Genomic DNA, 57,671 nt, shown 5'->3' on the forward strand with positions numbered 1-57,671 from the left:
CTGGTGGTTGTGCTGATGTGCTGGATTGAAAAAAAGCTGCGGCAGTGGCTGCCAGAAGCACTGGAGCTGATCCTTAACCCACTTCTGACTACACTTATCACGGCAACGCTGGCGATTGTGGCATTACAGCCGCTTGGCGGGATCATGTCAGATGCGATTGCGCACGGCGCAACCCTGGCCATCGATCGCGGTGGCATCCTGGTCGGCGCGCTACTGGCGGGCACGTTCCTGCCGTTGGTGTTAACCGGTTTGCATCAGGGCATGGTGCCGATTCATGTCGAGCTGGTTCAGGCGCATGGCTACAACGCGCTGCTGCCAATTCTGGCAATGGCCGGGGTAGGGCAAGTGGGCGCTTCACTGGCGGTACTGCTGAAAACCCGCAATGCGCGACTGAAAAAGCTGGTGAAGGGGGCGCTTCCGGTGGGGATTTTGGGTATTGGCGAGCCGTTGATCTTCGGCGTCACGCTGCCTTTAGGCCGGCCATTTATTGCCGCCTGTCTGGGCGGTGCGGTCGGCGGCGCGGTGATCAGCTATGCCAAGGTGGCGACGGTGATTACTTTTGGTATTTCGGGTCTGCCGCTGGCGCTCACTATCATCTCTGGTAAGGTAATGCTCTATCTCGCAGGGTGGCTTGCCGCGGTAGTCTGCGGTTTTCTCTTTGCCTGGTTTATGGGATTCAATGACCCTGAGGAGTAATTTTTGATAACTGGTCAGGAACGACGCGTGGTGTTTTTTGATTTAGACGGCACGCTGCATCAGCAGGATATGTTCGGCACCTTTATGCGCTATTTACTGAAGCGCCAGCCGTTGAACCTGCTATTGGTGGTGCCGTTGCTGCCGGTGATTGGCGCCGGTTTACTGATAAAGGGACGGGCGGCACGCTGGCCGATGAGCCTGCTGCTGTGGTCGATCACCTTTGGCCATAGCGAGGAAAGCCTGACGGCGAAGGAAAATGCCTTTGCGCAGTGGTTCCGTCAGCGCGTCACGGCCTTCCCGGTGGTTCAGCAACGGCTGACGGACTATCTGAACAGCTCGGATGCGGACGTCTGGTTAATCACCGGTTCACCGCAACGGCTGGTGGAGCAGGTCTATTTTGACTCGGCTTTCCTGCCGAAGGTAAAGCTGATCGCCAGCCAGATGAGCCGCGGTTTCGGTGGCCGGGTGCTGTCGATGCGCTGCCTGGGGCATGAAAAAGTGGCCCGGCTGGAAGAGAAGATCGGCACGCCGTTGCAGCTGTACAGCGGCTACAGCGACAGTAAGCAGGATAACCCGCTGCTGTTCTTCTGCCAGCACCGCTGGCGCGTCACGCCGCAGGGCGAGCTGCAACAGCTTGAGTAAAACAGGTATACTGTGCCGCGTTTTTTAGCTGGAGACTCAGGTGAGCGACAAAGTAAGCGATGAATTCTGGATGCGCCATGCTCTGATGCTGGCGCGTCGTGCCTGGGAAGAGGGTGAAGTGCCGGTCGGTGCGGTGTTGGTACAGGGCGATAAGGCGATTGGCGAAGGCTGGAACCGCCCGATCGGCCACCATGATCCCACTGCGCATGCCGAGATTATGGCGCTGCGTCAGGGTGGGAAAGTGCTGGAAAACTACCGGCTGCTGGACACCACGCTGTACGTCACGCTGGAGCCTTGCGTGATGTGCGCCGGGGCGATGGTGCATGGACGGATCGGCAGGCTGGTGTTTGGCGCAAGGGATGAGAAAACCGGCGCAGCAGGATCGCTGATCGACGTGTTGGGCCACGCAGGCATGAACCATCAGGTTAAGGTGGAAGAGGGGATGCTGGCGGAAGAGTGCGCGGGCATGCTGAGTGATTTCTTCCGTCACCGTCGCGCAGAAAAAAAGGCACTGCGCCTGCAACAACGCGAGCAGGCTGCCGAAGACGACCAGTGAGTTGCGGTCTGTTGCCCCTGAATGCCGTTAGTTCAGCGCAATTTTAGGGGCCACAGCCGGATAGCCTTCCCCCATCTCGGCTTCATAAGCCGCCTGCTGTGCCAGCTTCCGCTCCTGATCCTGCAAATAGCCCACCAGGCTTATCTGATACAGCCGGATGTTTTCCACGTAGTTATAGGCTTCCTGACCACGGGCATAGCCATAGTTGGTCTGACTGTAATAGCGTTTCTGGCTCAGCATCGGCAAACGCAGCTTCACATCTGCCCAGCTATCCGGATTTCCCTTCTGTTTTTCCGTTAGCTTACGGGCATCCAGCATATGGGCATAACCCATGTTATAGGCCGCCAGAGCAAACCAAATCTTCTCATCGTCTGGGATGGTTTGCGGCACTTTTTCCATCATTCGCACCAGATATTCACTGCCGCCACGGATGCTTTGCTCGGGATCGGTGCGGTCACTGACGTTCAGACTTTCAGCCGTGTTGCGGGTCAGCATCATCATGCCGCGCACGCCGGTCGGGGAGGTTGCCTGAGGATTCCAGTGCGACTCCTGATAGGAAATCGCCGCCAGTAAACGCCAGTCGATTTCGCTGGCATACTTTTCAAACAGCGGGCGAATATCCGGCAGCGTGCCATCAATGGCGCGCAGGAAGGTGCGGGTATCGACATAATCGAAGGTCCCCACGTGGCCGAGGTACTTCTCATCCAGACGGGCCATCGCGCCTTCTTCACCCATCTGATTAAAGTAGTCGAGCATCGCTGCATTCAGGCTGTCGTCCTGATCGCGCTGCATATACCAGGTAATCGGCTCTTCATCGGTAATATCAAAGGCGACCGCCAGCTGCGGATGGATGCGCTGGAGCAGGGCGATCGACACGGAATCCCCCACCGTGTAATCCAGTTTGCCATCGGCCACCGCTTCCAACAGGGTGTTCGGGCTCTGATCGGTCGAAATCGCCCAATCCAGATCGGGATACTGATTCTGCTTAATGCCGCGCAGGGTGGAAAGGTAGGCAGAGTCGGAGGCGACGGTCAGTCGGCCATGCAGCTCACCGAGGTTTTTTGGCCGTGGCTTACCCATCCGGTAAACCAGTTGCTGGGATACGGAGTAATAAGTGGGGCCAGTACGAAAGCGCGATTGACGTTCGCCGCTGTAAATTAAGCCTGCGGCCAGCACGTCAGCTTTATCATCTTCCAGGTCGTCAAACAGGTCACTGAGGTTTTGCCGGACGGTGATCTGCAGCTTCACGCCAAGATAATCAGCGAAGCGTTTCGCCAGCTCATAGTCCATTCCGGCTGGGGCTTTATTAATGGTGTAGTAAGTCAGCGGGGAAGTTAACGTGCTCACACGCAAAACTCCCCGTGATTTTATCTGCTCTATCTGGTCCTGTTGACCCCCGTACCAGGGGATCGATGGCCACAGTGCCAACGCAAGCAGCACGGTAACCAGGCCGATGAAAAGATAATTAATTTTCAGGCGTTTCAAATGGTTATCTCTCGATTGCTCTCAGGTTCTGTCTGTAACGGCAGTATTTGATGTCTATAATGGTTCCTGAGCGTGGGGCATTTTGCGCAACTCGGTGCCCCTGCGCAACTGAATTCAACCTGAATTGTGTGAATTTCAGCCAATTCCCTGGTGCGATTTATTCTGCGCAAACGGTTTCGTAACCGGTGGGGATTCTCTATAATACCGCCCGCTTTCCCTGTTGCGCCCAAAGAAGCGTCGCCCGGCGCTTCGAAGACGAGAGATCTTTGATGATGGAAATTCTGCGTGGTTCGCCCGCTTTGTCGGCATTTCGTATTACTAAATTGCTGGCCCGCTTTCAGGACGCTCACCTGCCGGTGAGTGACATTTACGCTGAGTACGTCCATTTTGCTGACGTCAGCACGCCTCTGGCTGCTGATGAAAAAGCCCGTTTACAGCGCCTGCTGAAGTACGGTCCCTCTCTCGCGGAACATACGCCGGAAGGGCGCCTGATCCTGGTGACACCACGTCCGGGAACCATTTCGCCGTGGTCGTCCAAAGCCACCGACATCGCGCACAACTGCGATCTGCCTCAGGTGCTTCGTCTGGAGCGCGGTCTGGCTTTCTATGTTAAGGCCCCACAGCTGACCGACGCCCAGTGGTCGTTGCTGGCTGCGCTGCTGCATGACCGCATGATGGAAGTGGTCCTCAGCGATTTGAGCCAGGCTGAACAGCTGTTTGCTCATCACCAGCCTGCTCCGCTGCAAAGCGTCGACGTGCTGGGTGAAGGCCGTGACGCGCTGGATAAAGCCAACCGTAAGCTGGGTCTGGCACTGGCCGATGATGAAATCGACTACCTGCTGGCGGCCTTTGAAAAACTCGGGCGCAACCCGAACGACATCGAGCTGTATATGTTTGCCCAGGCGAACTCCGAGCACTGTCGTCATAAAATCTTCAACGCCGACTGGATTATCGACGGCGAGCAGCAGCCAAAATCGCTGTTCAAGATGATCAAAAACACCATGGAGAAGACCCCGGACCACGTGCTGTCTGCCTATAAAGACAACGCCGCGGTGATGGAAGGTTCTCAGGTGGGCCGTTTCTATGCGGACGCAGAAAAAGGGCTGTACGACTTCCATCAGGAAGAAGCGCACATTCTGATGAAGGTCGAAACCCATAACCACCCGACGGCGATTTCGCCATGGCCGGGTGCGGCAACCGGTTCAGGCGGTGAAATCCGTGATGAAGGCGCAACCGGACGTGGCGCGAAACCGAAAGCGGGTCTGGTTGGCTTCTCGGTTTCTAACCTGCGTATCCCAGGTTTTGAACAGCCGTGGGAAGAAGACTTCGGCAAACCTGACCGTATCGTCACCGCGCTGGATATCATGACCGAAGGCCCACTGGGCGGCGCGGCATTCAACAACGAATTTGGTCGTCCTGCGCTGAATGGCTACTTCCGTACCTATGAAGAGCAGGTCAACAGCCATAACGGCGTGGAGCTGCGCGGTTACCACAAGCCAATCATGCTGGCTGGCGGCATCGGCAACATCCGTGCTGACCATGTGCAGAAAGGCGAAATCACCGTCGGTGCCAAGCTGATCGTGCTGGGTGGCCCGGCGATGAACATTGGTTTAGGCGGCGGTGCAGCCTCTTCCATGGCTTCCGGCCAGTCTGATGCCGATCTGGATTTTGCTTCGGTACAGCGCGACAACCCAGAAATGGAGCGTCGTTGCCAGGAAGTGATCGACCGCTGCTGGCAGCTGGGTGAAGACAACCCGATTCTGTTTATCCACGACGTGGGTGCAGGCGGTCTTTCTAACGCGATGCCTGAACTGGTCAGCGACGGCGAGCGCGGCGGTCGCTTCAACCTGCGTGACATTCTTAACGACGAACCGGGTATGACCCCGCTGGAAGTCTGGTGTAACGAGTCCCAGGAACGCTATGTGATGGCGGTTGCGCCAGAGAAGCTGGAACTGTTTGCCGAACTTTGTAAGCGTGAACGTGCGCCATTCGCGGTGATCGGCGAAGCCACCGAAGAGATGCATCTTTCTCTGGAAGACAGCCACTTCGATAACAAGCCTATCGATATGCCGCTGGACGTGCTGCTGGGTAAAACCCCGAAAATGACCCGCGATGTCACCACGCTGAAAGCGCAGGGTGAGCCGCTGATCCGCGACAGCATAACGGTTGCGGATGCGGTGAACCGTGTTCTGCACCTGCCTGCGGTCGCTGAGAAGACCTTCCTGGTGACCATTGGCGACCGTTCGGTTACCGGTATGGTTGCGCGCGATCAGATGGTTGGCCCGTGGCAGATCCCGGTGGCGAACTGTGCGGTGACCACGGCCAGCCTCGACAGCTACTACGGTGAAGCGATGGCGCTGGGCGAACGTGCGCCGGTTGCCCTGCTGGACTTTGCCGCATCCGGCCGTCTGGCGGTGGGTGAAGCGTTGACCAACATTGCCGCTACGCAGATTGGTTCGCTGAAGCGCATCAAGCTTTCGGCTAACTGGATGGCCGCAGCCGGTCACCCGGGCGAAGATGCCGGTTTATATGAAGCGGTGAAAGCGGTTGGCGAAGAACTTTGTCCGGCGCTGGGCATTACTATCCCGGTGGGCAAAGACTCCATGTCGATGAAAACCCGCTGGCAGCACGGCACCGAACAGCGTGAAATGACCTCACCGATGTCGCTGGTGATCACCGCGTTTGCCCGCGTGGAAGACGTGCGCCGCACCGTAACGCCTCAGCTGCAGCCGCAGCAGGATAACGCGCTGCTGTTAATCGACCTCGGCAAAGGCATCAATGCGCTGGGCGCCACGGCGCTGTCACAGGTTTATCGTCAGCTGGGCGACAAGCCGGCAGACGTGCGTGACGCGCAGCAGCTGGCAGGCTTCTTCAACGCCATGCAGGTGCTGGTGGCGGATGGCAAACTGCTGGCTTACCACGACCGTTCAGACGGTGGTTTGCTGGTCACGCTGGCTGAAATGGCCTTTACCGGTCACTGCGGTGTTGAAGCGGATATCGCTGCGCTGGGTAACGATTCACTGGCCGCGCTGTTCAACGAAGAGCTGGGTGCCGTGATTCAGGTGGCTGCGGCAGACCGTGCTCAGGTTGAGCAGGTGTTTGCTCAACACGGTCTGGCTGACTGTGTGCACGTCCTTGGCAAGGCCGTTCAGGGCGATCGTTTCGTGATCACCTCTGGCGACTCTGCGGTGTACAGCGAAAGCCGCACCACGCTGCGTACCTGGTGGGCAGAAACCACCTGGCAGATGCAGCGTCTGCGTGATAACCCGGCCTGTGCCGATCAGGAACACGAGGCCAAGAAAAACGACCAGGATCCCGGCCTGAACGTGGCGCTGACCTTTAAGCCAGAAGAAGATATCGCCGCGCCATACATCGCGACCGGTGCGCGTCCGAAAGTTGCCGTGCTGCGTGAGCAGGGCGTTAACTCCCACGTTGAAATGGCGGCCGCGTTCCACCGCGCCGGTTTTGATGCGGTTGACGTGCACATGAGTGACCTGCTGGCAGGACGCCGTGGTCTGGAAGCGTTCCAGACGCTGGTTGCCTGTGGCGGCTTCTCTTATGGTGACGTGCTCGGCGCAGGCGAAGGTTGGGCGAAGTCGATTTTGTTCAACTCCCGCGTGCGTGATGAGTTCGAAACCTTCTTCCACCGTCCGCAAACGCTGGCACTGGGCGTCTGTAACGGGTGTCAGATGATGTCCAACCTGCGCGAACTGGTGCCGGGAAGCGAAGCCTGGCCGCGCTTTGTGCGCAACCAGTCCGAGCGCTTTGAAGCCCGTTTCAGCCTGGTGGAAGTGGCGGCAAGCCCATCACTGATGCTGGAAGGCATGGTGGGTTCGCGTATGCCAATTGCGGTATCGCACGGTGAAGGCTTCGTGGAAGTGCGTGATGATGCGCATCTGGCGACGCTGGAGCACAAAGGTCTGGTGGCATTACGCTTCGTTGACCACTTCGGTAAGGTGACTCAGCAGTACCCGGCGAACCCTAACGGTTCACCAAACGGTATTACCGCGGTGACCAACGAAAGCGGTCGCGTGACCATCATGATGCCGCACCCGGAACGTGTGTTCCGTACGGTGAGCAACTCATGGCACCCGGAAGAGTGGGGCGAAGACAGCCCGTGGATGCGGATCTTCCGTAACGCGCGCAAACAACTCGGCTAAGTCGGGTTTACAGGGCAACCCTCCGGGGTTGCCCTTTTACGTTCTGCCCACCTGTTGCAAAATTGCGACAGTGGCCTGTTGGCACTGTCGCCAATAAGTGACATCTAAGTTATTGATTTCACTCACTCGCTGAGTTTTATCCGAATAACGTTTCTATTCAGCGACAGTTTCTTTTGACCATCAGGTCCGGAACGCGCTGACTCCAGTTACCCCGCATTTATCTTTGTTATAGAAATCATTGTGTTAATGATTAATTATAAAATTGGCACGACTATTGCTAATATCTCTGCAGTGGCTCATTCACCTGGTTACGACAGCCCTGCGAAAGCGGTCAAGCGCTTCATAACAACCCGAATGACGCACAATACGGTGCCTGCCGTCCACCAAACCGATACAGTCCACTTTGTGGCTCTATCAAGCTTCGGACGCAACGTTGAGTTAGGCACCACCTAATTTTCTGTGATGACGGATGTCCTCACAGCGTGAATGGCAGATTCTTTGAATCTGCCATTTTTCGTTTTGGATCCAGGGCTTTCTTCCCGCGCGTCACTCAGCTAGCATCGTTGCAGCGTGCAAAATGAGAAACTCTTGTGAAAAAATGGCGTTTATTCCCTCGTTCCCTTCGTCAACTGGTATTAATGGCCTTTCTGCTGGTGCTGCTGCCTTTACTGGTGCTGGCCTGGCAGGCATGGGAAAGCCTGTCTGCGCTGAGCGAAAGGGCGGCGGATACCAACCGCACTACGCTGACCGACGTTCGTCGCAGCGAGGCGATGGCGCGAACCGCGCTGGAACTGGAGCGTAGCTATCGGCAGTACTGCGTGCTGGACGATCCGATGCTCGCCAACCTCTATCAGACCCAACGCACCAAATACGCGCAGATGCTTGATGCCCAATCCTCCGTACTGCCCGACAGCCGGATTGCCACCACGCTGCATAACGCCTTGGGCCAGCTGGTAAAAATCAGCTGCGATAACAGCAATCCAGTGAAGGCCGCTTCCGACGCGCTGGAGGCGTTCTCGACGGCAAATGCGCAGCTGGTTCAGTCGACGCGCGAAGTGGTTTTCTCGCGCGGTTTACAACTTCAGCGCGAAATTGCCGAACGCGGCCAGTATTTCGGCTGGCAGGCGCTGATATTGTTCTTACTGAGCCTGGGATTGGTGCTGCTGTTTACCCGAATGATTATCGGCCCGGTCAAGGCGGTTGAGAGAATGATTAATCGGCTGGGAGAGGGCAGACAGCTTAGCCACAACCTGGCGTACAAAGGCCCGCGTGAATTGCGCTCGTTAGGGCAACGGATCCTCTGGCTGAGCGAACGGCTTGCGTGGCTGGAATCCCAGCGCCATGAGTTTTTGCGTCATATTTCTCATGAGCTTAAAACCCCTCTGGCCAGTATGCGTGAAGGCACCGCGCTGTTAGCGGACGAAGTGGTGGGCACCTTAACGCCGGACCAGCAGGAAGTGGTCAGCATCCTCGATCAAAGCAGCCGCCATTTGCAGCGGCTGATCGAGCAGCTGCTGGACTACAACCGCAAGCTATCTGAAGCCCCGGTGGCGATGGGCGAGGTGCAGCTGGATCCGTTGATCAACGGCATCGTCAGTTCGCACAGCCTGACCGCCAGAGCTAAAATGATGCAGACTGAAGTGACGCTACCGGTTGCGGCCTGTCGCGCCGACGCCACGCTGCTGGCGCGGGCCATCGATAATCTTTACTCGAATGCGATACATTACGGCGGAGAATCCGGTACCATCTGGATCCGCAGCCGCCAGCAGGGGCGCAAGGTGCTGATCGAGGTCGCAAATACCGGCAGCACCATCCCTGAAGGCGAGAGAAAAATGATCTTTGAGCCTTTCTTCCAGGGCAACCAGCAGCGCAAAGGCGCCGTAAAGGGCAGCGGACTTGGGCTGAGCATCGCCAGGGACTGTATCCATCGCCTGCAGGGCGATCTGCAACTGGTTAACAGTGAAGCGGAAGAAGTCTGTTTTCGTATCGAACTTAACGCCATCGTCGGGAATGCCCAATAATGAGAACCCTCCCTGTTTCCGCTGTGGTCGCCATCGCTATGCTGTTGGCGGCATGCAGCAGCAAAGCCCCCGATCCGGCCATGACCATTAACGGTAAACCGCTGACCGAACCCGAAATCAAAATCGTCAATTTCCAGCTGATTGACTGCAACCGCTTATGGGACATCGACAGTGACACGGCGCTGAACAGTTCACTGTACTGGTTACGGGCGATGGATTGTGCGGTGCGTCTTTCCCCGGCTGAAGCCCGTGAAGAAGCCCGGCGCTGGCCAACGGATAACTGGCAAAGCGCCTTCAAGCAGGGCGTATTGCTGAATAATGGCAACGTCACGCCGGTCGAACGGCGGCAGTATATGGCGCGGCTGGACACCTTTAGTGCCGACTATCCTTCTTCGCTGCGTCCACTCATTCAACTGTGGCGGGACGATCAGATGGGGCTACTGCAACTGTCGGAAGAGAGAACCCGCTACCACCATCTGCAGCAAAGCAGTGATGCCGAGCTGGATGCGTTGCGCCAGCACCAGTTGGCGTTAACTAACGAACTCAGCGTCACCCGCCGTAAGCTGGAGTCACTGACCGATATTGAACGCCAGCTCTCATCCCGCCGTTCTCCGGATGCGTCCGATAGCAGCCACACCGATAAGAGCGACGGAAGCACGCCGGCCACAACACCCGAGGATGCTGCGCAGCCATGATAAAGAAATCAGCCAATCTGCTGCTGGTGGACGACGATCCCAGCCTGTTGAAACTGTTGGGAATGCGTTTGAGCAGCGAAGGCTTTAGCGTGCAAACGGCCGAAAGCGGGCCGGAAGCGCTGCGATTGTTGCAAAGGGAGAAGATCGACCTGGTGATCAGCGATCTGCGGATGGACGAAATGAATGGCGTCGAGCTGTTTAACGAAATCCAAAAGCAGCAGCCTGGCATGCCGGTGATCATTCTTACCGCCCACGGTTCAATACCTGAAGCGGTCTCCGCTACCCAGCAGGGCGTGTTCAGCTTTCTGACCAAACCCGTCGACCGCGATGCGCTTTACAGTGCTATCGATCAGGCGTTGGCACACCGCGCACCCGCAAGTGATGATGCCTGGCGCGAAAGCATTGTGACCCGCAGCCCGGTAATGCTGCGCTTGTTAGAACAGGCCAGAATGGTCGCTCAGTCGGATGTCAGCGTGCTGATCAATGGCCAGAGCGGCACCGGCAAGGAGATCCTCGCCCAGGCGATCCATGCCGCCAGCCCAAGAGCCGGCAAAGCCTTTATCGCCATTAACTGCGGTGCCTTGCCTGAGCAGTTGCTGGAATCGGAGCTGTTTGGTCACGCCAAAGGGGCCTTTACCGGCGCGGTCAGCCAGCGTGAAGGTCTGTTTCAGGCAGCCGAAGGCGGCACGCTGTTCCTCGATGAAATCGGCGATATGCCACAGGCGTTGCAGGTGAAATTGCTGCGCGTGTTGCAGGAGCGCAAGGTGCGTCCGCTCGGCAGCAACCACGATCAGGACATTAACGTGCGCATCCTCTCGGCAACGCACCGCGATCTGCCGAAAGCGATGGAAAAGAAAGAGTTCCGTGAGGATCTCTTCTACCGCCTGAACGTGGTTAACCTGAAAATTCCCGCGCTGCATGAGCGTTCAGAAGACATTCCGCTGCTGGCGAATCATCTGTTGAAGCAGGCGGCCGAGCGGCACAAACCCTTTGTGCGCAGTTTCTCGACCGACGCGATGAAGCGACTGGTGGCCGCCAGCTGGCCGGGGAATGTCCGTCAGCTGGTCAACGTGATTGAACAGTGCGTGGCGCTGAGTTCGGCACCGGTGATTGGTGAAGCGCTGGTTGAACAGGCGCTGGTGGGCGAAAACACCGCGCTACCGACCTTCGTGGAAGCGAGAAACCAGTTCGAACTCAATTATTTACGCAAGCTGCTGCAAATGACCAAAGGCAACGTCACCCATGCCGCACGTCTGGCCGGGCGCAACCGCACGGAATTCTATAAGCTGTTATCCCGCCACGAGCTGGATGCCTCTGATTTTAAAGAGTAGTTTTTTTGTGCCGCTTCACGGCTGAGATATGTTAGCTTAAGCACGCTGAAAAAGAGACAGACCGCGCAGCGGGAGCTGTCCGTTGCACGTATACTGAACAGAGATTACTCTCCGGCCGCGGAGAGAATGAAAAGGGTCTGCCATGAAAAAGATTGATGCCATAATCAAACCGTTCAAACTCGACGATGTGCGTGAAGCACTGGCCGAAGTAGGGATTACTGGAATGACCGTGACTGAAGTGAAAGGCTTCGGTCGTCAGAAAGGACACACCGAGCTTTATCGTGGTGCGGAATACATGGTCGATTTTCTGCCGAAGGTGAAGATTGAGCTGGTTATCGCTGACGATATCGTCGATACCTGCGTCGAAGCCATCATGCGTACCGCGCAGACCGGCAAAATTGGCGATGGCAAAATCTTTGTCTTTGATGTGGCACGCGTGGTGCGTATTCGTACCGGCGAGGAAGACGAAGAAGCGATCTGATTTTTCGCCTCTCCCGTCTGGCCCATCACATCGCCGTCCTTTACAGGGCGGCGATGTCGTTTCTGGCTGACCGATCACAGCACCTTGTGCGGACCAAACACTTCGTAATGGATGCGGGCGCTGTCAATGCCCAGCGTCACCAGCTGTTGCGCCACCTGCTGCATAAAGCCTAACGGCCCACAAAGGTAGTAATGACCTGTCGGATCGCTAAGCTGGCTCTCCAGCGGCAGTAAATTCATCACGCCGGCGCTGTCGAAACGTCCGGCATCCTGCGGCAGCGGATCGCGATACCACAGGTGCTGCGAAAAGTTGGGCAGACGTTGTGCTGAAGCCGCCACTTCCTCACCAAACGCATGCCTGTTGCCATTATCGGCAGCATGGAACCACTGCACGCGGGCAGGATGCTGCTGAGAGGCCAGCACATCCAGCATCGCCAGCATCGGCGTCTGGCCGACGCCGGCGGAGATCAGGGTGACCGGTGTCTCAGGAGAGACGGCCAGCAAGAAATCACCCGCCGGTGCGGCCAGTCTCAGCTCATCACCGACCTGCGCATGCTGGTGCAGCCAGCCAGACACCGTGCCGCCCGGTTCATGGCGCACCGCAATGCGATAATCCCGGCCATTGGGCGCGCGGGTCAGCGAATACTGGCGTATCTCCTGATTGGCAAAACGCTTATCTTGCAGCCAGACGCCAAGATACTGACCCGCCTGATAATCCGCCACCGGCTGACCATCGGTTGGGCTGAGAATAAAGCTTTTGATCACCTCGCTTTGCGGCTCAATGGCGCTGATGCGAAACGCCCTCGGCGTACGCCAGCCGCCCACTTTTTCCTCGGCCTGCTGATAAAGCTGTTCTTCCCGCTGAATAAACACGCCCGCCAGTACACCATAGGCTTTGCCCCAGGCATCCAGCACCTCGTCGCCCGGACTGAGCATTTCATCAAGGGTTGCCAGCAGATGCTGGCCGACAATCTGATACTGCGCGGGCTGAATGGCGAAGCTGGTGTGCTTCTGCGCAATCTTTTCCACGGCGGGCAGCAGGGCAGCCAGATTGTCAATATTGCTGGCATAGGCGCAGATGGCGTTAAACAGCGCTTCACGCTGATTGCCGTTGCGCTGATTGCTCATATTAAAAATCTCTTTCAGCTCGGGGTTATGAGTAAACATTCGGTCATAGAAATGGGCGGTCAACGCCGGGCCGGTCGCCAGCAGGGCAGGAATGGTGGCTTTCACAGTGGCAATGGTTTTTGCGTCTAACATAGGTGAACTCCCTTGAGGGCTTAAACATGCATTTTAAATGCATCTTATAACTTATAAACACGCATTGTAAATACACCTTTAAGTGGCGGGGGCATCATTTGGTTAGGCAACCCTCGCCAGTCCTGAAGCCAATCGATTGCGTAAAAAGGGCGCTTTGTGGCTACCCCTAAGCAGGTAAAACAGTTTACACTGTTGGCCTTCGCCCAAACGGGCCGATCGATACCGATTATTTTGTTAGCTGAGTCAGGAGATGCGGATGTTAAAGCGTGATATGAATATTGCCGATTATGATGCCGAGTTATGGCAGGCAATGGAGCAGGAAAAAGTGCGTCAGGAAGAGCACATTGAACTGATTGCTTCTGAAAACTACACCAGTCCGCGTGTTATGCAGGCGCAAGGTTCTCAGCTGACCAACAAATATGCCGAAGGCTATCCGGGCAAGCGCTACTACGGTGGCTGTGAGTATGTGGATATCGTTGAGCAGCTGGCGATCGATCGTGCGAAAGCGCTGTTCGGTGCCGATTATGCGAACGTGCAGCCACACTCAGGTTCCCAGGCGAACTTCGCCGTCTACACCGCGCTGCTGCAGCCGGGCGACACCATTCTGGGGATGAACCTGGCACACGGTGGTCACCTGACTCACGGTTCCCCGGTTAACCTGTCGGGTAAGCTGTATAACGTCGTGCCTTACGGCATCGATGAAACCGGCAAAATCGATTACGACGATCTGGCGGCGCAGGCACAGAAGCACAAGCCAAAAATGATCATCGGTGGCTTCTCCGCGTACTCCGGTCTGTGCGACTGGGCGAAAATGCGTGAAATCGCTGACAGCATCGGTGCCTGGCTGTTTGTTGATATGGCGCACGTTGCCGGTCTGATCGCAGCGGACGTTTATCCTAACCCACTCCCGCATGCACACATCGTTACCACCACCACCCACAAAACCCTGGCGGGTCCGCGTGGCGGCCTGATCCTGGCGAAGGGCGGCGACGAAGACCTGTACAAGAAGCTGAACTCCGCTGTCTTCCCTGGCGGCCAGGGCGGCCCGCTGATGCACGTGATTGCCGGTAAAGCGGTCGCACTGAAAGAAGCGATGGAGCCTGAGTTCAAGGTGTACCAGCAGCAGGTGGCTAAAAACGCTAAAGCGATGGTTGAGGTGTTCCTGGAGCGTGGCTACAAAGTGGTTTCTGGTGGCACGCATAACCACCTGTTCTTGCTGGACCTGGTTGACAAAAACCTGACCGGTAAAGAAGCGGATGCCGCGCTGGGTCGCGCCAACATCACCGTTAACAAAAACAGCGTACCAAACGATCCGAAGAGCCCGTTTGTGACTTCAGGTATTCGTATTGGTTCTCCTGCGGTTACTCGCCGTGGCTTCAAAGAAGCTGACGTCCGCGAGCTGGCTGGCTGGATCAGCGACATTCTGGACAACGTCGCGGATGAAGGCACTCAGGAACGTGTGAAGAAGCAGGTTCTGGAAATCTGCGCACGCTTCCCGGTTTACGCATAACGTTGCGTTACCCCTTTCCCTCGCGAAAGGGGATCCGGAACACATTAACGGGACAATACTGTCCCGTTAATTGATCTTAGGCCTGACCTCTGAGAAAGTAGCGCGCACTTTTGTCGGAGGGAACATGGCGATTCGTTCAGCTTACTGGCTCGGTCTGGGCTATTTCACGTACTTCTTTGCCTATGGCGTCTGGCTTCCTTTCTGGGGAGTGTGGCTGAAAGACTCTGGCCTGCAGCCAGAGAAAATTGGCCTGCTGCTGGGCTGCGGCATGATCGCCCGATTCCTCGGCAGCCTGATCATCGCCTCAAGAGTCACCAATCCTTCGCAACTGATTACCGCGCTTCGCCTGCTGGCGGTGCTGGCGTTATGCTTTGTGCTCAGCTTCTGGATCAGCACTTCGTGGATCTGGCTGCTGCTGGTGATGATTGGCTTCAACCTGTTCTTCTCGCCGCTGGTTCCGCTCAGCGATGCGCTGGCAGCGACCTGGCAAAAGCAAATTTCAATGGCCTATGGCCCGGTTCGCCTGTGGGGCTCGCTGGCGTTCGTTATCAGCTCGGCGCTGACCGGCGTGCTGGTCAATGCTTTCTCTTATCAGGCGATACTGGTGATGTTGTGTATCGGCGTTGCCGCGATGTTTGCTGGCATGCTGTTACGGCCATCCGTGCTGCCTACAGGCAATGCGAAGCAGACCGAAACGGCCGGATGGGCTGACTGGAAGCGATTGCTGCAGGAAAATGCCGTCTGGCGGTTCCTGCTGTGCGTAACGCTGATGCAGGGCGCGCATGCCGCCTATTACGGCTTCAGCGCCATCTGGTGGCAGGAAGCCGGCTACTCAGCCAGCGTTGTCGGCTATCTCTGGTCGCTGGGCGTGGTGGCCGAAATCATTGTCTTTGCCTCCAGCAACCGACTGTTCCGTCGCTGGGGCGCGCGCGACCTGCTGTTGCTGTCAGGGATTTGTGCGCTGGTACGCTGGAGCCTGATGGCATCAACCACCGCGTTACCCTGGCTGATTGTGGCGCAGATCCTGCACTGCGGCAGCTTCACCGTTTGTCATCTGGCGGCGATGCGTTTTATTGCCACGCGCGAGGGAGGAGAGGTGATCCGTCTGCAGTCGGTCTATTCGGCGCTGGCGATGGGTGGCGGTATTGCGGTGATGACCATGATTTGCGGCGTGCTGTTCCAGCATCTGCACGGCGGCGTCTTCTGGGTGATGGCGATGGTGGTGATACCTGCGCTGTTCCTGCGACCGAAGGTCGGCTGATCACGACTCCAGCAGCTGCCGGATGCGCTGCTGCTGATGAGGTTGCAGCGGCAGCTCGGCATGAATTAACGGCGGCGAGTAAAGGGGAAGCGGTGTGGCGTACGGAGTAATCACCAGCGCAATGCCCTTAGGCGCACTGCTGCGTTGATACTCGGCCACATCCAGGTATTTGATATTCAGTGGCAGCAGCGTCAGCTCGCGCACCTGTTGCTCAACTTCCCGCTCCAGCGCCTCATCCTTGCCGGTAAGCAGCAAAACCTGCTTCTCCTGCAGCGCACTTTCCTGCATCAGCCAGGCGCCAAAAATTATCGCAATCAGCCCCATCTCTTCCTGCGAGAAGGTCAGCTGATACTGCTGCTCGAATTCCGCTACCGCGGCCTGGGTGGTCCGCAACAGCTTTGGATACAGGCGGGTCACTTCCTCAGTCAGGCTATTATCAATGCCGACACCAAACAGCGAGCGTTCCAGCGCCTGGGCCAGATGGGTATAAAGCTGGTCGGCCAGCCCCTTATCATCACTGAAGCGCATGCCCGAAAGCTGCTGAAAGCGATCGATTAACTGGCGCACCGCGTCCAGCAGTTGATGTTCATAATCATGGTGGGCATCATCAGCGCTGGGTGCGTGCATCTGACTGAACAGCAGGGCAAACAGCCAGGTTTCACTGCCATCGGGGGCCGTTTTGCAGCGTTTTTGCCAGTGACGAACCACTTCCTCCGCCACCTGATGTTCGATTTTTGCCGCCAGCCAGCTTTGCTGCGCGTCATTGAATTCCGTGCGTGATTGCCGGCACAGTGAATGCTGCATCAGCAGTTGCAAGAATTGGCGATCCCGCTCGGTGAACTGGCGTGCGAGCTTCTGGCCGCAATGTTGCACCAACGCCAGAAGGTTTCGCTCATCATAAAGCACCTTCTCAATCTGCTTCTGTTTAAGCTGCTGCTTAACGTGCGGGGCAAAATGTTGCTTCACAAAATCCGGTGTCAGCCGCAATGCCCGACGTAACCAGTGAAACAGGCACAACCGCTGGTCCAGTTCCGCACCGCTTATCTGCCACTTCCCCGCGGCATCCTGATGCAGGGCGAGGCGGTGATAGCGCTGGATTTCTGCTTCGACCTCCGCTATATCTTGCCGGGTAACCGACCGATCCACCCCGTTAATCTGACTCATCACCTCAAGAGTCACGGGAAGTTCAGGGAGATAAAGCAATAAAAGCAGATGACAATGACGCTGCGGACTGGAGAAAGCTGAAGGCTCGGGTGAGGGTAAACTCATCGTCGGCAATCCCAGTGAAAAGTAACATCGCTAAGCATAGCGTGATTGCTGCCGGTGGCAGCGTGGTGCGGCCAGTTTTATTTATAGCTTTCTAGGCAGGTCACAGAATTTTTGCCTGAACAGCAGAGGGAATTGAATTTGTTACATTATAACATTATTGTTGGGCGGCTAATCGGGGCATTATGCCTGTGTCTGGCACCGCACGCGTGGGCCCATCCGCACAGCTTTATTGATATGCAGGCAACGCTAGTGCATCAGGACGATAAGATCACTGGCCTGAAAATGCATTGGGTGATGGATGAGATTACCTCGGCCGATCTGCTGTACGACGCCGGTAAGGCCAAACCCGATTCAGTAGTCTGGAAAAAGCTGGCGGCAGAGGTGATGGCCAACGTGCTCGGACAGCATTATTTCAGTGAGTTCTGGCATCAGGGCAAACCGGTGAAGTTCGATAACTTACCGCCGGAATACCATCTCTCCAGGCAGGGAAACAAGGCGGTGCTGGACTATGTTTTACCGCTGGGCGAACCGCAGCCGCTGGCCAGCCAGACGTATGTCTTTACCACCTTTGACCCGAGTTACTTCGTTGATATGTATTACGATTCCGAAAAGTCCCTGCACATTCCCCCTGAGCTGGCGCAGCGCTGTACCTTCACCCTGAAAACGCCGAAACCGGATGCGTCGATGCAGGCCTATGCGCTGTCGCTGGATAAAGCCGACGCGCCGCCAGAGGATATGGATTTGGGGCAACAGTTCGCGCAGACGGTGACCCTGACATGTCAGTAAATGCCATAACTTCCCGGCCGCAACGTGGCTGGCTGCAAGCGTGGCCGCTCTATGTTGTGCTGCTGCTGTTTATTGCCGCAGGTTTCACGGTCTGGCAACACTGGCCGCAGATCCTGTTGCAAAGCATTCTGTGGCAGAAAACGCTGCATCAACAGATGACCGTGTTGCTGCAGCAGGTGGCCAGCCATCCGCATCAGGCGGGGTTGGCGCTGATGGGATTCAGCCTGATGTATGGCGTGCTGCATGCGCTGGGGCCGGGGCATGGCAAGGTGGTGATCGCCACGTTTCTTGCCACGCATCCGACGAAAGTCAAAACCAGTTTGCAGCTGACGCTGGCCGCGGCGGTGGTTCAGGGCGGGGTGGCCATCCTGCTGGTCACCGTGATGCTGGTGGTGCTCGGCCTCTCATCCCGCCAGCTGCATCTCAGCAGTTACTGGCTGGAGAAGGGCAGTTATCTGATGGTCGCCGGACTGGGCCTCTGGCTGTGCTGGCGCGCGCTGCGCAAAATCTGGCAAGCCTTACGGCCCTTGCCAGCGATGAGGATTCAACGGATCGTGCCGGTGGGGCATCAACACAGCGACAGCTGCGGTTGCGGGCATCAGCATGTGCCGGACAGCCAGATGCTGGATAAAGCGGTCAATGGCAAAACCAAAGCGATCGTGGTGCTTTCGATGGGACTGCGCCCTTGTTCCGGGGCAATCATGATGCTGCTGTTTTCAAAAGTGATTGGTGTTTATGGCTGGGGCGTGCTGTCGGCATTGGCGATGGCGGTGGGGACGGCGTTAACCGTTTCGGCGATGGCCTTGCTGGTGCAGGTTTCCAGAGCGCTGGCGCTAAAACTCAGCCGTGGCGCCTCTCCTGCGGGCTGGCAGAAAGTCGGCTGGTCAGGATTGTCGTTGGTGGGAGGCGTGCTGCTGGTCGCGGTCGGCATCATGCTGTGGCTTAGCGCCACGCCGGCGATGTCCGGCGGCATAAGACCAATGTTTTTAGGCTAATCTGAAAGCAAAAAAGGCGGAGCTGAGCTCCGCCTTTTTGTCACTGAACGGTCCCGAACGGGAACCTAGCGCTTCAGCGCTTCGCTCAGTTCTTCACGCATGTTAGCCAGCATCGCTTTAACGACGCGTGGGTTGCCCGCAACAATGTTGCCGGAAGTCAGGTAACCGTGTGCACCAACAAAGTCAGTCACCAGGCCGCCTGCTTCACGCACCAGCAGTTCACCGGCCGCGAAATCCCATGGCTTCAGGCCAATTTCAAAGTAACCGTCAACACGGCCAGCCGCCACGTAGGCCAGATCCAGGGCAGCAGAACCGCTACGACGGAAATCCGCACACTGGGTGAACAGCTTGCCTACGATGTTGATGTAAGGCGTGGCGTGCTGCTTCAGCTTGAATGGGAAGCCGGTTGCCAGGATGGTGCCATCCAGGTCGCGAGCGGTGCTGCCGCGCAGGCGGTAACCGTTTAACTGCGCGCCCTGTCCACGAACGGCGCTGAACAGCTCATTGCGCATTGGATCGTAAACGACGGCGACTTCAGTGCGGCCTTTAATGCGCACGGCGATAGAAACAGAGAAATGAGGAAGGCGTTTGATGTAGTTAGTGGTGCCATCCAGTGGATCGATAACCCATTGTACATCCTCGTCTTCACCGGCTAATTCACCACTCTCTTCGGTAATAATGGTGTGCTTCGGATAGGACTTGCGAATCACCTCAATAATCAGGCGCTCAGCGTCGCGATCAACATTGGTAACGAAGTCGTTGGTGCCTTTCTGGCTCGCTTCGACAGCGTCCGGGGTTTCGTAATTCTTGACGATTAAATTTCCGGCCTTGCGCGCAGCGCGCACGGCAATGTTGAGCATTGGATGCATCGTTATCTCTCACTGGATGTTAAAGAACGGGAAAACGGCGCGGATTATAGCAGGGAGATCGTAAAATGTCCTGAAAATATGATAGCATCCTCAAATTATCTCACTGACCTGAACTCCTATGCTGCAAAACATCCGAATCGTGCTGGTTGAAACCTCTCACACCGGCAACATGGGATCCGTCGCCCGCGCGATGAAAACCATGGGACTGACCAACCTTTATCTGGTTAACCCTCTCGTCAAGCCTGACTCCCAGGCTATCGCCCTGGCGGCGGGTGCCAGCGATGTGATCGGCGAAGCCCACATTGTTGACACCCTCGATGAAGCCCTGGCCGGCTGTAGTCTGGTTGTTGGCACCAGTGCCCGCTCCCGTTCGCTGCCGTGGCCGATGCTGGATCCGCGCGAATGCGGGATCAAAAGCGTGCAGGAAGGTCAGCAGGCGCCGGTCGCGCTGGTCTTTGGCCGCGAGCGCGTGGGTCTGACTAATGAAGAGCTGCAGAAATGTCACTACCACGTGGCAATCGCCGCTAACCCGGAATACAGCTCGCTGAACCTGGCGATGGCGGTGCAGATCATCGCTTATGAAGTGCGTATGGCGTTTTTACAGTCGCAGGAAACCGTGCAGCCAGAGTACGAAGAGTCGCCATATCCGCTGGTCGATGACCTTGAGCGCTTCTATCAGCATATGGAACAGATGATGACCCACAGCGGCTTTATCCGTGAAGGCAGCCCTGGCCAGGTGATGAGTAAAATGCGTCGCCTGTTCACTCGAGCCCGCCCGGAGCGCGATGAACTGAATATTCTGCGCGGCATGCTCTCTTCGCTGCAAAAGCCAAAGGGCGAAAAGTAGACTATTTTACCCCCCGGTTTGCGGGGGTAATAGTTGACTAAAACGGTTGGTTAAATAGTTGAGTGTTTTACTAGGTTAAATACTTGACCAATTTAGTCGGGAATGGCAGACTTCAGGCATATTTTGTTAACACCCAACCAGGGTAATTACTGAGGTCGTTTACGCCATGAGACTGACATCCAAAGGCCGTTATGCCGTTACTGCTATGCTCGACGTTGCACTTCACTCCCATCAGGGGCCTGTGCCGTTAGCTGATATTTCAGAACGTCAGGGCATCTCCCTGTCTTATCTGGAGCAGCTGTTCTCACGCCTGCGCAAAAATGGCCTGGTGGCTAGCGTACGTGGTCCAGGCGGTGGTTACCTGTTGGGTAAAAGCTCTGACGCGATCGCGGTCGGTGCCGTGATTACGGCGGTTGACGAATCCGTTGATGCGACTAAGTGTCAGGGTAAAGAAGGCTGCCAGGGTGGCGAACGCTGCCTGACTCACGTGCTGTGGCGTGACCTGAGCGAGCGTATCAGCGACTTCCTGAACAACATTTCACTGGCTGAGCTGGTTAACAACCAGGAAATCCTGGAAGTGGCTGACCGTCAGAACAATACTGAAAAAGCGCGCGTGTCCAATGGCCGCGTGCATGAAACCATTAACGTCAATCTGCGTGCCTGATTGTCGCTAACGCGAACCTGTCTCCTGTCGTTCACCGGTTGATAGTTTCAGCCGGTGGCGGCAGGGTGATAACCTTATCGGGTCGCATTGAATGACTTACATTTAGCATGATGTATGGAGTTCAAAAGCAATGAAGGTTCCGATTTACCTTGATTACGCTGCAACCACCCCTGCCGATCCTCGCGTAGCCGAGAAAATGATCAAGTGCCTGACGCTCGACGGCACCTTTGGTAATCCCGCATCCCGTTCTCACCGTTTTGGCTGGCAAGCCGAAGAAGCGGTGGATATCGCCCGTAATCAGGTGGCCGAATTAATTGGCGCCGATCCGCGCGAAATCGTCTTCACCTCCGGCGCGACCGAATCCGATAATCTGGCGATCAAAGGCATTGCTCACTTCTATCAGGAGAAGGGCAGGCACATCATCACCAGCCAGACCGAGCATAAAGCGGTGCTGGACACCTGTATTCAGCTGGAACGTGAAGGGTTCGAAGTCACTTACCTGGCACCTGCCAGCAACGGGGTGATCGACCTGGATCTGCTGCAGTCGGTGATGCGCGATGACACCATCCTGGTGTCGATCATGCACGTGAACAACGAAACGGGCGTGGTGCAGGACATTGGCAAAATTTCTGAGCTTTGCCAGGCGCGCGGTATTCTGTTCCATGTTGATGCGACGCAAAGCGTCGGTAAATTACCGGTCGATGTCACCCAGATCCCAGTCGATCTGATGTCATTTTCTGCGCATAAAATTTACGGCCCTAAAGGCATCGGCGGTCTGTATGTTCGCCGTAAACCGCGTATCCGTCTGGAAGCGCAGATCCACGGCGGCGGTCATGAGCGCGGTATGCGTTCCGGAACGCTTCCCGTGCATCAAATTGTCGGCATGGGGGAAGCATTCCGCATCGCTAAGCAGGAGATGGCTGGTGAAATGGCGCGCCTGAGCGCATTTCGCCACAAACTCTGGTCGGGCTTCAGTGACATCGAGGAAGTCTATCTGAATGGTGATTTGGCGGCGGGTGCGCCGAATATCCTCAACGTCAGCTTTAATTATGTCGACGGTGAGTCGCTGATTATGACGCTGAAAGATCTCGCGCTGTCGTCAGGCTCTGCCTGTACCTCTGCCAGTCTTGAGCCTTCCTATGTGCTTCGCGCATTGGGGCTGAATGATGAGCTGGCGCACAGTTCACTGCGTTTCTCTTTGGGCCGTTTTACTACCGAAGAAGAGATCGACTATGCGATTCAGCTGGTGCAGAAGTCGATTGGCCGCCTGCGCGAGCTTTCCCCGGAGTGGAAAGCATTCAAAGCTAACAGTCAGACAGCAACGACTTCTCGTTGAATTAGCAGCACTTTCCCTCTACGACTCTCCAACGGACTGAACACTTTTTCAGTCCGTTTGCTCTCATTTCTGCAAGTCTGATTAGACGAACGCAAATAAAGGTTTATTGTAGTGACCGACCGTTTTTAAGGACGGACCAAATAATAAACTCTAGAAGGAGCCATGCGATGACAACCACACCAATGAAAATAACACTGTCAACGGCAGCGGCGGATGCACGTTGGGGCGAAAAAGCGACCCTGACCAGCAATGACAGCGGGATGACCATTCATCTGACCGGCGGCGATGTGCTGGCAACTATCCAGCGCGCAGCGCGTAAAATTGATGCGCAGGGCATCCGTCATGTCAGCCTGACTGGCGACTGGGATTTGGAAAAAAGCTGGGCATTCTGGCAGGGTTATCGTGGGCCGAAAGGGCAGCGCACCGTTGAGTGGGCGACGCTGAATGACAGCGACCGTGCCGAATTCGACAGCCGCATGAAGATCATCAACTGGGTGCGCGACACCATCAACCTGCCTGCAGAAGACCTTAGCCCTGAGCAACTGGCTCAGCGTGCCGTCGATCTGCTGTGTGGCGCAGGCAGCGACAAGGTCAGCTACCGCATCACCAAAGGCGAAGATCTGCGCAAGCAGGGCTATATGGGCCTGCACACCGTCGGTCGTGGCTCGACCCGCAGCCCGGCGTTTTTGGCGCTGGATTACAACCCAACGGGCGATGAGAACGCACCGGTGTTTGCCTGCCTGGTGGGTAAGGGCATCACCTTTGATACCGGCGGCTACAGCCTGAAGCCGAGCGGTTCAATGGACTCAATGAAGTCAGATATGGGCGGTGCAGCGACGCTGACCGGTTCTCTGGCGCTGGCCATCAGCCGTGGGCTGACCAAACGCGTCAAACTCTATCTTTGCTGTGCCGACAATATGGTTAGTGGCAACGCTTTCCGTCTGGGCGATATCATCACTTACCGTAACGGTAAAACCGTTGAAGTGATGAATACCGATGCAGAAGGGCGTCTGGTGTTGGCTGATGGCCTGATTGATGCCAGCGAGCAAAATCCCGAGCTGCTGATTGATGCCGCCACCTTAACCGGCGCGGCGAAAACCGCATTAGGTAATGATTACCACGCGCTGTTCAGCTTTGACGATCGGCTGGCTCAGTCGTTACTGGGCAGTGCAACGGATGAAAACGAGCCGTTCTGGCGCTTGCCACTGGCTGAATTCCATCGTGGCCACCTGCCATCCAACTTTGCCGATCTGAACAACATTGCTGCGCCGTCACACACCGCCGGTGCCAGCTCTGCGGCTGCCTTCCTGTCGCATTTTGTGAAGAACTATCAGCAGGGCTGGCTGCACATCGACTGTTCAGCCACCTACCGTAAAGGTGCTGTCGATCAGTGGTCTGCCGGTGCGACGGGCTTAGGCGTGCGCACCGTCGCCAATATGCTGCTGAAATAAGCCTGGATCGAACCGATGAATGAAACCAATCAGCGCCTTGAAGAGGTGCTAAAACTGGCCGCGACTGAGCCTGCTCATCGCCCTGAATTTTTTGCTCTGCTGATGGACGCCAGCGTCTGGGTGCCAGGTGAAAGCCCGGAGGAACAGGCCGTCACCGCTGAATCTCAGGTGGACCTGCAGCACTGGGAAAAAGACGACGGCACCAGCATCATTCCCTTCTTTACCTCGGTAGAAGCGATGGAGCAGGCGGTCACCGAAGAGCAGCCGTTCCTGGTGATGCCGGTACGCACCCTGTTTGAAATGACGGTGGGAGAAACGCTGTTTCTTAACCCTAAGCTGCCGACAGGCAAAGAGTTCTCCCCACGCGAAATCACCAGCCTGTTGGGCGAAGGCGCGAATGCGCTTAGCCAGCAAACGGTGCTGGAAGGGGGAACCTCGCTGTTACTGTCTGAGATTGCTGAACCGCCGGCGCAGATGATTGATTCCCTGACCCAGCTGTTTGCGAAATATAAGCAGGTTCGTCGGGCTTATGTGGCGCATATCAAAGAAGCGGCAGAGGATCGGCCAAACCTGTTGATTGGAATTGAAGCGGACAGCGATATCGAGGCGATTATTCAGGCGGCGGGCAGTGTGGCAACGGATACGCTGCTGGAAGATGAGCCGGTGGATATTTGTGAAGTGGTGGAAAACGATAAAGGTATCAGCCACTTCTTTACCGCCCATATCACCCCGTTCTATGAACGCAAGTGGGGCAGCTTCCTGCGGCAGTTTAAGGCGAACAATAAGCCGGCATAAGCTCGTCAAGGCGGCATAAGGTGAAAAAAGGCGGGTCAGCGTAGTTGACCCGCCTTTTTTATCCGCGCGAATCAGCCGATGGCGATGGGCAGATCGTCACGACTTCCCCATTCTCCCCAGGAGCCGTCATACAGCGTAACGTTTTCGACGCCCAGCGTGGTCAACGCCAGAATGACCACCACCGCCGTCACGCCGGAGCCACAGCTGGTGACGATCGGCTGGGTGAGATCGACGCCTTGCTGGCTGAAAATCTCTTCCAGCGCCTTGGGCGACTTCAACTCACCGTCTTCGACCAACGAATTCCACGGCACATTCAGGCTGTTAGGAATGCGTCCACGGTGCAGGCCGGGACGGGGTTCATCCACTTCGCCTCTGAAACGGTTTGCTGCTCGCGCGTCCACAATTTGCGCGCCGCCTTCATGACTGATTAACAGCACGTCGGTCAGGCGTTTCACCAGTTTGCTGTCAAAGCGGGCATCAAATTCCGCTTCGGGCAGGTCAACCGCACCGCTTTCCAGCGCATAACCGGCCTCTTCCCAGCCTTTTAATCCGCCAGCCAGAATCGACACCTTCGCCACGCCAAACTCGCGCAGCATCCACCAGGCGCGCGGAGCAGAGAACAGGTTGCCCTCATCGTAAACCACCAGGTGTTTATCGCTGTTAACCCCCAGCTCACGCATCGTAACCGCAAAGGTTTCCGCCCTCGGCAACATATGTGGGTAAGGGCTGGTGTGATCCGACAGGGCTTCGATATCAAAGAACGGCGCGGCAGGCAGGTGCTTTGCCAGATATTCAGCCTTAATGTCCCGCTGGTTTTCCATACCCGGAGGCAACATGCGTGCGTCTACGATTTGCAGATCGGGATCCGAAAGGTGTTCTGCCAGCCAGTCGGCGGTAACAAAGAAAGAGGATGTCATAGCGGCCTCGCGTTGGGACATGAAGTAACGATAGTTCCAGTGTACCGCGCTGTTACTCCATCACAAGATGTTCCGCACTATCAGGATGATATTGCGTAAGAATCTGAATGCAGCGCGCAATTCTTGTGTCGTTGGCTGACGCGTCCTGAATAACTTTGCGAAATGTTGCTAAAAGTGAAAAAACAGGCTTTTTTTTGCCCCTGCTGAGGTCATACTGTGCACCTCAATTATCGGGTGCTGGCCATGGAGTCATGATGAACGTTAAACGGAATGGATTATATGTTGCGGCTTTTTTCTCGCTGCTGCTGTTAGGTGGCTGCGATCAAAAAGAAGAAACATCATCGACACCGGCCAGCCAGAGTGCGTCTGATAAGGCGCCAGCCAGTAAGCCTCCCTTATTAAGTGACGCGCAGAGGGCAGCTGAAGCTAAACGTGATGCGGGTAAATCATTAACGCTTATTGATGCTTCCGAAGTGCAGCTGGATGGCGCCGCCACGCTGGTGCTGACGTTTTCCATCCCGCTTGACGATCGGCAAAACTATGCCAGCCAGTTACATTTGATCGACACCAAAACCGGTGCAGTCGAAGGCGGATGGGAGCTTTCTCCCTCGCGTAAAGAACTGCGTTTCCGTCATCTTGAACCGGCGCGTGAGCTGACCGTCTCGGTTGATAGCGGGATAAAAGCCGCCAATGGCGCTGTCCTTGAGCAGGCCTTCCAGCAAAAAATAGCCACGCGTGACGTGCAGCCGATGGTTGGCTTTGCCAGCCGCGGTTCTCTTCTGCCGACCAAAGTTACGCAGGGTCTGCCGGTTCTGGCGCTCAACATTAACAGCATTGATGTCGATTTCTTTCGGGTAAAACCGGCTTCACTGCCTTCTTTTCTGGCGTCCTGGCAATATGGCAACACGCTTTCCAGCTGGCAGTCACAGGATGTGCTGACCAAAGCCGACCTGGTCTACACCGGCCGTTTTGATCTCAATCCGCAACGCAATACCCGAGAAAAAATGCTGCTGCCGCTCAGCAACATTGACGCGCTAAAACAGCCTGGCGTGTATCTGGCAGTGATGAAGCAGGCCGGTTCCTATAACTACAGCAACCCCGCCACGCTCTTCACGCTGAGCGATATCGGCCTGTCTCTGCATCAGTTCCCGCAAACGCTGGCGTTGTTCAGCCAGAGCCTGGAAAGCGGGGCGGCTCTGCCTGGTGCTCAGCTTTCACTGTTGGACGAAAAAGGGCAGGTTCTGGCCGAAGCAACTGCGGATGCGCAGGGCCATGCGGAATTTACCCGCTTCCCGAAAGCCAAAATCGTGCTGGCAAAGCTGGGTGAGCAAACCACGCTGTTGGATCTGACGCGTCCGGCATTGGATCTGGCGGAATTCGCGGTGGCTGGCCCGGAAGGGTACGACAAGCAGATCTTTATCTTTGGCCCACGCGACCTGTATCGCCCGGGTGAGACGGTGGTGATCAATGCGCTGATGCGTGATGCCGATGGTCAACCTTTGCCTCCTCAGCCGGTCACGCTGGAAGTGGTTAAGCCGGATGGCGAGGTTGCCCGCACGTTAGTCTGGCAGCCAGAAAATGGCCTCTATCAATATCGTTTCACCTTGCCGGAGTCGGCAACCACCGGCAAATGGTCATTCCGCCTGAATACCGGGGATAACCGCAAACGAAGCTGGGCGTTTAACGTAGACGATTTTATGCCAGAGCGCATGGCATTAACCCTGAAAAGCAGCCCACTTCCGCAGTCTATGGAGGAGGATGCTGCCTTCCAGGTGAATGGCCGTTATCTGTATGGTGCTCCGGCTGCCGGAAACACTCTGCAAGGTCAACTGTTCCTGCGCCCGCTGAGGGATGCTGTCGCCAGCCTGCCAGGCTATCAGTTTGGCGATATCAATGAATCCGACCTAAAACGCACGCTTGATGAAGTTGACCTCAAGCTGGACGCCGAGGGCAACAGCAGCGTGGTGGCCGAATCGAGCTGGAAACAGGTGCATTCACCGCTGACCGTCATTCTGCAGGCCAGCCTGCTGGAGGCGGGTGGCCGACCGGTGACGCGCCGTGCTTCTCAGGCGATTTGGCCTGCTGAGATTTTACCCGGTATCCGGCCTTTATTTGGTAATAAGGACGTGTACGATTATCGCAGCGACAGTTATCACAGCCAGCCCATGGTGGAAGAGGGCAGTACCGCCGCCTTTGATTTGGTGTATGCCAACAGTCGCGGCAAGAAGTTGGCTGCCCAGGATTTGAATGTCCGTTTGATCCATGAACGCCGCGATTATTACTGGAGCTTCTCGGACAGCGAAGGCTGGCAGTCCCGCTTCGATCAGAAAGATCTGGTTGAAGATGAACACAACGTCACCATTGCCGCTGACGGCAGCACGCGTGTCGAATACCCAGTGGACTGGGGATCTTACCGTCTTGAAGTGCGTGACCCGGAGAATAATGTGCTCAGCAGCGTGCGCTTCTGGGCAGGCTACAGCTGGCAGGATAATACCGATGGCTCCGGGGCACTGCGGCCGGATCAGGTCAAGTTAAAGCTCGATAAACCGGCTTATAAACCGGGTGAGAAAGCCAGGGTGCACGTTGAATCTCCGGCTGCGGGTAAAGGCTATCTGATGGTGGAGTCCAGTAACGGTCCATTGTGGTGGCAGGAGATCACCGTACCGGCAGGTGGCATGGATGTTGACGTGCCGGTTGATAACGCCTGGAAACGCCATGACCTGTATCTCAGCGCGCTGGTGATCCGCCCTGGGGATAAAACCCAGGGAAGCACGCCAAAACGTGCGGTAGGCTTACTGCATCTTCCGCTGGCGCAAGAGAACCGACGTTTGTCCCTCAGCCTGGATGCCGCAGAGAAAATTCGCCCGCAGCAGACGCTGAAAGTGAAGGTGAAAGCGGGCGTTTCGCAGGGACCTGTGCCGCAAAAAATCACCGTACTGCTGTCAGCTGTTGATAGTGGTGTCTTAAGCATTACCGATTACAAAACGCCGGACCCGTGGGAAGCCTTCTTTGGCCGCAAACGGTACAACGCCGATCAATATGATGTTTACGGTCAGCTGATTGAAGGCAGCGGTCGCCTGGCGGCACTGCGCTTCGGTGGTGACGGCGATGACGAAGATCCGTTAACCCGTGGCGGGCAGAAACCGGTCACTCACGTCAATATTGTGGCCCAACAGCTGCAGGCCGTTACGCTGGATGCCAATGGCGAGGGCACGCTTGAGCTGGCAATACCGGAGTTCAACGGTGAACTGCGCGTAATGGCGCAGGCCTGGAGTGATAGCGACTTTGGTTCGGCAGAGAAGAAAGTGGTTGTCGCGGCACCGTTAGTCAGTGAACTGGCGACGCCGCGCTTTATGGCGGGTGGCGACCGCGCCAGGCTGGCGATGGACCTGACTAACCTGACCCCACAGCCGCAAACGCTGCAAATAGCGTTCAGTGCGGGTGGTTTGCTTAAGCTGGATGATCCGCAGACGCAATCAGTGATCCTGAAAGCAGGAGAACGCAAAACGCTGTTCCTGCCCGTCACCGCCTCAGCCGGATTTGGAGATGGCGACGTCAGCACGGAAATTACTGGCCTGTCGCTGCCAGGTGAAGCGTTCAAACCGATGAAACAACAATGGAAAATTGGCGTTCGTCCAGCCTGGCCGGGCGTGACGCGCAGCTTTAGCAGCGTGCTACATGCGGGTGAGCCGTGGGCCTTGCCGGCAGATGCGCTTTCTGGTCTGGCAACGGAAACCCTGCAGGGGCAGCTGGTATTAAGCAATAAACCTCCGCTGAATATCGCCCGCTATATTGCCGAACTCTACGCATACCCGTACGGCTGTCTGGAGCAGACAACCAGCGGACTCTATCCTTCACTGTTTACCAATCAATTGCAGTTGAAGGCGCTGGGGATCAAGACCAGCACTGATGAAGCGCGGCGGGCCTCCATCGATCTGGGCATTGACCGTCTGGCGGGAATGCAGCGTGCAAACGGCGGCTTTGGCTTGTGGAGCAAAGAGAGTCCGGAAGAGTTTTGGCTGACGGCCTACGTCACTGATTTCCTCGTGCGGGCCAACGAGATGGGCTATGGCGTGGAAAAATCAGTGATTGAAAATGCAGACCAGCGCCTGCTGCGCTATCTGCAGGACCCCACTCAGATCGAGGTTTACTACAGCCAGGATAGCTTTGCCTCCCGCTTTAGCGTTCAGGCATATGCTGCGCTGGTCCTTGCGCGTCAGCAAAAAGCGCCACTGGGCGCACTGCGTGCCCTGTTCGATAAACAAGGTCAGGCGAAAACCGGGCTGTCGCTGGTCCAACTGGGCGTTGCATTGAAATTAATGGGCGATCGGCCACGTTCTGAACAAGCCCTGAACCTCGGACTGGCGACGCAGCGCAGCCAGAAAGAGAGCTGGCTGGGCGATTACGGCAGCGACATCCGCGACCAGGCCATGATCTACGTGTTGTTGTCAGAGAATAAGCTGCTGCCACAGGCGCAGGACAGCTTACTGCTTACGTTGACGCAGAACTTGAATGGTAAGCGCTGGCTGTCTACTCAGGAAAATAATGCCCTGTTCTTGGTGGGCAGGGCGCTGACCGATGCCTCAGGTTCAGCCTGGCAGGCCACGCTCAACGGCAGTTCCCTCAATGGTAAAGGACCGGTGACCACGCCATTAAACTTCCCAGAGCTGGCGGAAGGGGTTCAGTTGCAAAACGATTCTGTGGATGCCATTTACAGTCGACTGGATGTGGTTGGCTACCCAACGGCTAAGCCGGCGCCTTTCAACAGTGTGCTGAATGTCACCCGACGCTATCTTGATCTTCAGGGCAAGGAGATCTCACTGGAAAACCTGAAGAGCGGTGATTTGCTGCTGGTCAGCCTGAAGGTCTGGGCGGATCGCCGGGTGCCAGATGCGCTGGTGGTCGATCTTCTGCCGGCGGGACTTGAGTTGGAAAACCAGAACCTGGCCAACAGCAGCGCCAGCCTGCAGGAGAGCGCCGCCGATGTGCAGGAGTTGATGGGGGATATGCAGCAGGCCAATATCAAACACATCGAGTTCCGCGACGATCGCTTTGTTGCCGCGGTGGATGTGGATGGCTATCGCCCGGTTACCCTGCTTTATCTGGCAAGGGCGGTGACGCCGGGTCAGTACCTGATGCCGCCTCCACAGGTGGAATCGATGTATGTCCCACAATGGCGGGCGCTGGGAACTACGCCAGACAGCCTGACGATTCACTGAGTTGCAGGTGCCTGGCTTAACGCCGGGCACCGCTAACCAATGAATAAGCTTTTACGCTATACCAGCTGGTTGATGGTGCCGATTGCCGTTGTGCTGCTGCTTGTACTGGCGGATCGCCTGTGGCCGTTGCCGCTGAAGGAGCTGCAGCCAGCGCGAGTGGTTGTAGCGGAAGATGGCACGCCGCTGTGGCGCTTTGCTGATGCCCAGGGCGTCTGGCGTTATCCCGTTACGCCAGAAGACGTTTCCCCTGATTACCTGCAAGCGTTACTTACCTATGAAGATCGCTGGTTCTGGTATCACCCGGGTATTAATCCCTTCTCGGTTATCCGGGCAGCCTGGCAGGATCTGAGCGGAGGTGAGATCGTTTCAGGCGGCAGCACGCTAACGATGCAGGTTGCCCGACTGATTGATCCCCACCCGAGAACCTTTACCGGCAAGCTCTGGCAGGCATGGCGCGCCATGCAGCTGGAATGGCATCTGTCCAAGCGTGACATTCTGACGCTGTATCTCAACCGTGCGCCTTTTGGTGGCACGGTAGAAGGCGTCGGCGCAGCAAGCTGGACCTGGCTGGGTAAGCCTCCCTCGCAGCTAACCAAAAGCGAAGCCGCATTGCTGGCGGTGTTGCCACAGGCACCGAGCTGGTTGAGGCCCGATCGCTGGCCAGAGCGGGCTCAGGCCGCGCGTAATAAAGTACTGGAAAGAATGGTCGCTCTGCATGTCTGGCCGAAAGAGCTGGTTGAGGAGATTTATCCGGAGCCTGTCTGGCTGGCGCCAAGGCAGATGCCACAGCTGGCCCCACTGCTATCCCGCCGTTTACTGGCGATGTCCAGCCAGCAAAAGATCGTCTCAACGGTCGATGCCGCACTGCAGCGGCAGATAGAGGCGCTGGCGTCAGGCTGGAAAAGCCAGCTACCGCCGCGCACCTCAATGGCTGTCCTGGTGGTCGATCATGCCACGATGAAAGTGCGGGCCTATCTGGGCTCGGTCGATCTGGACGATGACAGCCGCTTCGGCCATGTGGATATGATCAGCAGCATCCGCTCGCCGGGGTCGGTTCTGAAGCCTTTCGTCTATGGCATGGGGCTGGATCAGGGGCTGATCGCCGCGGAATCGCTGTTGCAGGATGTCCCACGCCGTTTTGGTGATTACCGGCCGGGAAATTTTGATACCGGATTTCACGGCGCCGTTAGCGCCAGCGAAGCACTGACCCGTTCGCTGAACTTGCCTGCGGTGCAACTGCTGGAGGCGGTCGGGCCGAAGTTTCTGGCTGCCAGCTTGCGCAATGTGGGCCTGACGTTGCGTTTCCCGCCGGCAGCGGAGCCAAACCTGTCCTTAGTTTTAGGTGGGACCGGTGCGCGAATGGATCAGATTGTTGCGGCCTACAGTGCCTTTGCCCGCAACGGGCTGGCGGCAGGATTACGCTTTATGCCGGAACAACCGCTGGTGGAAAGGCCGTTACTCTCTCCCGGCGCTGCGTGGATCGTCAGGCGCATCCTTGCCGGGGAGGCCAAACCCTTAGCAGACAACCTGTTACCGGGCGTTGTCCCGCTGGCGGTGAAGACCGGGACCAGTTACGGCTACCGGGATGCCTGGGCCATCGGCGTCAATCCTCGTTATCTGATCGGCGTGTGGGTTGGCCGTCCGGATGGAACACCGGTTGCCGGGCAGTTTGGCTTTGCCAGCGCCGTACCGGTGTTGAATCAAATCAATAATTTGCTGATGACCTCACCCGGTTTTCGCGGTAACTGGTTACCCGTCGAACCGCGTCCTGCGACGGTCTCCGCCGGATCGCTGTGTTGGCCGGGTGGACAGGCGTTACCTGAAGGCGATAGCAATTGCCGGCAGCGTAAGCAAAGCTGGATTCTGGAAGGGACGACACCGCCCACTTTACTGGCGGAAGGACAGGAAAATCTGGCAGGGCTGCAACAGCCAGTATGGATAAATGCCGCAGGCTTGCGCGTGGCAGCGGATTGCCCGCAGGCGAAGGGGGCAAATGTGGTGTTGTGGCCATTACCGCTGGAACCCTGGCTGCCGGTGTCTGAGCGACGGCAACAGCGGTTGCCCGCCGTGGATCCCAGCTGTCCGCCACTGGATAACGGCAGTGCGGTTCCTCTGATTTTAACGGGCGTTCGCAGTGGTCAGCTGTTGCATCGTCTGCCAGGTAAAAGTCAGCTGGATGTGAACGTCACGTCGCAGGGAGGCCGCGGAAATCAACGCTGGTGGTTCCTGGACGGCAGTGCGCTTCCGCGCCCAAACCGGCAAGACACCGTAAATTTGTCATTAGGTAAAGCCGGTAGCTACCAGCTAACGGTGCTGGATGAGGGTGGACAAGTCGCCTCGGCAACTTTTACTGTGGAGTGATTCCGCTTGAATGCGATAAAACCGCTAAATAATTGTGGGTTTATAGATCGCATTTTTTTATTAAATTGTTGAATCTCCGATAGGCAAGGGCGGCGATGCCCCCTATAATCGGCGCCATTTTCCAGGCCGGGGAGCCTTTTCACCGGCCAAACTCGACATCAAACAGGGGTCCATATGACTATCGAACGTACTTTTTCTATCGTTAAGCCGAACGCGGTGGCAAAAAACGTTATTGGTGCCATCTTTAACCGTTTTGAAAGCGCTGGCTTCAAAATCGTTGGCAGCAAAATGCTGCACCTGAGCAAAGAGCAGGCTGAAGGTTTCTACGCTGAACACCAGGGCAAACCGTTCTTCGACGGTCTGGTAGAGTTCATGACTTCAGGTCCGGTTGTGGTTTCTGTGCTGGAAGGCGAAAACGCCGTTCAGCGTCACCGTGACCTGATGGGCGCAACTAACCCAGCTAACGCACTGGCAGGTACTCTGCGTGCAGATTACGCTGACAGCTTCACCGAGAACGCGACCCACGGTTCTGACTCTGCTGAATCTGCTGCCCGTGAAATCGCCTATTTCTTCGGCGAAGGTGAAGTTTGCCCACGCACCCGCTAAGATCGTTACTACAGGGCGAATAGCGCCGGGCGTTTACAATTTATTTTGCAGACGCGCTTTAACCTGTCGCTACACGCTTGTATGATAATGCGCCCCTGACCAGCCTGGCTGTCAGGGGCGCATTACTTTACCTTCCATTCCCCCAGAGCCATAACGTGTAATAACGAGGCCAGAGAATATTATGTCTGAACTAATTGTGAGTCCGTCGTCCGAATCTCCTGTCATTGCCACGCCAAAAACAGAAAAAATCAACCTGCTCGATCTGAATCGTCAGCAAATGCGCGAGTTTTTTGCCAGCATGGGGGAAAAGCCGTTCCGCGCCGATCAGGTGATGAAGTGGATGTATCACTACTGCTGTGATGATTTCGACGAGATGACCGACATCAACAAGGTTTTCCGCAACAGGCTGAAAGAAGTTGCTGAAATCCGCGCTCCTGAAGTCGCAACCGAGCAGCGCTCGACCGATGGCACCATCAAATGGGCGATCACCGTTGGCGGTCAGCAGGTCGAAACCGTGTACATTCCGGAGAAAGACCGCGCCACCCTGTGCGTCTCTTCCCAGGTGGGCTGCGCGCTGGAATGCAAATTCTGCTCGACGGCGCAGCAAGGCTTTAACCGCAACCTGCGCGTGTCTGAAATTATCGGCCAGGTATGGCGTGCAGCAAAAATTATCGGTGCCTCTAAAATCACCGGTACGCGCCCTATTACCAACGTGGTAATGATGGGTATGGGCGAGCCGCTGCTTAACCTGAACAACGTTGTTCCGGCGATGGAAATCATGCTGGATGACTTTGGTTTCGGTCTGTCCAAGCGTCGCGTCACCCTGTCCACTTCAGGCGTGGTTCCCGCACTGGATAAGCTGGGCGACATGATTGACGTGGCGCTGGCGATCTCCCTGCATGCGCCAAACGACACAATTCGTGACGAAATTGTGCCGGTTAACAAAAAGTACAATATCGAGACGTTTTTAGCCTCGGTGAGCCGTTATATTGCTAAGTCCAATGCCAATCAGGGCCGTGTGACCATTGAGTACGTGATGCTGGATCATGTGAATGACAGCACCGATAACGCACACGAGCTGGCGGCATTGCTGAAAAACACCCCATGCAAAATCAACCTGATCCCATGGAACCCCTTCCCGGGCGCTCCTTATGGTCGCAGTTCGAACAGTCGCATCGATCGTTTCTCTAAAGTGTTGATGGATTACGGATTTACCACTATTGTGCGTAAGACGCGCGGTGATGATATTGATGCGGCCTGCGGACAGTTGGCCGGGGAAGTGATTGACCGTACCAAGCGTACCTTGCGTAAAAAAATGGCCGGTGAAGCGATTTCTGTGAAAGCGCTCTGAAACCTGAACGTTGGCAGTGACCCGTGCTGTCCGCCCTGATGTGAAAAGCGTACCATACGCTTAACTCAAATCAGGAGGTTGCATGGGTAAAGGATTCCCGTTCTGGTTGGCACTGTTGCTGATAGCAGGCTGCCACTCGTCATCGCAACGCAATGAACTGCTGCAGACCCGACTACAATTGGGGCTGGATTATCTGGCCCGCGATAATTTATCTGCTGCCGGGCGCAATCTGCATCAGGCCGTGGTGCTTGCGCCGACGGATTATCGTGTTCAGCTGGCGATAGCGCGTTTTTACCAGCGATCGGATAACCCGGTTGCCGCCAGCGAGCATTATCAGAAGGCTCTGCTGCTGGCAGGACAAAACCGTGATGTAATCAATAATTACGGTGCGTTTCTCTGTAGTTTAGGGCAGTATGATGCGGCTCAGCAGCAGTTCAGCAAAGCCGCTGAATTACCTGAAAACGGCGTGCTTGCCGATGCGCGTGAAAATGCCGGTTACTGCTACCTCCTTGCGGGGGAACAGGACAGGGCACGGACAGCATTGGTTGAGGCAACACAAAACGCTGTCGACAAGGGAAAGGCTCTGCTGGCAGAAGCCGAAAGGCGATTTGGAAAGAATGAGCGCGAGGTATCGCGGCTCCTTTTAGATGTTTATCAACGCAACTTTTCAGCCACGGCTGAGAGTTTGTGGTTAGAGATTCGCTTCGCCGCGCTGGCGCAGCAACCCGAAGGCGTAAAGCTTGCCGGGGCGCAGTTGGCGCGAAATTTTCCACAATCGATACAGCACCTGCATTATTTAGCTAATGAATACTGAAGCCACTCAAGATAACTCAGCAGTAAATTCAACAGGCCAGCGCCTGCGCAGTGCCCGTGAGCAAATGGGACTGACTCAGCAGAACGTTGCTGAACGCCTTTGCCTGAAACTTTCCACCGTCCGTGATCTTGAAGAGGACAAGTCGCCTGCCGATCTGGCGTCGACCTTCCTGCGGGGATATATCCGTTCTTATGCCCGTCTGGTACACGTACCTGAAGATGAACTGCTGCCGATGATGGCTAAGCATTCACCTGTTCGTGCTGCCAAAGTGGAGCCGATGCAGAGTTTTTCTTTGGGCAAACGTCGCAAAAAACGCGATGGCTGGTTGATGATTTTCACCTGGCTGGTCCTGTTTGTTGTCGTCGGATTGACCGGCGCCTGGTGGTGGCAAAACCACAAGGCTGCTCAGGACGATCTGGTGTCGATGGCCGATCAGAACGCGGGAACCAGTGGCGATAATAGCCAGTCGATCCCGCTGGGTGACAGCAGCAATGACAACACGCCGGCCGATAACTCGGCCGCTCAAAGTGTTCCTGCTGACGCTTCAGCCCAGACGCCATCAGCTTCGGCGCCAGCAGCAGCCAGCGCACCTGCGGCAACTCAGACCCCGGCAAATAATGCCGCGGCTTCTTCACAGCCTGTTGCCGTTTCGCCTTCTCAGGCGCCAGTGGACAACACGGCCAACAGCCAGATGCCAACCGGATCTGCAGGCGTTAGCGCGCCTGCTGCCGACGGCAATGCGCTGGTGATGAGCTTCGATAAAGACTGCTGGCTGGAAGTCGCCGATGCAACAGGGAAAAAACTGTTCAGCGGAATGCAGCGTAGTGGTGGTAAACTCAGCCTCGCCGGTAAAGCGCCATATCGTCTGAAGATTGGTGCGCCGGGCGCCGTTCAGATCCAGTATCAGGGCCAGCCGGTCGATCTGAGTCGTTTCATCCGTACCAACCAGGTTGCTCGCCTGACAGTCGGTGCGCAATAACGCATCTTTCTGATCGCGAGTAATTGTGGAGAAAGAAGACTATGCATAACGCAGCACCCATTATCCGTCGCAAATCTACGCGCATTTACGTCGGCAAGGTGCCAGTGGGCGATGGCGCACCAATAGCCGTTCAGTCCATGACCAACACGCGAACCACCGATGTGGCGGCGACGGTCAATCAAATCAAAGCGCTTGAGCGTGTCGGTGTCGACATTGTTCGCGTTTCTGTTCCTACCATGGACGCCGCTGAGGCTTTTCGCCTGATCAAGCAGCAGGTCAATGTCCCGCTGGTTGCTGACATCCATTTCGACTATCGCATTGCCCTTAAGGTTGCCGAATACGGCGTTGACTGCCTGCGCATCAACCCAGGTAACATCGGCAATGATGAGCGTATCCGCCAGGTTGTGGACTGCGCGCGTCACTACAACATCCCTATCCGCATTGGCGTGAACGCCGGCTCGCTGGAAAAAGACCTGCAGGAAAAGTATGGCGAACCTACGCCACAGGCCCTGCTGGAATCTGCCATGCGTCATGTCGATCATCTGGATCGCCTGAACTTCGATCAGTTTAAAGTCAGCGTTAAAGCCTCCGACGTGTTTTTGGCCGTTGAGTCTTACCGTTTGCTGGCTAAGCAGATCGATCAGCCACTGCACCTTGGCATCACCGAAGCCGGTGGCATGCGTGCTGGCTCAGTGAAATCTGCCATCGGTCTTGGCCTGCTGCTCTCAGAAGGCATTGGCGATACGCTGCGTATTTCGTTAGCCGCCGATCCGGTGGAAGAAGTGAAAGTCGGCTTCGATATCCTCAAGTCCCTGCGCATTCGTTCACGCGGTATCAACTTCATTGCCTGCCCAACCTGTTCACGTCAGGAATTTGATGTGATTGGCACGGTGAATGAGCTTGAGCAGCGGCTGGAAGATATTGTGACGCCGATGGATATCTCCATTATCGGCTGTGTGGTGAATGGCCCGGGTGAAGCGCTGGTTTCCACCCTTGGCGTCACCGGTAGCAACAAGAAAAGTGGCCTATATGAAGACGGCGTGCGCTTGCGTGAACGTCTTGATAACAACGACATGATCGATCAGCTGGAAGCCCGCATCCGTGCTAAAGCCACGATGATGGACGAAAGCCGCCGCATTGCTATCCAGCAGTTAGAAAAATAAATCGCATTTACGGGTTGGCCTGAAGGCCGGAGGACAGAGTTTACTGACATTCTGTCCCGGCCCTTTTAACCAGCCCCAGAGTTAAGAAGAGAAAAAAAGTGGCGAAGAATATCCAGGCTATCCGTGGCATGAATGATTACCTCCCCGCGGAAACCGTCGTATGGCAACGCATTGAGCAGATCCTCAAGCAGGTGCTGGCCAGCTATGGTTACAGTGAAATCCGCCTGCCGATTGTAGAGCAGACCCCTTTGTTCAAACGCGCCATCGGTGAAGTCACCGACGTGGTTGAAAAAGAGATGTACACCTTCGAAGACCGCAACGGTGAGAGCCTGACGCTGCGTCCGGAAGGCACGGCAGGTTGCGTACGTGCCGGTATCGAACATGGTCTGCTGTACAATCAGGAGCAGCGTCTCTGGTATGTGGGACCGATGTTCCGCTACGAGCGTCCGCAGAAAGGCCGTTATCGCCAGTTCCATCAGATGGGTGTGGAAGTCTTCGGTCTTCAGGGCCCTGACGTTGATGCTGAGCTGATCATGATGACCGCGCGCTGGTGGAAAGCGCTGGGCATTTCTGAACACGTTAAGCTCGAGCTGAACTCAATTGGTTCACTGGAGGCGCGTGCTAACTATCGTGATGCGCTGATCGCTTTCCTGGAACAACATCAGGACGTGCTGGATGAAGACTGCAAGCGCCGTATGTACACCAATCCGCTGCGTGTGCTGGACAGCAAAAACCCGGATATTCAGGCGTTATTGAACGCTGCACCGGAGTTGAGCGAGTATCTGGACGCTGAATCACGCGAGCACTTTGCTGGCCTGTGTGAACTGCTGGACTCGGCGGGTATCGCCTATACCGTTAACCAGCGTCTGGTGCGCGGGCTTGATTACTACAACCGCACCGTCTTCGAGTGGGTGACCACCAGTCTGGGCTCACAGGGCACCGTTTGTGGCGGCGGCCGTTATGATGGTCTGGTTGAACAGCTTGGCGGTCGTGCGACCCCAGCCGTCGGTTTTGCGATGGGGCTGGAGCGTCTGGTGCTGCTGGTTCAGGCAGTTAATCCGGAATTTGAACCGACGCGAATTGTCGATGTCTATGTTATCGCTTCGGGTCAAGGCGTGCAGTCAGCCGCCATGCAACTGGCCGAGCAGATTCGTGATGCAGACCCGACACTGAAGTTAATGACTAACTTCGGCGGCGGTAATTTCAAGAAGCAGTTCGCCCGTGCGGACAAGTGGGGCGCTCGCGTTGCACTGATGCTTGGCGAAGATGAAGTTGCCAACGGGCAGGTGACTATTAAAGATTTGCGCAATGGCGAGCAACAGACGCTGGCGCAACGTGATGCTGCAGCCACACTGGCAGCGATGTTGAAATAAGCCAAAAGCGGTATCGCGGTTTTAAAGGAGAAGGTTTGCGTGGAAGTCTATAGCAACGAAAACGAACAGGTTGATGCGTTACGCGGTTTCTTTGCCCAGAACGGTAAAGCACTGGTTATCGGCGTCATTATTGGTATTGGTGCCCTGGCCGGCTGGCGCTACTGGAGCAGCCATGAAGATGGCAGCAGCCGTGAAACCTCCGCAGCTTATCAGCAGGTGTCTGGCGCGCTGGACAGCAGCAAGCCAGAAACGCTGGCCGCTGCGGCCAAATTTGCCAGTGAAAACAGCAACACCTACGGTGCGCTGGCTTCTCTGGACGTGGCCAAGCGCTACGCCGACGGCAACCAGTTGGATCAAGCCGCAGCCCAGCTGCAAAGCGGCCTGAAAGATACTAAAGACGCGAACCTGCAAGCCGTGTTGAATCTGCGCCTGGCGCGTATTCAGCTGCAGCAGAAGAAACCTGATGAGGCGGTAAAAACCCTCGATTTAATCAAAGGTGACGGCTGGACAGCTATCGTGGCTGACGTGCGTGGTGAAGCCCTGCTCAGCAAAGGCGACACCAAAGGCGCCCACGATGCCTGGAGCAAAGGCATTGACTCTGACGCGTCTCCGGCGCTGAAAGAGATGCTGCAGATGAAAATGAATAATTTACCCGGCTAAGTTTACCCGCGGTATAAAATTGCCTCCACAGGCTCAAGAGGGATTTCATGGAATTGCGTAAGATACTTCTGCCGGGACTGATTTCAGTCACTTTGCTCAGCGGATGTTCATGGTTTAGCGGTGAAGAAGACGTCGTCAAAATGTCACCGTTACCAAAAGTTGAAAATCAGTTTACCCCGGAAAAAGTCTGGAGCACCTCAGTAGGTGATGGTGTAGGTGATTACTACTCCAACCTGCATCCAGGCTGGGCAGACAGTACGGTTTATGCCGCCGATCGCCATGGCATTGTGAAAGCATTGAACGCGGGCGACGGTAAAGAACAGTGGAAAGTTGACCTGTCAGAAAAAACCGGCTTCTTCTCCAGCAATCGTCCTGCACTGATTTCAGGTGGCGTGACGGTTGACGGTGGTCATGTTTACCTCGGTAGCGAACGTGCTCAGGTCTATGCCCTCAACACCAGCGACGGTTCCGTTGCCTGGCAGACCCAGGCGGCCGGTGAAGTGCTGTCTCGTCCGGTGGTCAGCGATGGCCTGGTATTGATTCACACTAGTAACGGCATGCTGCAGGGTCTGGATCAGACCAGCGGTGCCATTAAGTGGTCTGTGAACCTCGACGTGCCGGCGCTTTCCCTACGCGGTGAGTCTGCGCCTACAGCGGCCTTCGGTGCGGCGATTGTTGGCGGTGATAACGGTCGCGTGAGCGCCGTGATGATGAACCAGGGCCAGATTATCTGGCAGCAGCGTATTTCCCAGCCAAGCGGCGCCACGGAAATCGATCGCCTGTCTGACGTGGATACCACGCCGGTGGTGGTCAATGGCGTGGTTTATGCCCTGGCGTACAACGGCAACCTGACCGCGATGGACCTGCGTTCTGGTCAGATCCTGTGGAAGCGTGAAATTGGCTCCGTGCACGATATGATCGTTGATGGCGGCCGTATCTACCTGGCCGATCAGGATGACCGTGTGGTTGCCCTGAATACCGAAGGTGGCGTGACCATCTGGCGTCAGAGCGATCTGCTGCACCGTAACCTGACCTCGCCTGTGCTGTACAACGGCTATCTGGTTGTCGGCGATAGCGAAGGCTATCTGCACTGGATTAATACCGATGACGGTCGTTTCGTTGCTCAGCAGAACGTCGACAGCTCCGGCTTCCAGACTGAACCGGTCGTCGCCAGCGATAAGTTACTGATCCAGGCAAAAGGCGGCGAAGTTTACGCGTTTACCCGCTAACTTCCACCCGCTGTTCTGGTCTTAAACGGCTCCTGATTCGTCAGGGGCCGTTTCGTTTTTCTCTGGGCGTGGTATCCTCTACGCCTTCAGCCTGCGTGTGCGTCAGCACTCTTTTTGTTTGTCGTGCATGAATAGTATGTATGTCAGGCGCTTAATTTTTGTCATGAGGCTTCAATATGGTACCTGTGGTCGCGCTGGTCGGGCGTCCCAATGTGGGAAAATCCACCCTGTTTAACCGTTTAACGCATACGCGAGATGCGCTGGTGGCGGATTTTCCTGGACTGACGCGTGACCGTAAATATGGTCGTGCTGAGGTCGAAGGGCAGCAGTTTATTTGCATCGATACCGGCGGTATTGATGGTAACGAAGAGGGTGTGGAAACGCGCATGGCCGCGCAGTCCCTGTTGGCGATTGAAGAAGCCGATGTGGTGCTGTTTATGGTTGATGCCCGTGCCGGCCTGATGCCTGCTGATATCGCTATCGCCCAGCATTTACGCTCGCGCGAAAAACCGACTTTCCTGGTGGCGAACAAAACTGACGGTCTGGATCCTGATTCTGCCGTGGTGGATTTCTACTCGTTAGGCCTGGGCGAGATCCATGCGATTGCTGCTTCTCATGGCCGCGGCGTCGCAAGCCTGCTGGAAGATGTGCTGGAGCCTTACCGCGAAGTCGTGGAAGAGTCTGCACCGCTGACGGAAGAAGAAGAGAACGCCGCTTACTGGGCTGATTTGGAAGCGGCAGAGCAGGGTGAAATCGAAGCAGCGGAAGCTGAAGACAACTTCAACCCGCTGGATCTGCCGATCAAACTGGCTATCGTCGGTCGTCCTAACGTCGGTAAGTCAACGCTGACTAACCGTATTCTGGGCGAAGACCGCGTGGTGGTGTTTGATGCCCCGGGTACCACCCGTGACAGTATCTATATCCCGATGGAGCGCGACGGTCGCGAATACATCCTGATTGATACCGCCGGTGTACGTAAGCGTGGCAAGGTGACGGAGACCGTTGAGAAATTCTCGGTAATCAAAACCCTGCAGGCTATCGAAGACGCCAACGTGGTAATGCTGGTGATCGATGCCCGCGAAGGCATTTCCGATCAGGATCTGTCGCTGCTGGGCTTTATCCTCAACAGCGGCCGCTCGCTGGTGATTGTGGTCAACAAGTGGGATGGCCTGTCACAGGAAGTGCGTGATGAAGTGAAAGAGACGCTGGACTTCCGTCTGGGCTTTATCGACTTTGCGCGCGTACACTTCATCTCTGCTTTACATGGCAGCGGTGTCGGCAACCTGTTTGAATCGGTCACCGAAGCCTATGACTGTTCAACGCGCCGCGTGAACACCTCTATGCTGACCCGCATCATGAACATGGCGGCTGATGACCATCAGCCGCCGCTGGTTCGTAGCCGCCGTGTGAAGCTGAAATATGCTCACGCCGGGGGATATAACCCGCCGATTGTGGTGATTCACGGTAATCAGGTGAAAGATCTGCCGGATTCCTACAAACGCTACCTGATGAATTACTTCCGCCGTTCGCTGGAAGTGATGGGCACGCCAATCCGTATCCAGTTTAAGGAAGGCGATAACCCGTACGAAGGTAAACGTAACCTGCTGACGCCAAATCAGCTGCGCAAACGTAAGCGTTTAATCAGCCATTTGAAGAAAAAGTAAAACAGATATTAAGGGAGCCGCCTGGCTCCCTTTTTTATTCCCTTTATTTTATTCCCGCCTCCGAATATCAAAAAAATCACTTCAGCTATAATGGATAATTGTGGCGCTGAACTATTTCTTCCGCTTTTTACGTGTGCTATCTGCTTTTGCCAAAAAGAGCCAGAAGTGTGAAGTTTGTTAAGTTTGTGTTTATTCCTTTACGAACCACGTGGTACAATTTTGCCGTTATTTCAGAGCCACCTCGCCTGCAACAGGCGTCGTCAGGGGCTTTGGCTAACACAGGACGGGGAAAGCCCGTATCGAATTGTTAATAAGTTTAGTGACTTAAGAATAATGTTCATCGCCCTTCGCTACCTGCCAACCCTGGTGTTTGCGGTACAGATGCAAAATGAAGATTGTGCTGAAGCCCTATTTTGTTCAGGAGTATTTTTACCATGTCTCAACTGAATGCCCGGCCATCAAAATGGCTGAGCTTGTGGTGCGTATTGCTGGGGTTAATCCTGCTGGCGACCGGCCTTTTCTTTGTGATTGGTGGCGGGAAACTGGTTTCACTGGGCGGTAGCTGGTATTTCGTTATTGCCGGCGTGTTCACCGTTCTTTCCGCGATTCAATTCTTCCGCCGCAAATCTTCTGCCGTGACGATTTTCGCGCTGGTGTTCATTGGCTCGGCTATCTGGGCCGTGCAGGACGCGGGCATGGATTTCTGGCCGTTGGTTTCCCGTCTGATGACGCTGGCCGGCCTGCTGTTGGTGGCGATGATTACGCTGCCAGCCCTGCGCAAGCGCGAAGGCAAATCATCAGCGGCTAAACCGGCTTACGCGATCTCTGCGGTACTGGTGGTTGGCCTGGTGGCCACGCTGGTGCAGATGTTCCAGCCGCACCCTACCGTGGCAAACGGTCAGGAATTGCCTCTGGTTCCTGTTGCGAAAGATCAGCAGCAGAAAGACTGGGACAACTACGGTAATACCCCTGGCGGTAGCCGCTTTGTGGCGCTGGACCAGATCACACGCGATAACGTGAAGGATCTGAAAGTTGCCTGGACCTACCACACTGGTGATATCCCACTGAGCCCGGACGGCAATGGTGCGGAAGATCAGCAGACGCCTCTGCAGGTTGGTAACACCGTGTTCCTGTGTACGCCGCACAACAACGTGATTGCCGTTGCGGCGGATACCGGTAAGCAGATCTGGAAAGCGGACATCAACGCGAAATCCTCCGTCTGGATGCGCTGCCGTGGTCTGGCTTACTTCGACGCGACCAAACCGTTGACGCAGCCTGCAGCGCCGGGTTCAAACGCGCCGGCACCGGTTAACCTGCCAGCAGGTGCTGCCTGTCAGCGTCGTGTTCTGATGAACACCATTGATGACCGTCTGATTGCGCTGGATGCAGATAACGGCCAGTTCTGTGCTGACTTCGGCAAGAACGGCACCGTTGACCTGCGTGAAGGTATGGGCGATGCAAAAGACCCAAGCTATGTACTGACGTCAGCGCCAACGCTGGCTGGCAGCACCGTCGTGGTGGGTGGACGTGTGGCGGATAACGTCAGCACCGATATGCCTGGCGGCGTAATGCGTGGCTTTGACGTGATCACCGGTAAAATGCGTTGGGCATTCGATCCAGGCAAAGACGATCCAAATGCGATCCTGATGCCGGGCGAACACTTCACCCGCAGCACGCCTAACTCATGGGCACCGATGTCTTACGACCCGAACATGAACACCGTGTTCATCCCGATGGGCAGCTCGTCTGTCGATCTGTGGGGCGTTAACCGTACCAAGCTTGACCACAAATACGGTGCAGCGGTTCTGGCCGTTGATGCAACGACCGGTAAAGAGAAGTGGGTTTACCAGACCGTGCATAACGATCTGTGGGACTTCGACCTGCCAATGCAGCCAAGCCTCGTCAACTTCCCGATGAAAGATGGCAGCAAGAAACCGGCCGTGGTGATCGGCACCAAATCTGGTCAGATTTACGTTCTCGATCGTCTGACCGGTGAGCCGCTGACCAAAGTGGAAGAGCAGGCGGTTCCGACGGCTAATATCCCGAACGAGCAGTATTCCAAAACTCAGCCACGTTCAGTGGGCATGCCGCAGATCGGCAACGAAACGCTGAAAGAGTCTGACATGTGGGGTGCAACGCCGTTCGATCAGCTGGCGTGCCGTATCAGCTTTAAATCGATGCGCTATAACGGGCTTTATACCCCGCCAGGCACCGATATCTCCCTCAGCTTCCCTGGCTCTCTGGGCGGGATGAACTGGGGTAGCATGTCTACCGATCCAAACCATAACTACCTGTTCGTCAACGATATGCGTCTGGGCCTGTGGCAGCAGATGGTTGCTGCGGCACCGGCGAAAGATGGCGCGGTGAACAACGGTGGTGAAGCCGTTAACACCGGTATGGGCCTGGTGCCGATGAAAGGCACGCCGTATGCAGTGAACAAAAACCGCTTCATGTCGCCGCTGGGCATCCCTTGCCAGAAGCCACCGTTCGGTACGCTGTCTGCAATCGACCTGAACACCCAGAAAATCGTCTGGCAGGTGCCGGTCGGCACCGTGCAGGATACCGGTCCGTTTGGTATCAAAATGCATGCACAGATGCCAGTTGGTATGCCAACACTGGGCGGCACCATGGCCACTCAGGGCGGCCTGGTGTTCATTGCCGGTACTCAGGATTACTACCTGCGCGCCTTCGATACCGCAACCGGTAAAGAAGTGTGGAAAGCGCGTCTGCCAGTGGGCAGCCAGGGTACGCCAATCAGCTACGTCTCACCAGAGAACGGGAAGCAGTACATCCTGATTTCTGCAGGCGGTGGCCGTCAGTCTCCAGACCGTGGCGACTACGTGATTGCTTACGCACTGGATAAGTAAGTCCTGCGGGGGAAACCTCTGAAGGCCTGAAAAAACAAAGCCCCTTCATCACTGAAGGGGCTTTTTTATTGCCTGCGTGTCAGGGCTATTGCCCGTCCTGCCAGAGCTGTACCAACGCCGGCGGTGCCTGATCTTCGGCAATGATAATCACGATGTTACCCAGCCGATCGGGCGTGGCATAACTGATCTCGATGCGGTAATAGCGCTGATCGCCCTGACCAGCCCGGCTTTGTTCTGCCGGCGATTCGGCCAGCGGCATGGCCTGGCGCAAAACATTGCACACATGCTCACGCTGAGGCCCGCTAAGCTGTGCCAGCGCAATGCGTCGCGGTCCCGACAGTTTAGGGATATAAGCAAAGCCTCCTTCACGCGCCACATCAATCACCGCGTCATCGCTCAGTTCCGGCAAGCTGTCCATCAGAGTACGCCAACCTGTTTCCAGGCCTCTTCAATCGCTTCCGCGACGGATTTGTTAAACCGTTTCTGACCATGCTTGATGGTAAAACCGGCAAAGGTTTTGAAATCGGCATTCTGCGGCAGGGTTTTGTCACAGACCGTGTCATACCAGGCGTATCCGGCCAGTTCCCATGCATAGCCACCCAGCGCTTTTGCCGCAAGATAGAATGCGCGGTTTGGAATGCCGGAATTAAGGTGCACACCGCCGTTATCATCGCGGGTCTGGATGTAGCCTTTCATGTCGGCGGGCTGCGGATCCTTACCTAATAACGGGTCGTCATAGGCGGTACCGGGCGCTGACATCGATCGCAGGCCCTTGCCTTTGATTTTGTCGGCCAGCAGGCCTTCGCCAATAATCCAGTCGGCCTGGTCGGCTGTCTGCTTTTGATGGAACTGCTTCACCAGCGAGCCAAAGACATCCGACAGCGATTCGTTTAGCGCACCAGCCTGCTCGAAGTAAATCAATCCGGCTTCGGTTTCGGTGACGCCGTGTGCCAGTTCATGACCGACCACATCCAGCGCGATGGTAAAGCGATTAAATATCTCGCCGTCTCCATCACCGAACACCATCTGCTGACCGTTCCAAAAGGCATTTTGATAGTCTTTGCCATAGTGGACGGTGCCTTTCAGCGTCAGGCCCTGATTGTCGAGCGAGTTGCGCTGGTAGGCCTGCCAGAAGAAATCATAGGTAAAACCAAGATAGTCATACGCCTCGGTCGAGGCGATATCGCTGCCTGCGGGCTGGCCTTCTCGACGAACCAGCGTACCGGGCAGATTTTGCGTCTGTTCTGAATCGTAAATTTCCCGCTGGACCTCGCCGGGCGTGGCGTGTGTTGTGCCTTCAGGTTTGATCCAGTTCTCGGCCATCAGCGTCTGAACGTGGACTAACGTATTGCGCGCACAGCTTTGCTGCTGCCCGGAACCGTTATCGATTATTTTGCGCAGGATGTAAGGGGGAATAACGCCATAGTGCATACCAAGCTCCCTGGTCGATGATGGGTATGCGAAAAGTATAGTCGCCAGGGGAGAGTTGTGCGGTGAAGTCAGTACCGCCTGTTAATCAGGCGGCATGGCAATCAGGATGCGGGATTTTTCGGCTTGCGCGGTTTTTTAGTCGGGGTTACGGCAGTGACTTCGCTCTCGACCCAACCGTCATCTAACCGGGTTTTCAGCGTGTCGCCGGTCTGCACCTGGCGGGTCTTTTTCACCACCTGGCCGTCCTGGGCCGTGGTGACGCTAAACCCACGCGCCAGCGTCGCCAGTGGGCTGACGCCCTCAAGTTGCGCGGTAAGCGTTGAGAAGCGCTGTTTCCCGCCATTCAGCTGCTGCTGCATCGCCTGTTGCAGACGGTACTGCCACTGCTGCAGGTTTTGCTGAGCGCGATGGATGCGCGCCTGCGGCTGAAACGCGCTCAGACGCTGCTCAGCGCGTTCTTGCTGACGGCCGGCCTGACGCACTCGTAACTGCATTGCGTCGTCCAGGCGGCGTTGCAGACGCATCAGCGCGGTCTGCTGACGGGCCAGTCGTAACTGCGGGTGCTGCTGCTGCAAACGATGCTGAATGCGGGTGAAGGTCCGGCTCTTCTGCGCGAGGTAATAATCCATCGCCATTTCCAGCCGGGTTTGCTGAGATTGCAGTTGTCGCAACAGTTCGATTTGGTTACGGCTCACCAGCTCGGCGGCAGCAGAAGGCGTCGGTGCCCGCAGGTCGGCAACAAAATCGGCGATGGTCACATCGGTTTCATGGCCAACGGCACTGACAATCGGAATGCGGCTGGCGTAAATCGCGCGGGCAACCCGCTCGTCGTTAAAGCTCCACAGATCTTCCAGAGAGCCGCCGCCGCGTCCCACAATCAGCACGTCACATTCGGCACGGGCGTTGGCGGTTTCAATGGCGCGAACAATGCTTGCCGGCGCATCCACGCCCTGAACCGGGGTAGGGTAGATGACGACAGGCAGCGAGGGATCGCGCCGATGCAGTACGCGCAGGACGTCATGTAACGCGGCGCCGGTGGACGAGGTGATCACCCCAACCTGACGGGCCGGATCCGGCAACGGCTGTTTATGGCTCTGTTCAAAAAGCCCTTCGCTCATCAGCTTCTGCTTCAGTTGCTCGAACTGCTGTTGCAACAGACCTTCACCGGCGGGCTGCATGCTTTCGGCAATCAGCTGGTAATCCCCGCGCGGTTCATACAGGGTGATGGTTGCTCTGACTAACACCTGCTGGCCATTTTGCGGCCGGAAGGTGACGCGCCGGTTACTGTTGCGGAACATCGCACAGCGCACCTGGGCACCATCGTCTTTCAGAGTGAAATACCAGTGACCGGAAGAGGGCTGCGAGAAGTTGGAGATTTCAGCACTCAGCCAGACCTGGCCCATTTCCATCTCCAGCAGCTTGCGCACTGTGGTATTGAGACGGCTGACGGTAAAAATATTGGCTGATGGCGGTAGCGACATGTGATGAAGATCAAACTTTAAATCAGAGGGTTAATTGACCGATACTACAGGCCTGACTGGTGGGATCAAGAACTTTTCGTAAATAATGCTGGAGGCAATCGATTACGGCCTGTATAATGCCGCGGCAATATTTTACAAGTTCTCATTCACCCTGAGGTTGAGATATTGCCATGCTAAGAATCACTAAAGAAGCCCTGACTTTCGACGACGTTTTGCTCGTTCCTGCTCACTCCACAGTCTTACCAAACACGGCTGACCTCAGCACCCAGCTTACCAAATCTATCCGTCTGAACATCCCAATGCTTTCCGCTGCTATGGATACCGTGACCGAAGCCGGTCTGGCTATCGCACTGGCACAGGAAGGTGGACTCGGCTTTATCCACAAAAACATGCCAATCGAGCGCCAGGCGGAAGAAGTTCGCAAGGTGAAGAAGCATGAAAGTGGTGTGGTTACCGATCCGCAGACCGTTCTGCCAACCACCGCGCTGAGCGATGTGAAAGTGCTGACCGAACGTAACGGCTTTGCAGGCTACCCGGTGGTGAACGGCGACAACGAACTGGTCGGTATCATTACCGGTCGTGACGTGCGCTTCGTGACCGACCTGAGCCTGCCGGTTTCGGCGGTAATGACCCCGAAAGACCGTCTGGTTACCGTTCGCGAAGGCGAAGCCCGCGAAGTGGTTCTGCACAAAATGCACGAAAAACGCGTGGAGAAAGCGCTGGTGGTGGATGATAAATTCCATCTGCTGGGCATGATCACCGTGAAAGACTTCCAGAAAGCCGAACGTAAACCTAACGCCTGTAAAGACGAGCATGGCCGTCTGCGTGTGGGTGCTGCGGTTGGCGCCGGTGCCGGCAACGAAGAGCGTGTTGATGCGCTGGTGGCTGCGGGTGTTGACGTGCTGCTGATTGACTCCTCACACGGCCATTCTGAAGGCGTTCTGCAACGTATCCGTGAAACCCGTGCGAAATATCCCGATCTGCAGATCCTGGGCGGCAACGTGGCGACCGGTGCAGGCGCACTGGCGTTGGTTGAAGCTGGCGTCAGCGCAGTGAAAGTGGGTATCGGTCCGGGTTCCATCTGTACCACGCGTATCGTGACCGGCGTCGGTGTGCCTCAGATCACTGCGGTTTCTGACGCGGTTGAAGCGCTGGAAGGCACCGGGATTCCGGTTATTGCCGATGGCGGTATCCGCTTCTCGGGTGATATCGCTAAGGCGATCGCCGCAGGTGCAAGCGCGGTCATGGTTGGCTCAATGCTGGCGGGTACCGAAGAATCTCCGGGCGAAATCGAGCTGTATCAGGGCCGTTCATTCAAATCCTACCGTGGCATGGGTTCGCTGGGCGCAATGTCCAAAGGCTCCTCTGACCGTTACTTCCAGACCGACAACGCGGCGGACAAACTGGTACCGGAAGGGATTGAAGGCCGTGTGGCTTACAAAGGCCGTCTGAAAGAGATCGTTCACCAGCAAATGGGTGGCCTGCGCTCCTGTATGGGTCTGACCGGTTGTGCTACCATCGACGACCTGCGCACCAAAGCAGAATTTGTCCGCATCAGCGGCGCCGGTATTTCGGAAAGTCACGTTCACGATGTGACGATCACCAAAGAGTCCCCGAACTACCGTATGGGTTCATAACATCGCTGAACCCCACGCCCGGCTTAGCCGGGCGTTTTACTCCTTCTCCCTGAATTTGTTATATCGCCCTGGAATAGCCCAATGACGACGGAAAATATTCATAAACATCGCATTCTGATCCTTGATTTCGGCTCGCAGTACACGCAGCTGGTTGCACGCCGCGTGCGTGAGCTGGGCGTCTACTGTGAACTGTGGGCGTGGGATGTCACCGAAGAGCAGATCCGCGGGTTCAACCCGAACGGCATCATCCTTTCTGGTGGCCCGGAAAGCACCACCGAGCACGCAAGCCCACGTGCGCCTGAGTATGTCTTCAATGCGGGCGTGCCGGTGCTGGGCGTGTGCTACGGCATGCAGACCATGGCAATGCAGCTGGGTGGCAAAGTGGAAGGCTCTAACGAGCGTGAATTTGGCTATGCACAGGTTGAAATTGCCTTGCAGAGCGCTCTGACCCGTGGCATCGAAGATTCCCTGAGCGCAGATGGCAAGCCGCTGATGGATGTCTGGATGAGCCACGGCGACAAAGTGTCCGCTATTCCGGCTGATTTCGTCACCGTTGCCAGCACGGATTCCTGTCCGTTCGCGATTATCGCCAACGAAGAGAAGCGTCTGTACGGCGTGCAGTTCCACCCGGAAGTGACGCATACCCGTCAGGGCCTGCGTCTGCTGGAGCGTTTTGTTCGCGATATCTGTGAATGTGAAGCGCTGTGGACACCGGCAAAAATCATCGAAGACACCGTTGAGCGTCTGCGTGAGCAGGTGGGTAACGACAAAGTTATCCTCGGCCTGTCTGGCGGTGTGGATTCCTCTGTGACCGCGATGCTGCTGCACCGCGCCATTGGTGACCGCCTGACCTGCGTGTTCGTGGATAACGGCCTGCTGCGTCTGAACGAAGCCGAGCAGGTAATGGATATGTTCGGTGACCACTTCGGTCTGAACATCATTCACGTTGCCGCTGAAGACCGTTTCCTTGATGCGCTGGCTGGCATCGACGAACCTGAAGCGAAGCGTAAGACCATTGGTCGCGTCTTCGTTGAAGTGTTCGACGAGCATGCCACCATGCTGCAGGACGTGAAATGGCTGGCGCAGGGCACCATCTATCCGGACGTGATCGAGTCTGCTGCGTCTGCCACCGGCAAAGCGCACGTGATCAAGTCGCATCACAACGTGGGTGGACTGCCGAAAGAGATGAAGCTGGGTCTGGTTGAGCCGCTGAAAGAGCTGTTCAAAGACGAAGTGCGCAAAATCGGTCTGGAATTGGGTCTGCCTCACGACATGCTGTTCCGTCACCCGTTCCCGGGCCCCGGCCTGGGTGTTCGCGTGCTGGGCGAAGTGAAGAAAGAGTACTGTGACCTGCTGCGTCGTGCGGATGCCATCTTCATTGAAGAGCTGCACAAAGCCGACCTGTACAACAAGGTCAGCCAGGCGTTCACCGTGTTCCTGCCAGTGCGCTCCGTTGGCGTGATGGGCGATGGCCGTAAATACGATTGGGTTGTTTCTCTGCGTGCGGTAGAGACCATCGACTTTATGACCGCGCACTGGGCGCACCTGCCGTATGAATTCCTCGGCCGCGTCTCTAACCGCATCATCAACGAAATCAACGGCATCTCCCGTGTGGTTTACGATATTTCAGGTAAACCACCGGCGACGATTGAGTGGGAATAGCGCTCAGCTAACCCGTTCTGAACGTTGAAACTAAAGCCCGCGTAATCGCGGGCTTTTTTATGTCCGTTATCAGGCTGCTGGGCGGAGCCAGACCGGTTAGTGGATCAGGAAAATCGTCGCCAGACCGAGGAAAATAAAGAAGCCGCCGGTGTCGGTCAGCGCGGTGATTAATACGCTGGAACCGACCGCCGGATCCCTTTTGAATTTGGTCATCATCAACGGGATAAGCACGCCCATTAACGCCGCCAGCAACAGATTCAGCACCATCGCCAGCATCATCACGCCGCCCAGCGCCGGATTGCCGTACATCGCCCAGGTGACGCCGCCCATAATGCCTCCCCAGAACAATCCGTTAATCAGCGCTACGCCAAGCTCACGGCCAATCAGGAAGGAGAAGTTGCCCGGTTCGACCTGGTGCAATGCCAGAGCACGGACAATCATGGTAATGGTCTGATTACCGGTATTGCCGCCGATGCCCGCGACAATCGGCATCAGTGCCGCAAGGGCGACGATTTGCGAAATGGTGCCTTCAAATAATCCAATCACCCGTGAGGCGACAAACGCGGTACACAGGTTAACGGCCAGCCAGGTCCAGCGCGTGCGCACCGATTTACGTACCGGCGCGAACACGTCCTCATCCGGGTTTACCCCACCCATTTTACGGATGTTGCTGTCGTTCTCTTCGTTGACCAGGTCGACCACATCTTCAATGGTCACGCGGCCCATTAACTTGCCCTTGGCATCGATAACCGCCGCAGAGATCAGGTTATAACGTTCGAAGGCCCCGGCGGCATCTTCCGCCTTATCATCGATGCGGAAGGTGGTCGGTTTGTCGTTCATCACTTCATGAACCATCTTCTTCGGCTTGTTCAGCAGAATGTCAGTCAGCGCCAGCTCACCTAAAAGGGTGTTGTGCTCATCGGTGATAAACAGCTTATCGGTGCCATCAGGAATGGATTTTTTACGCCGCAGGTAACGCTGCACGGTGGCAAGGGTTACGTCAGCAGGCATGGTGATCAGCTTGAAGTCGGTGATGCGACCGACGCGATCGCGATCGAAATCCATGACTTCCAGCACGCGGGAGCGTAACGCCGGATCCAGGGAGGTCAGCAGTCGGCCGGTTAAATCCCGCGAGAGATATTTTGACAGGTAAACCTGCTCATCAATATCCAGAGGAGCGATGGCGCGCAGCAAATCGCGGTCGCTCATCTCTTCGATCAGGCTGTCCCAGACGCTTTCAGAGGCTTCGACCAGCACCATCCCGCGGCGCTCGGTGTCAATCAGATGCCACAATGCCAGGCGTTCATCTTCCGGCAGGGCTTCCAGCAGGTCAGCAATATCCGCAGCGTGCAGCAGGGGAATATACTGCCTGATCTCTTCCGCCTGTTCCTCGTGCGCCCTGGCCTCGGCAGGTGTTTCATTTAGCGGACGTTCAAGCAGCGTATCGACCAGATCGCCGTCATTTAACAGCAGATTGAGGATACGGCCACGGATTTCAGCAAGTTGCTGGGCATGGGATAAGGCTACAGACATAAAAATTCCCTTGTGTCTGGCAAAAGACGAGCGAGACGGTAAGTATTGCTCAAATCAGGCAAAAGAGTGAGAGAAGTCGCATTTTTATAGCAACTCCCTGGGGGGAATACGATGGCAGAGCCGATTATTTCGTTATGACGGTAGGCACAGCAACGTCCTGATTTTTTTGCTGATGATGTTTGATGGCACCGGGCACCACAAAAATTAACCGTCCCACTAAGATAATAAAGCTCACCAGCAATATAATTCGGGTCATATGGCTGGTTTTACGACGTTTTCTAAATGACATAGCGCTATTCACGCATCGGTTCCTGAAAAAAGCCCGCAGGCATTAATACAATTTAGGCACAGCCAGCCCAGCAGGTCAACGTTGAGGCTGCGCGCGGGCCAACAGATTGCGCCAAATCAGATTTTGACAAGGCTAAACGATCATTTGCTTAAACGCGTCGGCATTAACGACAGCAAATCAGCCAGGTTTGATTTAAATCAATTTTTCCTTAACTGCTGACTTTACTATAACCGAATCCGACCCCGAGAAACGTGCAAAGACCTGTTATGGCCTGACGTTTTTGCCACCCTGTCGAGCACCATGAATATCACACACTGGATCTCCCGCTTCAGCCAAAGCGCCTTCGGGTTGCCCCTGATTTTACCGTTGCTGCTGATGCCGCTTTCCACCCAGCTCTCCATCCGGCTGGTGGTTGAAGGCGGCTATGTCTATCTGATCTATCTGCCACTGGCCATGTACCTTGCCATGCTGTTGGTTTTTGACTGGCGAGCGATGCCGGGAATTGCGCTGGTGCTGAGCCTGTACTATTTCTCGCGCTTTAGCCCGCTGCCCGCCGCGCTGATTATTAGCGTTACGCTTGCCGTGCTGGCGCTGGGTATGAAGGGCTATAAACTCCATGCTGGCCGGCGCGGTAAGGCGGATTATGGTGGCCTGAGCCTGGCACAGGTGCGTTTGCTTTGGCTGGCTTTTCTGATGCCAACGCTGTTCATCTTTGGTATGCAGGGCGTGGCAACCACGGGCGTGGTCGCGCTGGATGGCACGGTTTTTACCCCCGGCTTATTCACCCTGCACACGCTGCTTAATTACCAATCCGTACTGCTGTCCTGCGTGACGATGGTGCAGATTTACTACTTTGCTATCCGTTGCATCCGCAAGCCGCGATTTATTCGGGTGATTTACTGTCGGCTTACCCATCAACGGGCGGCCAATCTCCACCCGTATGAGTGTGTGGCATGGCTCTCGCTGGTGGCGTTTCTGCTGGTGATGTTGCTGCTGATGCAGCAAAGCGAAGACAACCTGTTGGCCAGCGATTATGGCCTTCCTTTGCTGCTGCCGCTGATGCTGTGGTCGGCAATGCGGTTTGGTTACCTCTTCACGTCATTGAGTTGGGCGGTGCTGCTGGTGGTGCTGTACCAGTTACGCGACCGGTTTCTCTGTCCTGAGACCGAGCCTTACCATCTGGCGGTGATGTCGGCGAACCTGCTGGTGTTCAGTCTGACGATCCTGATGATGGCGGCGATCAGTACCCGCCAGCGGCGGATCTTAATCAAAACCAGGCTGGCTGCCTTAAGCGATCCGGTTTTCAACCTACCCAATCTGCGCGCACTCAGCGCGGATTTGAATGAAATCCCACTGACTCTTCTGTTTTACCTGAGCATCCCGGAACTCGACAGGCTCAGCCGTATGTATGGATTACGGTTGCGCATCCAGTACAAGCGCAGCCTGGCGAACTATCTGCTCAATGACCTGCAGCCGGGCGAGGATGTCTACCAGCTGCCCGGCTTTGATCTGGCGATCAGGCTTAATTACACCGCTCGTCAGCAGCGTATAGAAAGCATTGAGGCCAGTCTGAAGGCGTTCCATCTGCGCTGGGAAGGTCTGCCGATCCATCCCGATATTGGCATCAGTTATTGCACCGTCCGGCGCCCGGTGACGCATCTTTACGAGCTGTTGGGCGAGATGAGTGCCATGGCCGAACAGTCGCTCAGAACCGGCATCGCGGAAAGCTTGCTGCGTAATAACAGTCTGCCGGTTCAGCGCCGGATCGCGGAAAAGGTGGCGGTGATGGATGAGATCCGCGACAGGCTGCGGAACCAGGGCTATCCGATCCTGGCACAGCGGGTACAGGGCGTGCGGGGAGATGATTACTACGACCTTACGCTCAGCATGCAGGACAGCTCAGGACAAACGCTATCCCCGGAGAAACTGGATGAGCTAGGGTTGAGCTGGGAAGTGGATCGTTGGACCCTCGAGCACGTGCTGGCCTTTGCCGACCGGCAGCGTGATCGGCTTGCAGTCAGCCGTTTTGCCGTGACCCTGTTTATCTCCAGCTTGTGCCGGCCCACGCTGGCCAAAGAGATCAAAGGGTATCTGGAGCTTTATGACCTGCAGCCCTGGCAGTTGATTATCCAGGTGGCGGATTCGCCGCTGATGAATCAAGCCAGATGGGGCGGGCGTTCAGCTTTACAGCTGCTGCAACTGGGCTGTCGGGTAGTGGTCACTGATTTTGGCAGTGAGTTTGCCGGCTACGCCAGGCTGAAAGAGTTGGAAGGCGATATGCTGAAAGTGGACGCGCGCTTTATCAGCAGCATGCTGCAGGACTGCCTGAATTATCAGGTGATAGCGGCAATCTGTGCGCTGGCACAAAGTAAGCGCATGGGCGTTATTGCCTGTGGCGTAAATTCACTGGAAACAGAACAGGCGCTGCGCCAGCTCGGAGTGGATTATTTTCAGGGGGAAGCGATCGGTGCGGCAAGGCCGTTGCAGGAAATGATTCAGGCCGGCGTGGAGAAGTGATGTAGCCAGCCTGAATCCGCAGAGATTAGTCTTTCGTGATCTCTTTCTGTGCCAGCAAGGTGGCAAAGCGCAGCGAAATACGATTGCCGTGCTCGTCAGTACGATGCAGCTGACCGACGTGCTCGTTGTATTTCAGGATGTGCCATTTGCGGTAGTAATCGCTAAGCTCACCGGATTTGAAGGCGAAAGGGAAGCCCTGATCGCACGGATAATCGTCGGTATCCATCGCCGCAACAATCAGGTTATAGCCGCCTTTGACCGTGCTGGCCTGCATATCGGCAATCAACTGCGGGATGGTTTCCGGCTGCAAAAACATCATCACCACGGTAGACAGTACAAAATCCCAGCCGCCGTTGAAACGCAGATCGTTGAGATCTTTTTCTGCGGTCTCGATCCCGGTCAGCTGCTCATCGGCAATAATCTGGTTCAGCCGCGCCAGGCTGGCCGGATTATTATCCCATCCGGTAACCTCAAACCCTTTCAGGTTGAGGTAAAGCGAATTTCGGCCACTGCCGCAGCCAACGTCCAGCGCCCGCCCAGGCGCGATCAGTTGCAGGGCTTCCAGCACCTCGGAATGGGTCGGGGAAAGCTGATATTTTTCGGTGTAGTAGTCATCGGGCCTGACAATCATGGCTTGTTCTCTTCCTGAATCGTTAACTGCCAGCCAGTAACCTCTTTCCAGTAGCTTTGCTCGCGTTCTAAATCGAGCTGTACCAGGTTGTTCTGGCTGAAATAGTCGACCGGGAAAGTCAGCGTCCAGTGGCCATCATCCGTATCCAGTTTCAGCACGTCCGGCGTGTTGGTGGCCT

At 56.0% G+C, this 57,671-nt stretch carries 44 protein-coding genes (1 of these 44 running past the window's edge); 32 read left to right on the forward strand and 12 right to left on the reverse strand.

Annotation, left to right across the window (positions count from 1 at the left end; translation table 11 throughout):
• The 3 genes from AC0IXH_RS00005 to tadA form a co-directional block, all read left to right on the forward strand.
• Positions 1 to 696: PTS sugar transporter subunit IIC (locus AC0IXH_RS00005; RefSeq protein WP_471719714.1), on the forward strand; the 696-nt coding region annotated here is incomplete at its 5' end.
• A gap of 3 nt (positions 697 to 699) precedes the next feature.
• Positions 700 to 1,338, forward strand: coding sequence for a phosphatidylglycerophosphatase C (yfhb, locus tag AC0IXH_RS00010; protein ID WP_041692099.1), 639 nt, complete (start codon positions 700 to 702; stop codon positions 1,336 to 1,338).
• Positions 1,339 to 1,378: 40 nt separating this feature from the next.
• A complete protein-coding gene (gene tadA / locus AC0IXH_RS00015; RefSeq protein WP_013203418.1) occupies positions 1,379 to 1,894 on the forward strand; it encodes a tRNA adenosine(34) deaminase TadA in 516 nt (171 codons plus the stop codon).
• A gap of 27 nt (positions 1,895 to 1,921) precedes the next feature.
• Here the strand turns inward: tadA and mltF are convergent, their stop codons facing one another.
• Positions 1,922 to 3,379, reverse strand: coding sequence for a membrane-bound lytic murein transglycosylase MltF (gene mltF, locus AC0IXH_RS00020; RefSeq protein ID WP_013203417.1), 1,458 nt, complete (start codon positions 3,377 to 3,379; stop codon positions 1,922 to 1,924).
• Positions 3,380 to 3,648: 269 nt separating this feature from the next.
• Here mltF and purL point away from each other — a divergent pair, with 269 nt between their 5' ends.
• From purL to glnB, 5 genes are all read left to right on the forward strand, one after another.
• Entirely contained in the window at positions 3,649 to 7,539 is a 3,891-nt protein-coding gene (purL, locus tag AC0IXH_RS00025; protein WP_471719715.1) for a phosphoribosylformylglycinamidine synthase, read from the forward strand.
• 590 nt (positions 7,540 to 8,129) lie between these two features.
• Positions 8,130 to 9,560: a sensor histidine kinase gene (locus AC0IXH_RS00030; RefSeq protein ID WP_041692098.1), complete on the forward strand. Its 1,431-nt coding sequence runs from the start codon at positions 8,130 to 8,132 to the stop codon at positions 9,558 to 9,560.
• Positions 9,560 to 10,255: a two-component system QseEF-associated lipoprotein QseG gene (qseG, locus tag AC0IXH_RS00035; protein ID WP_049789621.1), complete on the forward strand. Its 696-nt coding sequence runs from the start codon at positions 9,560 to 9,562 to the stop codon at positions 10,253 to 10,255. Before AC0IXH_RS00030 ends, qseG begins: the two co-directional genes overlap by 1 nt.
• Positions 10,252 to 11,586 (forward strand): two-component system response regulator GlrR, encoded by a 1,335-nt coding sequence (gene glrR / locus AC0IXH_RS00040; protein WP_013203413.1) that lies wholly within the window; start codon positions 10,252 to 10,254, stop codon positions 11,584 to 11,586. Before qseG ends, glrR begins: the two co-directional genes overlap by 4 nt.
• A gap of 142 nt (positions 11,587 to 11,728) precedes the next feature.
• Complete coding sequence (gene glnB, locus AC0IXH_RS00045; RefSeq protein ID WP_013203412.1) at positions 11,729 to 12,067, forward strand: nitrogen regulatory protein P-II; 339 nt, start codon at positions 11,729 to 11,731, stop codon at positions 12,065 to 12,067.
• Between the two features lie 74 nt (positions 12,068 to 12,141).
• Here glnB and hmpA read toward each other — a convergent pair whose 3' ends face one another.
• Positions 12,142 to 13,326 carry an NO-inducible flavohemoprotein gene (gene hmpA, locus AC0IXH_RS00050; RefSeq protein ID WP_471719716.1) on the reverse strand — a complete coding sequence of 395 codons (1,185 nt, stop codon included), beginning with the start codon at positions 13,324 to 13,326 and terminating at the stop codon, positions 12,142 to 12,144.
• A 256-nt stretch (positions 13,327 to 13,582) separates the two neighbouring features.
• Between hmpA and glyA the strand changes: the two genes are divergently transcribed.
• Both glyA and AC0IXH_RS00060 read left to right on the forward strand, forming a co-directional pair.
• A complete protein-coding gene (gene glyA, locus AC0IXH_RS00055) occupies positions 13,583 to 14,836 on the forward strand; it encodes a serine hydroxymethyltransferase (RefSeq protein ID WP_013203410.1) in 1,254 nt (417 codons plus the stop codon).
• 124 nt (positions 14,837 to 14,960) lie between these two features.
• On the forward strand, positions 14,961 to 16,097 hold the full coding sequence (locus AC0IXH_RS00060) for a 3-phenylpropionate MFS transporter (protein ID WP_471719717.1): 1,137 nt from the start codon (positions 14,961 to 14,963) through the stop codon (positions 16,095 to 16,097).
• On the opposite strand, the gene csiE is transcribed toward AC0IXH_RS00060, so the two are convergent.
• Positions 16,098 to 17,366, reverse strand: a complete 1,269-nt coding sequence (csiE, locus tag AC0IXH_RS00065; RefSeq protein WP_471719718.1) for a stationary phase inducible protein CsiE — start codon at positions 17,364 to 17,366, stop codon at positions 16,098 to 16,100. It lies immediately after the preceding gene.
• Positions 17,367 to 17,519: 153 nt separating this feature from the next.
• On the opposite strand from csiE, the gene AC0IXH_RS00070 reads away from it, so the two are divergent.
• On the forward strand, positions 17,520 to 18,152 hold the full coding sequence (locus tag AC0IXH_RS00070; RefSeq protein ID WP_049789666.1) for a DUF1007 family protein: 633 nt from the start codon (positions 17,520 to 17,522) through the stop codon (positions 18,150 to 18,152).
• Positions 18,143 to 19,147 (forward strand): nickel/cobalt transporter, encoded by a 1,005-nt coding sequence (locus AC0IXH_RS00075; protein WP_471719719.1) that lies wholly within the window; start codon positions 18,143 to 18,145, stop codon positions 19,145 to 19,147. Before AC0IXH_RS00070 ends, AC0IXH_RS00075 begins: the two co-directional genes overlap by 10 nt.
• Positions 19,148 to 19,212: 65 nt before the next feature.
• Here AC0IXH_RS00075 and suhB read toward each other — a convergent pair whose 3' ends face one another.
• Positions 19,213 to 20,016, reverse strand: a complete 804-nt coding sequence (gene suhB / locus AC0IXH_RS00080; RefSeq protein WP_013203405.1) for an inositol-1-monophosphatase — start codon at positions 20,014 to 20,016, stop codon at positions 19,213 to 19,215.
• 118 nt (positions 20,017 to 20,134) lie between these two features.
• Between suhB and trmJ the strand changes: the two genes are divergently transcribed.
• From trmJ to sseB, 5 genes are all read left to right on the forward strand, one after another.
• The gene (gene trmJ, locus AC0IXH_RS00085; protein ID WP_013203404.1) at positions 20,135 to 20,863 is read left to right on the forward strand and encodes a tRNA (cytosine(32)/uridine(32)-2'-O)-methyltransferase TrmJ; all 729 of its coding nucleotides are present in this window, start codon (positions 20,135 to 20,137) and stop codon (positions 20,861 to 20,863) included.
• Positions 20,864 to 21,029: 166 nt separating this feature from the next.
• On the forward strand, positions 21,030 to 21,527 hold the full coding sequence (gene iscR, locus AC0IXH_RS00090; RefSeq protein WP_013203403.1) for a Fe-S cluster assembly transcriptional regulator IscR: 498 nt from the start codon (positions 21,030 to 21,032) through the stop codon (positions 21,525 to 21,527).
• Positions 21,528 to 21,657: 130 nt separating this feature from the next.
• Complete coding sequence (locus AC0IXH_RS00095) at positions 21,658 to 22,863, forward strand: IscS subfamily cysteine desulfurase (RefSeq protein WP_013203402.1); 1,206 nt, start codon at positions 21,658 to 21,660, stop codon at positions 22,861 to 22,863.
• Between the two features lie 167 nt (positions 22,864 to 23,030).
• Positions 23,031 to 24,314 (forward strand): aminopeptidase PepB, encoded by a 1,284-nt coding sequence (pepB, locus tag AC0IXH_RS00100; RefSeq protein ID WP_471719720.1) that lies wholly within the window; start codon positions 23,031 to 23,033, stop codon positions 24,312 to 24,314.
• Between the two features lie 15 nt (positions 24,315 to 24,329).
• A complete protein-coding gene (sseB, locus tag AC0IXH_RS00105; RefSeq protein WP_013203400.1) occupies positions 24,330 to 25,109 on the forward strand; it encodes an enhanced serine sensitivity protein SseB in 780 nt (259 codons plus the stop codon).
• Between the two features lie 71 nt (positions 25,110 to 25,180).
• Here the strand turns inward: sseB and sseA are convergent, their stop codons facing one another.
• Positions 25,181 to 26,026 (reverse strand): 3-mercaptopyruvate sulfurtransferase, encoded by an 846-nt coding sequence (sseA, locus tag AC0IXH_RS00110; RefSeq protein WP_471719721.1) that lies wholly within the window; start codon positions 26,024 to 26,026, stop codon positions 25,181 to 25,183.
• Positions 26,027 to 26,280: 254 nt separating this feature from the next.
• On the opposite strand from sseA, the gene AC0IXH_RS00115 reads away from it, so the two are divergent.
• From AC0IXH_RS00115 to AC0IXH_RS00170, 12 genes are all read left to right on the forward strand, one after another.
• Entirely contained in the window at positions 26,281 to 31,245 is a 4,965-nt protein-coding gene (locus AC0IXH_RS00115) for an alpha-2-macroglobulin family protein (RefSeq protein ID WP_471719722.1), read from the forward strand.
• Between the two features lie 39 nt (positions 31,246 to 31,284).
• Complete coding sequence (gene pbpC, locus AC0IXH_RS00120; RefSeq protein WP_471719723.1) at positions 31,285 to 33,606, forward strand: peptidoglycan glycosyltransferase PbpC; 2,322 nt, start codon at positions 31,285 to 31,287, stop codon at positions 33,604 to 33,606.
• Positions 33,607 to 33,780: 174 nt separating this feature from the next.
• Positions 33,781 to 34,212, forward strand: coding sequence for a nucleoside-diphosphate kinase (gene ndk / locus AC0IXH_RS00125; RefSeq protein ID WP_013203396.1), 432 nt, complete (start codon positions 33,781 to 33,783; stop codon positions 34,210 to 34,212).
• A gap of 181 nt (positions 34,213 to 34,393) precedes the next feature.
• Positions 34,394 to 35,563 carry a dual-specificity RNA methyltransferase RlmN gene (gene rlmN / locus AC0IXH_RS00130; RefSeq protein WP_013203395.1) on the forward strand — a complete coding sequence of 390 codons (1,170 nt, stop codon included), beginning with the start codon at positions 34,394 to 34,396 and terminating at the stop codon, positions 35,561 to 35,563.
• An 82-nt stretch (positions 35,564 to 35,645) separates the two neighbouring features.
• Positions 35,646 to 36,377: a type IV pilus biogenesis/stability protein PilW gene (gene pilW / locus AC0IXH_RS00135; RefSeq protein ID WP_346566295.1), complete on the forward strand. Its 732-nt coding sequence runs from the start codon at positions 35,646 to 35,648 to the stop codon at positions 36,375 to 36,377.
• The gene (gene rodZ, locus AC0IXH_RS00140) at positions 36,367 to 37,356 is read left to right on the forward strand and encodes a cytoskeleton protein RodZ (protein WP_013203393.1); all 990 of its coding nucleotides are present in this window, start codon (positions 36,367 to 36,369) and stop codon (positions 37,354 to 37,356) included. Before pilW ends, rodZ begins: the two co-directional genes overlap by 11 nt.
• Positions 37,357 to 37,397: 41 nt before the next feature.
• Positions 37,398 to 38,519, forward strand: a complete 1,122-nt coding sequence (gene ispG, locus AC0IXH_RS00145; protein WP_013203392.1) for a flavodoxin-dependent (E)-4-hydroxy-3-methylbut-2-enyl-diphosphate synthase — start codon at positions 37,398 to 37,400, stop codon at positions 38,517 to 38,519.
• A 98-nt stretch (positions 38,520 to 38,617) separates the two neighbouring features.
• Positions 38,618 to 39,892 (forward strand): histidine--tRNA ligase, encoded by a 1,275-nt coding sequence (gene hisS, locus AC0IXH_RS00150; RefSeq protein WP_338574085.1) that lies wholly within the window; start codon positions 38,618 to 38,620, stop codon positions 39,890 to 39,892.
• Positions 39,893 to 39,931: 39 nt separating this feature from the next.
• The gene (locus tag AC0IXH_RS00155; RefSeq protein WP_013203390.1) at positions 39,932 to 40,552 is read left to right on the forward strand and encodes a YfgM family protein; all 621 of its coding nucleotides are present in this window, start codon (positions 39,932 to 39,934) and stop codon (positions 40,550 to 40,552) included.
• Positions 40,553 to 40,599: 47 nt separating this feature from the next.
• Positions 40,600 to 41,781, forward strand: a complete 1,182-nt coding sequence (gene bamB / locus AC0IXH_RS00160; protein WP_346566299.1) for an outer membrane protein assembly factor BamB — start codon at positions 40,600 to 40,602, stop codon at positions 41,779 to 41,781.
• Between the two features lie 176 nt (positions 41,782 to 41,957).
• The gene (gene der, locus AC0IXH_RS00165; RefSeq protein ID WP_013203388.1) at positions 41,958 to 43,445 is read left to right on the forward strand and encodes a ribosome biogenesis GTPase Der; all 1,488 of its coding nucleotides are present in this window, start codon (positions 41,958 to 41,960) and stop codon (positions 43,443 to 43,445) included.
• Between the two features lie 434 nt (positions 43,446 to 43,879).
• Positions 43,880 to 46,312 carry a glucose/quinate/shikimate family membrane-bound PQQ-dependent dehydrogenase gene (locus AC0IXH_RS00170; RefSeq protein WP_134822564.1) on the forward strand — a complete coding sequence of 811 codons (2,433 nt, stop codon included), beginning with the start codon at positions 43,880 to 43,882 and terminating at the stop codon, positions 46,310 to 46,312.
• Positions 46,313 to 46,397: 85 nt separating this feature from the next.
• Here the strand turns inward: AC0IXH_RS00170 and AC0IXH_RS00175 are convergent, their stop codons facing one another.
• The 3 genes from AC0IXH_RS00175 to xseA all read right to left on the reverse strand — a co-directional run bounded on the left by AC0IXH_RS00175 (position 46,398) and on the right by xseA (position 49,224).
• The gene (locus AC0IXH_RS00175; RefSeq protein ID WP_013203386.1) at positions 46,398 to 46,730 is read right to left on the reverse strand and encodes a protealysin inhibitor emfourin; all 333 of its coding nucleotides are present in this window, start codon (positions 46,728 to 46,730) and stop codon (positions 46,398 to 46,400) included.
• Positions 46,730 to 47,743, reverse strand: coding sequence for a M4 family metallopeptidase (locus AC0IXH_RS00180; RefSeq protein ID WP_151036787.1), 1,014 nt, complete (start codon positions 47,741 to 47,743; stop codon positions 46,730 to 46,732). The genes AC0IXH_RS00175 and AC0IXH_RS00180 overlap by 1 nt, the downstream gene beginning before the upstream one ends.
• Before the next feature lie 101 nt (positions 47,744 to 47,844).
• Complete coding sequence (gene xseA, locus AC0IXH_RS00185) at positions 47,845 to 49,224, reverse strand: exodeoxyribonuclease VII large subunit (RefSeq protein WP_346598105.1); 1,380 nt, start codon at positions 49,222 to 49,224, stop codon at positions 47,845 to 47,847.
• 170 nt (positions 49,225 to 49,394) lie between these two features.
• Between xseA and guaB the strand changes: the two genes are divergently transcribed.
• A complete protein-coding gene (gene guaB, locus AC0IXH_RS00190) occupies positions 49,395 to 50,861 on the forward strand; it encodes an IMP dehydrogenase (protein WP_013203383.1) in 1,467 nt (488 codons plus the stop codon).
• An 81-nt stretch (positions 50,862 to 50,942) separates the two neighbouring features.
• Positions 50,943 to 52,523, forward strand: coding sequence for a glutamine-hydrolyzing GMP synthase (gene guaA / locus AC0IXH_RS00195; RefSeq protein WP_013203382.1), 1,581 nt, complete (start codon positions 50,943 to 50,945; stop codon positions 52,521 to 52,523).
• Positions 52,524 to 52,619: 96 nt separating this feature from the next.
• Here the strand turns inward: guaA and mgtE are convergent, their stop codons facing one another.
• Positions 52,620 to 54,056: a magnesium transporter gene (mgtE, locus tag AC0IXH_RS00200; RefSeq protein ID WP_346566305.1), complete on the reverse strand. Its 1,437-nt coding sequence runs from the start codon at positions 54,054 to 54,056 to the stop codon at positions 52,620 to 52,622.
• 124 nt (positions 54,057 to 54,180) lie between these two features.
• Positions 54,181 to 54,357: a YfgG family protein gene (locus tag AC0IXH_RS00205; RefSeq protein WP_013203380.1), complete on the reverse strand. Its 177-nt coding sequence runs from the start codon at positions 54,355 to 54,357 to the stop codon at positions 54,181 to 54,183.
• A gap of 288 nt (positions 54,358 to 54,645) precedes the next feature.
• Between AC0IXH_RS00205 and AC0IXH_RS00210 the strand changes: the two genes are divergently transcribed.
• Positions 54,646 to 56,862, forward strand: a complete 2,217-nt coding sequence (locus tag AC0IXH_RS00210) for an EAL domain-containing protein (RefSeq protein ID WP_471719724.1) — start codon at positions 54,646 to 54,648, stop codon at positions 56,860 to 56,862.
• A gap of 25 nt (positions 56,863 to 56,887) precedes the next feature.
• Here the strand turns inward: AC0IXH_RS00210 and tehB are convergent, their stop codons facing one another.
• The gene (gene tehB, locus AC0IXH_RS00215; RefSeq protein WP_151036790.1) at positions 56,888 to 57,493 is read right to left on the reverse strand and encodes a tellurite resistance methyltransferase TehB; all 606 of its coding nucleotides are present in this window, start codon (positions 57,491 to 57,493) and stop codon (positions 56,888 to 56,890) included.
• On the reverse strand, positions 57,490 to 57,671 hold the 3' end of the coding sequence (gene ppx / locus AC0IXH_RS00220) for an exopolyphosphatase (RefSeq protein WP_013203376.1). Its footprint extends 1,351 nt past the window's final position; the window shows 182 of its 1,533 coding nt (coding positions 1,352-1,533); its start codon lies off the right edge, out of view — the gene reads right to left on this strand; its stop codon occupies positions 57,490 to 57,492. Before ppx ends, tehB begins: the two co-directional genes overlap by 4 nt.

It is taken from the genome of Erwinia sp. AC075 (genome assembly GCF_979253995.1).

Coding starts and splice junctions, on each gene's coding strand:
- qseG (WP_049789621.1), top strand. CDS start 9,560: ATGAGAACCCTCCCTGTTTCCGCTGTGGTCGCCATCGCTATGCTGTTG.
- xseA (WP_346598105.1), bottom strand. CDS start 49,224: ATGTCGCTACCGCCATCAGCCAATATTTTTACCGTCAGCCGTCTCAAT.
- sseB (WP_013203400.1), top strand. CDS start 24,330: ATGAATGAAACCAATCAGCGCCTTGAAGAGGTGCTAAAACTGGCCGCG.
- csiE (WP_471719718.1), bottom strand. CDS start 17,366: ATGAGTTTACCCTCACCCGAGCCTTCAGCTTTCTCCAGTCCGCAGCGT.
- AC0IXH_RS00095 (WP_013203402.1), top strand. CDS start 21,658: ATGAAGGTTCCGATTTACCTTGATTACGCTGCAACCACCCCTGCCGAT.
- der (WP_013203388.1), top strand. CDS start 41,958: ATGGTACCTGTGGTCGCGCTGGTCGGGCGTCCCAATGTGGGAAAATCC.
- purL (WP_471719715.1), top strand. CDS start 3,649: ATGATGGAAATTCTGCGTGGTTCGCCCGCTTTGTCGGCATTTCGTATT.
- rlmN (WP_013203395.1), top strand. CDS start 34,394: ATGTCTGAACTAATTGTGAGTCCGTCGTCCGAATCTCCTGTCATTGCC.
- AC0IXH_RS00060 (WP_471719717.1), top strand. CDS start 14,961: ATGGCGATTCGTTCAGCTTACTGGCTCGGTCTGGGCTATTTCACGTAC.
- guaB (WP_013203383.1), top strand. CDS start 49,395: ATGCTAAGAATCACTAAAGAAGCCCTGACTTTCGACGACGTTTTGCTC.
- bamB (WP_346566299.1), top strand. CDS start 40,600: ATGGAATTGCGTAAGATACTTCTGCCGGGACTGATTTCAGTCACTTTG.
- sseA (WP_471719721.1), bottom strand. CDS start 26,026: ATGACATCCTCTTTCTTTGTTACCGCCGACTGGCTGGCAGAACACCTT.
- AC0IXH_RS00210 (WP_471719724.1), top strand. CDS start 54,646: ATGAATATCACACACTGGATCTCCCGCTTCAGCCAAAGCGCCTTCGGG.
- pilW (WP_346566295.1), top strand. CDS start 35,646: ATGGGTAAAGGATTCCCGTTCTGGTTGGCACTGTTGCTGATAGCAGGC.
- AC0IXH_RS00075 (WP_471719719.1), top strand. CDS start 18,143: ATGTCAGTAAATGCCATAACTTCCCGGCCGCAACGTGGCTGGCTGCAA.
- pepB (WP_471719720.1), top strand. CDS start 23,031: ATGACAACCACACCAATGAAAATAACACTGTCAACGGCAGCGGCGGAT.
- iscR (WP_013203403.1), top strand. CDS start 21,030: ATGAGACTGACATCCAAAGGCCGTTATGCCGTTACTGCTATGCTCGAC.
- hmpA (WP_471719716.1), bottom strand. CDS start 13,326: ATGTTAGACGCAAAAACCATTGCCACTGTGAAAGCCACCATTCCTGCC.
- glnB (WP_013203412.1), top strand. CDS start 11,729: ATGAAAAAGATTGATGCCATAATCAAACCGTTCAAACTCGACGATGTG.
- rodZ (WP_013203393.1), top strand. CDS start 36,367: ATGAATACTGAAGCCACTCAAGATAACTCAGCAGTAAATTCAACAGGC.
- guaA (WP_013203382.1), top strand. CDS start 50,943: ATGACGACGGAAAATATTCATAAACATCGCATTCTGATCCTTGATTTC.
- glyA (WP_013203410.1), top strand. CDS start 13,583: ATGTTAAAGCGTGATATGAATATTGCCGATTATGATGCCGAGTTATGG.
- AC0IXH_RS00115 (WP_471719722.1), top strand. CDS start 26,281: ATGAACGTTAAACGGAATGGATTATATGTTGCGGCTTTTTTCTCGCTG.
- AC0IXH_RS00175 (WP_013203386.1), bottom strand. CDS start 46,730: ATGGACAGCTTGCCGGAACTGAGCGATGACGCGGTGATTGATGTGGCG.
- AC0IXH_RS00170 (WP_134822564.1), top strand. CDS start 43,880: ATGTCTCAACTGAATGCCCGGCCATCAAAATGGCTGAGCTTGTGGTGC.
- ndk (WP_013203396.1), top strand. CDS start 33,781: ATGACTATCGAACGTACTTTTTCTATCGTTAAGCCGAACGCGGTGGCA.
- pbpC (WP_471719723.1), top strand. CDS start 31,285: ATGAATAAGCTTTTACGCTATACCAGCTGGTTGATGGTGCCGATTGCC.
- ispG (WP_013203392.1), top strand. CDS start 37,398: ATGCATAACGCAGCACCCATTATCCGTCGCAAATCTACGCGCATTTAC.
- glrR (WP_013203413.1), top strand. CDS start 10,252: ATGATAAAGAAATCAGCCAATCTGCTGCTGGTGGACGACGATCCCAGC.
- AC0IXH_RS00180 (WP_151036787.1), bottom strand. CDS start 47,743: ATGCACTATGGCGTTATTCCCCCTTACATCCTGCGCAAAATAATCGAT.
- tehB (WP_151036790.1), bottom strand. CDS start 57,493: ATGATTGTCAGGCCCGATGACTACTACACCGAAAAATATCAGCTTTCC.
- mgtE (WP_346566305.1), bottom strand. CDS start 54,056: ATGTCTGTAGCCTTATCCCATGCCCAGCAACTTGCTGAAATCCGTGGC.
- trmJ (WP_013203404.1), top strand. CDS start 20,135: ATGCTGCAAAACATCCGAATCGTGCTGGTTGAAACCTCTCACACCGGC.
- suhB (WP_013203405.1), bottom strand. CDS start 20,016: ATGCATCCAATGCTCAACATTGCCGTGCGCGCTGCGCGCAAGGCCGGA.